Raw genomic sequence first — 57,671 nt, 5'->3', positions numbered from 1 at the left:
TTCGCGGGTGCGCGAGCCGAGGATCGGGATCAACGCGGTCGTCGAGCGCCGGGCTTTTTCGCGTAACCAGGCGATGGCGACGTGGGTTGGGCTGGCGTCGATTTCTGCGGCTACGGCCAGCAAAGTATCGAGCAGGGCGGTTTCACGGGCGCTTTTTTCCGCGTGCACCAGCATGCCAAGTTTGCTCGCACGGTTGTTGTCATCACCGCCGCGATACTTGCCAGTAAGGAAGCCACCGGCCAGTGGTGACCACAGCGTCACCGCGAGTCCGAGCGCTTCGGCCATCGGCAGCAATTCGCGCTCGGCGGTGCGTTCGGCGAGGCTGTATTCAACCTGAATCGCGGCGATCGGCGCAAAGCCGCGCAGTTCCGCCAACACGTCAGCGCGGGAAACGCGCCACGCCGGGAAGTTCGACAAACCGGCATAGTGAATCTTGCCGGCGCGCACCAGATCATCAAAACCGCGCAGGATTTCTTCCATCGGCGTCACGCCATCGGTCACGTGCGCCCAGAACAGATCAATGTGATCGGTGTTCAAGCGTTTAAGGCTTTCTTCTACCGCGCGAACCATGTTTTTCCGACTGTTGCCGGTGTGGGAAATGCCGTCGGCCGGGGTCGTGCCCATGCTGTATTTGGTGGCGATCACCAGGCGATCGCGCTCCGGGGCGATGAATTCGCTGAGCATCGATTCCGACTGTCCGCCTTGATAGCCATTGGCGGTATCAATGAAATTGCCGCCGGCATCGAGGAAGCCATCAAAGATCCGCTTGGCTTCGTCACGTTCGGCGCCGTGACCCCAACCGGTGCCAAAATTGCCGGCGCCCAACGCCAGTTCCGATACGCGCAGGCCGGTTTTGCGGCCGAAAACCTTGTAATGCATGGCGATACTCCAGATAGAAAACGTGGCAAGAATTAAATTACGAGCAACATATTTTCGCCAATATGATGCTGGTAATATTCAGCGTCAAGTGCCTTATTGCTCAACGGTCATTCGATCTGCGCGGCGTGATGATGAACGGGCATTTGCCAATGCTGATCTTCGGCGTAGTAACACTCGTGGCATACTGCCGCGCATGACTTTCGACTCTCCCCTCAGCGCTTGGCAACACGCCGTGCAACACAAGGGCTTCATCCAGGATGAAGCCCAGGAACACGCAGTCTGGGCGCTGCAAAAATGCCACGAAGCCCTGCACGCCGGTGCCCGTTCGGTCATCGGCGTTTATCTGTGGGGCCCGGTCGGGCGCGGCAAGACCTGGCTGATGGATCAGTTCTATCAGAGCCTGCGGGTGCCGGCGCGACGCCAACACTTTCATCACTTCATGGGCTGGGTGCATCAGCGTTCGTTCCAGTTGAGCGGGATTGCCGATCCGTTGCGCGCGCTGGCCAGGGAGCTGGCATCCGAGGTGCGGGTGCTGTGTTTCGATGAGCTGTTCGTCAACGACATCGGCGACGCGATCATTCTCGGTCGGCTGTTTAAGGTGATGTTCGACGAAGGCGTGGTGATCGTGTGCACGTCCAACCTGCCGCCGGACGATCTGTACGCCGATGGCTTCAACCGCGACCGCTTTGTTCCGGCAATTGCCGCGATCAAAACGCATATGCAGGTGGTGGCGGTGAATGGCGCCGAAGATCATCGTTTGCATCCGGGCGCGGGCCTGCAACGCTACTTTGTGGTCACGTCCGGTGTGAGCGCACTGGAAGAAGTCTTTCAGGCGTTGAACGCCGGGCAGCCAGCCAGCGCCGAAGTTGTGTCGGTCGGTCATCGTCAGTTAAACGTGGTGCGGGCCAGTGAATCGGTGTTGTGGTGTCGCTATGCGGATCTCTGCGAGCAACCGTTCGCCGCCATGGATTTCATCGCGCTGTGCGATCGCTACACAGCTATTCTGTTGAGCGAGGTGCCGAATCTCAGCGCCCGGAAACGCGAAGGGCGCATCGCGCGCGGCACCGAAGATGGCGCCGAACGGGTGGTGGCCGGTGATCGCGAGTTGCCGCAATTGTCGGTTCACGACGATGGCGTGCGGCGTTTCATCGCGCTGGTCGACGAGTGCTACGACCGCAAGGTGCCGCTGTACATCGAGGCGCAAGTGCCAATGGATGCGCTGTACACCGAGGGTTATCTGGAATTCCCGTTCCGCCGCACCCTCAGTCGCTTGCAGGAGATGCAGCTGCAGCGCTTTGCCGAAGCGTGAGTGAAGAGGGTGCCGACATGAGCCAACCGCTTTCCCATCATTTGCTGACCATGGCCTACCAGAACGCCTGGGCCAATCACCGTCTGGCCAAGGCCTGGAGCCAGCTCGGTGCGGCAGATCTGGCCGCCCCGCGGGTGAGTTTCTTCCCGAGCATTCGCCTGACCCTCAATCACATCCTCACCTGCGACTGGTTCTACGTCGATGCACTGGAACGCGAGTTGCGCGGGGCTGAGCCGCACCCCGACTGCTATGTGTTTTTCAATGTGGACGAGCCGTTTACCGAGGGCGCGCAGTTGCGTGAAGAGCAGGCTCACGTTGATCGGCGCTTGATTGCTTATTGCGAGCAATTGCGCGATGCCGATCTTCCCCGGATCGTCACCATTGCCCGCGACACGCCGCAGCACGACAGCCGTTTGCGCATGCTGTCGCACCTGTTCGAGCATCAGCTTCATCACCGTGGTCAAGTGCATGCGATGCTCAGCGGCACAGCGGTGAAACCGCCGCAACTGGACGAGTTCTTCTGCGTCGGCGAGAGCGGACTGCGCGTCGAGGACTTTGCCGAACTGGGCTGGACTGAAGAGTTGATTTGGGGCCACTGACAAAGCCAAAGATCGTCCGATCTTTTGATCTTTTGATCTTTTGCATTTGCCGGTTGCCCGCCCGATCACCCCCGCGCTAAGGTCAGGCAGCCTTTCAGTACGCACTTTGCGCGCCGGGGCTTTTGTGTGTTCGGGGATGGAAATGGATTCCGCAGAAATTCTTGTGCTTCAAGCCAGCTACAGCAATCCAACGCACGCCGAGGCCATCGGTATCGTGCTCAATCATTACGCAGAAGACCCCATGGGCGGCGGTCATTCGCTCGACCCTGACTTGTTGCGTCGGCTGCCCGAAGAACTGGCACGACGCCCGCATGCGTTCAGCGTGCTGGCCTTTGTCGGGGGTGAACCGGCAGGTCTGGTGAACTGCTTCGAAGGGTTCTCCACGTTTGCCTGCAAACCATTGGTCAACGTCCACGACGTGGCGGTGGTGGGCAAGTTTCGCGGCCTCGGCCTGAGTCAGAAAATGCTGCAGAAAGTCGAGGAAATCTCTCGCCAGCGCGGCTGCTGCAAGATCACCCTCGAAGTGCTGGAAGGCAACGCCGTGGCGCAGAATGCCTACAGTAAATTCGGCTTCGCGCCAGGCATGTTCGACCCGAATCACGGGCGCATGCTGTTCTGGATCAAGAATCTGCAGACCTAGAAGCCCCTCACCCTAGCCCTCCCGAAACGTCGGACCGCCCAAAGGGAGAGGGGACTGACCGAGGTGTTCGGGCAGGGTACGCCGACTTGAAACATCGAGCCGAACTCAGATTTGAAAACTCCAAAAATCAGCTCCCTCTCCCTCGGGAGAGGGCTGGGCGGGCGGCGTTCCGATGAGGGGCGAATTCGCCACGCTACAAAGCCGAACACCCCACTCAATGCCCAAAAAAAAGGCGCCCCATTCAGGGCGCCAAACTGTCTTCTCCCGGGCCAGAGCGGAGCCACGGAAGGTCCATCGGTTGCTCGGTCAATCTCAGTCGCGATAGGACTCGGTCACTTGCGCCGTCTGATCGGCGGGAACGCGAATTTCTTTCGCGTTGGCGTCGCTCTTCTGCTCGTTCTGGGCGTGGTGAACCGGGAAGTTGTCGTAGTAATAACGCATGCGCTCAGCGCCGCCTTCGGCAAACACGCTGGCAGAACCCAGGGCAAACAGCCCGGCAAGCATTACGGTAGTGATTTTCATGGTGCCTCCTACTGAACAAGTGGGAGCCGTTCGTCCATGAAGCAGATCTCGGAAGAGAGTCTGGGTGGCATGAATTAACACGGGGTTAACGCCCGTTCAGTTTAGGTTTTTCAGCATGTTGCAGGGCGATATCTGACAGACGCGGCGCCCATCGAGAGAAGGCACGCCGCGTCGAAGGGAAAGGCTTAGAGCTTCCAGTCGAGACTCACCGTTACCGTGCGCGGATCACCCCAATACACGCCGTTATAGAAACCGACGTTGTCGTAGTACTTCTTGTCGAACAGGTTGTTGACGTTCAGCGACGCCGACAGGTGTCGATCGAATGCGTAGCGCGACATCAGGTTGACCACGGTGTAGGCGCTCTGGTTGATTCGCGCTTCTTCGGTGTCGGCACCGACCGGTCGGCTTGACGTGCCATACACATCACTTTGCCAGTTCACCGCACCACCCACTGTCAGCGCCTGCCACTCGCCCGGCAGACGGTACGCGGTGGAGACGCGCAACAGATTCATCGGCTCACTGGTGTTGGTGCGCTCGCTGTCGCCGTCGACCGAGTGGGTGTAGGTGTACCCGGCGGTCATGTTCCAGCCCTGCAGGATTTCGCCGGACACTTCGGCCTCAAAGCCGTTGACCTTATTGCCCTTGCCGCCGGATTTGTAGAACTGCTCACGGGTAACCGGATCCGCCGGGACCGAGTTGTCGAGTTCGGCGACATTGTCCTGTTTGCTCCAGAACAGTGCCGTGGACAGGTTCAGGCGCTCCTCGAGCAAACTGCCTTTGACGCCCACTTCATAGTTTTTGCCGACCACGGGGTCGATGTATTTGCGGTTCTTGTCGCGGTTGCCCTGGGGTTTGAAGATGTCGGTGTAACTCACGTACGCCGTGTATTCCGGGGTCAGGTCGTACAGCAGGCCGGCGTAAGGCGTCCAGACGTCGTTCTGTTTCTGGCTCGTGTAATCGATCTTGGTCAGTTGCCGGTTGGCGTCGTAACGGTTGCTGGTGCTGGACGCCTGCCAACTGCCGTAGCGACTGCCCAGCACCGCGTGCAACTCATCGGTCAGGCTCAGGCGCGTGGCGATGTAGCCGGCTTTTTGCCGGGTATTGTCTTTGGAACCGGTGAGGTCGGTGACCGTGTCGTGAAACTTGGCGATATCGCCCATGTATTTCCAGTCGCGGATTTTTCCGTAATCGCTGGGTTGTGCGCCGGCAATGGTGTACGGCGAGTTCGAACGGCGTTCGGCCTCGCCGTAGCCGAACATCATTTCGTGCTCACGGCCCAGCAGCGAATAGGGGCCGGAGACGTTGAAGTCATACGCCTGCATTTTCTGCGTGCCGATCATGTGCGAGGTGTAGGCGAGCATGCCGCTGCGATCGGCCTCGGGGAAACCGCCACCGCCGTAATAGACCTTGCCGTCGCTCGCGCTGTCGCGGTGGGTGTACGCCGCTTTCAGCCGCCAGCCGCCGGCCAGTTGCTGATCAAGGGTGGCGAACGCGGTTTTGTCTTGCAGCGGCCAGGAACTCCACGACGTCGCCATGTTGGTCGAACGCCCTAGTCCGGCCTTGCTGCCATCGGCATTCCAGTAGGGCACGGTGCCCCAGGACGAGCCTTGCACATGTTTGTTCTGATAGTCGTAACCGACCGCCAGCACAGTAGAGTCGGTCAGATCGGCTTCCAGCACGCCATAACCGACCTCCCGTTGCAGCGCGTATTTGTCTTTGATCGACTGGTTGTCGCGATACGCCAACACCGTGCGTCCGCGAAGGCGACCGTCGAACGCCAGCGGCCCGCCGACGTCGACGTAGCTGTAGTAATTGTCGTAGCTGCCGCCACTGACCCCGGCCAGCGCCTGCCATTGCGCGGTCGGGCGCTTGCGCACCATGTTGATCGTCGCCGATGGATCACCGGCCCCCGTGGTCAGTCCCGTGGCACCGCGCACCACCTCGATGCGGTCGTAAATGATGGTGTCGGAGTCAGACTTCATGCGATCGAAGGTGTTGAGCATCCCGTCGATCTGGAAGTTGTTGATCGCATAACCGCGCGACGAATAGCTGACCCGATCCGAATCCAGATGCTGCACCACCACGCCCGTGGTCTGGCGCATCGCTTCAGACAATGTACCGAGCTTGAAATCATCCATCTGCTGACGGGTGATCACCGACACCGATTGCGGGGTTTCCTTGATCGACAGGTTTAGGCGCGTCGCCGTGTTCATGGCGCCGGTGGTGTAGGACTCGGTGTTTTCGGTGGTGGTGCCCAGGCCTTGTGCACTGACGTTGGTCGCCGCCAGCTCAAGCGCTGAGTCAGCGGGCTGCGGCGTTTTTCCGGCTTCGGTTTCAGCCAGTAGATCGGCATTGAATGCAGCGCTGCACAGGCCGAGGGTGAGGGTCATGGAACGGGTAATGGGCGCGAACATCGCAGCCGACTCCTTGTCTTCGAGGGAAAAAATCCGTTTGTTCAAAGACGAGGGGTAGGGCGGGGATTTAGTATCAAACGAGAAATATTGTTATTTGAAGGTGTTTCAGAGGTATGACTCGACCTCCCTTGAAAAGCAAAAGATCGCAGCCTTCGGCAGCTCCTGCACCGATCTCAGTAGGAGCTGCCGAAGGCTGCGATCTTTTGATCTTGCCGATATCAGACTTGCAAACGAATCTGCCGGCTCAACACATCCGCACAGCCACGCACAACACACCATCACGGCTGATACGGAATCACCTTGTCCTTGTCCATTTCCACCAGCAATTGATCGAGCATCTGCCGCTTGTTTTCAAACGCTGGAATCGGCACGTACCAGCTGATGACACTCCAGCCTTCGCGCGAGTAGTTATAGGTCTTGAGCAGTTCGCCGTCCTTGAAGACCGAGCCGCGCAGGTTGTCCTGGTAGTGGTAAGGCATTGGGAAGGTGAACAGGGTGAAGACGTTCATCAGCGCCAGCCAGTTGACTTTGCCGTCGTGCGGTTCAGTGATCAGCAGGCTGTAGCCGTTGCGGCTGAAGCCACCGTCGAGCATGGAAAAGGCGCCGGTGTTTTTCAGGGCACTGATGGTTTCGCGCTGATGCTGTTCATCGATTCGGCTGTAGGCCTGTCCGAGCCCGAGTGTGACAGGTACGTACGCGGTGCTGGCCTTATAGTCGAGCGGTTGCAGGGTATTGGCGCAACCGCCCAGCGTCAGCAGAGCGAAGAGCAGGGCGGCAGGCTTGATGACGTTGAGGTTCATTGCGCAGCCCCGGCGGCGGGGATCAGACGATCATGCTGGACGTCCTGAGCAAACGCGCGGGCGATGCGGCTCAGATTCTGGCCTTCCAGTTCGCCACCCTGATCCAGCAGCCAGGTGTATTTCTGCGTGGTGTTGCGATAGCTGTATTGCTTCAGACGCTTGTCGCCCTGATACACGGAGAACTCGGCTTCGGTGTTGTATTCCTTGGATAACGGCAGCATGAACAGCGTCGCGCAACTGAGCAGCACCACTGGAAACGGCGGGAACTCACGTTGCATGTTCAGTTTGACCTGGACGCTGTACTCGTCATCTTTGGCGGTGCCGGTCTGGATTTCGCGGAACACGCCGGTCTGGCGCAGATAGTTGCGCAGGATCGACGAGTTCATCGGGTCATCGACCATGACGTGGATCGGCGCCAGATAATCCTGACCGTCGGCGAGGGTGCGCTCTGGCAAGGTGTTGGTGGCTGTGCAGCCGGTCAACAGGGCGGCGGTGGTGAGGGCGATGATTTTTTTCATGGTTTGACGTCCACGACCACACCCGGAGTGGGGCCGGTAAAGATGTAGGGTTCGGCGCGTTTCAGATCGAGTTTCAGCGGTTGCAGCGTTGGCAGCCCTGGTGTCATGCGCTGAGCGACCCCAGCGTCGCGAGCGTTCTGGTCGCTCCAGCGGAACGCGCAGAAACCGGCGGTCAGGCAGAACGAGCGAAACTCGCCGATGTAATAGGCCTTGCCGGGTTCAAGGCGCATCGGCAGGTTGAATTTCTCTCGCGCTTCGGCCGAGGTGAAAACAGTGCCGAGCCCAGGCTGGTAGCGTGCGGAAAAGAACTGGAAGTCATAAAACTCATAGTCACCCGGCTTCAGTGGCAGCACGAATACACTCGCCGCGCCGACGCCGTCCTGAATGTCCTGAGGCGTTGAGTAGGCACCGGCCAGTTTCCAGATACCGGCGGCGCCATATTCAGAACCGCGCTTGCGGAAAAAAATGCGCTGGTTGTCAGCGGCGGGGAATTTGACTGACTGCGGCCCGATCGAGCCGACCAGGTAACTGACCGGCTCGTTGGCTTTGGGCTGCAACGGCTCGCTAACCCACGAGGCGCTTTCGGTAATGCAGCCGCTGAGCGTTGCGAAAAGCACAGATGCGGCACCGAGTTTGAATAACTGGAACATGTACATCCCTGAATCTGCGTGTGTTGATTGACGGCAATCGGGAAGATCAATCAATGCCTTCCTGGCTTGGCGTTTTTGGCGGGTGCGCAGAATAAGGGAGGTGATGGCATTTGGCTAGCGATCATGAGTGCACGGCGTGCCCCGTTTAAGAGTGATGGCGATCTATCCGTTTAAATCAAAGTGACTGACACTCCGCCATCGCGAGTAGGCTCACTCCTACAGTAACCGCGTTCTTTCAGAAACCCAGCGGGTACTGGATAACGACATAGATCCGGTCAATATCATCACCGGCCTGTGCCTCATTGGCTCGATGTGAAACATGCGAGACCTGCACCGACAGATCTTTTGCCGCGCCCGATTGCACGATGTATTTCAAATCCATATCGCGCTCCCAGTGCTTACCGCCATCGCCTTGCTGCGGCTGATAGTTTCCGCTGTCAGGATCGAACGGGTTGTAGGCGCCGCCCTTGGGGGCGTGGGTGCCGTCGATGTGGCTGCCGGAGACGTAGCGGGTCATGAAGCTCAGGCCGGGAATGCCGAAGGCGCCGAGGTCGAGGTCGTAGCGCGCCTGCCAGGAGCGTTCGTTGGCACCGTTGAAGTCGGCGTATTTGATCGAGTTGGCGAGGTAGATCGAGTCGCCACCGACAAAGTCGAATGGCGTGTCGCCATTGATCCGTTGCCAGCCGAGCAGCACCGCATGGGGGCCGAAGGTATATTTGCCGGACAGGCTGAACGCGGTGTTATCGATGGCGCCGGCCAGTGCGCGGCCGGTGTCGCGGGTGTGGTAGAGGTTGGCGTCGAGCATCACACCGGACTGCTTGAAATGCAGATTGCCGTAGTACTGGTGCCACGTGTCGCTGAGTTCAGATGCGTACAACGCGCCGCCAATCGGGGTATCAGCGAACAGGTCGGCGCCGAGAAAACTGATCCCGCCGGCCTCGGTATTGGCGCCATAGCCGTAGAAATCACCTTTGCCCGATGAGCTGTCCTGATTCTTGAACGCGGTGAAATGCCCCGCCACCAGATTGAGGTGATCGAACTCGGCGCTGTTGAGCAGAAAGCCGGTGGCGTACTCCGGTTGCAAACGTTTGTCGGAAGTGTCGAACACCGGGGTTTCGACGGTCATTTCACCGAAGGCGAGGGTGGTGCGCGAGGCTTTCAATTTGAACGCGCCGCCGGCGCTGGAGTAGTCGTTTTCGCTGCGACCGTCGCTGTCGACCGGCAGCAGACCGGTCCCGGAATGGCCCTTGCCGCCGTCCAGTTTCAGTCCGGCGAAAGCGTGGGCATCGATGCCGAAACCGACTGTGCCGGATGTGAATCCAGATGAGAAAGTGCCGATAAAGCCTTGAGCCCATTCCTGTTTATAGTTTTTGCCGGTGGGCGATGGCGAGCGATAGTCGTTGCTCAGAAAGAAGTTGCGGCTGAGGATTTCGCTTTTGGCATCGTCGAAAAAACCGCTGGCGTGGGCGGTTGTGTTCAGACCGCAGAGCAGCGCGAGCAGGGTGAGGCGCGAGGGGTTGCGGTCGATCATGGTCGGTGGCCAGCGGCAATTAAGATGCCCGGGATGATCGAGTAACTGCAGGACAGGGGATTGAGTGGATGTGCTGAATTTACGGGGTTACACAAACCCTGTGGGAGCGAGCCTGCTCGCGAAGGCGGTGCATCAGGCGATATTTCTGTCGGCAGACCCACCGCTTTCGCGAGCAGGCTCGCTCCCACAGGGATTCAGGGGGCTCAAGATTAATGGCTACACACAATCCCTTGTAGGAGTGAGCCTGCTCGCGATAGCGGTGTATCAGTCAAATTTATCGAGCCTGACACACTGCTATCGCGAGCAGGCTCACTCCTACAGGGATTTGGGTTGAATGAGGATTTTGTGACTGGAGCTGAAACCTGTGGGAGCTGGCTTGCCAGCGATGGCGGCGTGTCAGTCAAGTTATTCAGGCTGACACACCGCCATCGCGAGCAGGCTCACTCCTACAGTTTTAAAAGCGTTACGACAGCGGCGGCGTACGTGGCGGGATCTGGCGTTTGCTGCCAGTCGATTCAAACGCGGCGGCCAGGCGCAGCAGGTTCGAGTCGTCGTAGGCGCGGCCGACGAAGGTCAGGCCGACCGGCATGCCGATGTCGGCCATCACGCCCATCGGCACGGTGACGGTCGGCACGCCGAGGTGGCGGATCGCGAGGTTGCCGTTGGCCACCCATATGCCGTTGCTCCAGGCGATGTCGGCGGATGCCGGGTTGACGTCCGCGTCCGCCGGGCCGACATCGGCGACCGTCGGGAACAGCACGGCGTCGAGGCCCAGCTTATCCATCCAGTCTTCGAGGTCGAGGCGCCGAGTCTGTTCCAGACCACGCAAGCCATCGGGTACGGTGCTGATTTCATTCCACGGGGTGATGCCGCGTTCAGCCATGCGCACGTATTCGTCCATACCGGCAACCAGATCGCCCTCACGGTTGGGCAGCGTGCCCGGTTCATGCGGGAAGATCTTCGCGCCGTCGACGTCGACCAGACGATTGAGTTTCGGGTCGCCGTTGGCTTGCAGGAAATCGTCAAACGCCCATGCGGTCAGATCCCACAGTTCATGGTGAAGGAACTCTTTCGAGACCAGGCCACGGGTAAACACAGTCGGCGCGCCGGGACGATCGCCTTCGCAGTTGGAGACCAGCGGGAAATCGGTTTCGACGACTTCGGCACCGGCGGCTTCGAGGGCCTGGCGCGCCTGCTTCCACAGATCGATCACCGACTCACGGGTGTTGATGCGCTGGCCGGTCGGGCCACCGATGCCCGGTGCTTCGCTGGTGCCGGCTTCAGGGTCGGCATTGATGAACATGCGCGGCACGGCGAATCGCTTGCCGGCCAGTGCTTTGGCGTCGGCAGCCAGATCGGCGTAAGCGGCGGGGCGCACTTCGCTGACGCTCGGGATCGGCACCCACGGTTGCAGGCGCCAGAGGTCGCCACGGGTGTCCGGGTCTTCGGCGACGACGATGTCGAGGACTTCGAGCAGGTCAGCCATGGTCCGCGCGTAAGGCACGACGACGTCCATGGTCGGCGTCAACGGCCAGTTGCCGCGCACCGAGATCACCCCGCGCGACGGCGTGTAGGCGCACAGGCCGTTGTTCGACGCCGGGCCACGCCCGCTCGACCAGGTTTCTTCGGCCAGACCGAACGCGGCGAAACTCGCGGCCGTGGCGGTGCCGGCACCGTTCGACGAACCGGAGGCAAACGGCGCGGTCAAGTAGTCGGCGTTGTAAGGGCTTTCGGCGCGACCGTAGACGCCGCGCTGCATGCCGCCATTGGCCATCGGCGGCATGTTGGTTTTGCCCAGGCAAATCGCCCCGGCCGCGCGCAGGCGTTCGATGGTAAAGGCATCGCGATAGGCGACCAGGTCGGCGAAGGCCGGGCTACCCGACGCAGCGGTCAGGCCTTTGACCAGATAACTGTCTTTTGCGGTGTAAGGAATGCCGTCAAGCGGGCCGAGGGTTTCGCCTTTTGCGCGACGGGCATCGGACGCGCGTGCCTCGTTCAACGCTTCAGGGTTGCGTACGACCACGGCATTCAGCGCCGTCGCGGTGTCGGCGCCGTCGTAGGCATCGATACGCGCCAGATACGCCTGCACCAGTTCGACTGCGGTGGTCTGGCCAGATTCGAGCGCAGCGCGCAGTTGGGCAATGGAAACTTCGGTGACTTCGATCATGCGGCTACCGCCATTTGCGGTTGGGCAGGATTTTTTTTGGAATAGGTGTTCATAGCGGTTCTCGTTGCACGGCTTTACGCGACAAGGTTAAGACTGGCGCCTATTTAACACCAAGCGGCGCGCGGAGTAATCGGCGGGAACGATCTACCACCGATTTTCTACCCTACAGGCCCCATCGCGAGCAGGCTCACTCCTACAGGGGGCTGCGGGGTATGCAGAATTCGTGTCCGCTGTAGATCCATGTGGGAGCTGGCTTGCCAGCGATGGGGCCAGCCCATTCGATAATGAAGTGTCTGAACTATCGCCATCGCTGGCAAGCCAGCTCCCACAGGGATTTGTTGCGTCCCCAGAAGACAGGTACGTCCTCAGACGATCACAGCACCCCGTACTCCCGCGCCGTCCGATCCACCGCAATCCGCGTCTTGTCGATCAACTCATCCAGCTCCGCACGCGTGGCCACCAGCGCCGGCGCCATGATCATCCGCCCCAATGTCGAACGAATGATCAGCCCTTCCTCAAAGCCAATCGTGCGGCAACGCCAGGCGATATCGTTTTCATTGGCAAAGCGCTTGCGGCTAGCCTTGTCCTCAGCAAACTGCAACGCCGCCACCAAACCAACGCCCTGAATCTCACCCACCAACGGGTGATTGCCAAACACTTCACGCAGGCAGTTTTGCAGGTACGGGCCGGTGTCGGTTTTCACCTGAGTGACTACGCCCTCATCGCGCAAGGCCTTGAGGTTGGCAATCGCCACAGCGGCGGCCACCGGGTGGCCGGAATAGGTCAGGCCGTGGGCAAACACGCCGCCTTTTTCCACCAGCGCCTCGGCCATGCGCCGCGACAGAATCAAACCGCCCATCGGGATGTAACCGGAGGTCAGGCCCTTGGCGATCGACAGGGTGTCGGGTTCAAAACCGAACGCCTGATGGGCGAACCATTCGCCGGTACGGCCGAAACCGCCAATCACTTCGTCAGCACACAGCAACACATCGTACTTACGGCAGATGCGCTGGATCTCAGGCCAGTACGTCGCCGGAGGAATGATCATGCCACCCGCACCCTGAAACGGTTCGGCGACGAACGCGGCGACCTTGTCGGCGCCCAGTTCGAGAATCTTGTCTTCCAGTTGCCGCGCCGCTTGCAGGCCAAATTCTTCCGGGCTGAGATTACCTTCGTGGGCGAACCAGTACGGTTCATCGATATGCGCTACATCAGGAATGGTGCCGCCCATTTCGTGCATGAACTTCATCCCGCCCAGCGCCGTCGCGGCGAGGGTCGAGCCGTGGTAGCCGTTCCAGCGGCCGATCATGATTTTCTTCTCGGGTTTGCCCATCACTTGCCAGAACTTGCGCACGGTGCGGATCAGCACTTCGTTGGCTTCGGAACCGGAGTTGGTGTAGATCGCGTGGCTGTAGTGCTTCGGCAACAGGCTGAACAGCAGCTCGGACAGCTCAATCACCGCCGGGTGAGTGGTGTGGAAAAACATGTTGTAGTAGGGCAGTTGTTCCAGCTGCGCAGTCGCGGCAGCGGCGAGATCCTTGCGCCCGTAACCGAGGTTGGTGCACCACAGGCCGGACATACCGTCCAGATAACGATTGCCGTCGTTGTCCCACAACGCCAGCCGATCGCCGCTGACCATCACCCGTGGGCCTTCCTCGTTGAGGGCCTTCTGATCGACGAATGCGTGGATGTGGTGAGCAGCGTCAGAAGCTTGGTAATCGCGGGTACTGCGGGTCGAATCGAATTCGGCGGACATGGCGGATCTCCGGGACATTGAGCGGGTGGGTGCATTCATTCCAACGCTGCACGGATAAAGTTTTGCCACCTAAAAATATTTTTGTAAAGAAAATATTTGTCGGTGAAAAAAGATATCCGTAGGCTGAGGGCCATTGGCAAGGATCATCAGAGGCAACATGAGCGGACTCAGAGAGCGGCAAAAGGAACAGCGCCGGCAGGTGATTGCCGAGGCGGCGCTCGAGTTGTTCAAGCGCAACGGCTTTGCGGCTACCACGCTGGACCAGATCGCCGTGCAGGCGGGGGTTTCCGCACCGACCGTAGTCAATTATTTTGGCGGCAAGCATGAAATTCTGCTGGCCTTGCTCAAGCAACCCGACGAGCAAGCCATGCGCGAGGCGCGGGCGAATCTGGACGAGGACAGTGATCCGCTGGAAGCGTTGTGCGAGTTTGAAGGGCTGATGACCGATTACCAGCTAGCCGCGATGCCGGCTTCGTTGTGGCGGGAACTGGCGCCGTTTCTGCTGACGGGGGAATTGGCCGAAGCGATGAGTCCTTGGAACGCCGCGGTGATCGAAGAGACCAAAGCGCTGCTCCTGCATTTCCAGCAGACGGGCAAAGTGCGCGAATCAATCGATCTCGACGTGGTGGCGACGCTGTTCAACCAGTACGCGAACATGGCGTTCATTCGGTTGGCGACGCAGGAAATCCCGGACAGGGCTGCGCATGCCTTGCACATGCGCGGGGTTTTGAACCTGTTGTGCCACGGCATGCTGGAGCACTGATCGACCCGATCAAAACCGCCAGGTCACGCCTCCGCCAACAATATGCAACGCGCTGTTGGGATAACTTCCCGACAGCGTTTGCCCATTGCGTTTGGTCTGTTGCACATCCATGTCGCCCAGCCAGACCAGCGTGTAATTGAGGTTGAGGTCGGTGTCTTCGGCGAGTTTGTAGCTCAGCCCGGTCGCCAGCCGCCAGGTCTCGTTCATCGGGTTGTCGACGGTGCGATCCTTGTCCTTCACGGCGGAGCTGTCGTAACCCACGCCCATGTTCCAGCGCAGTTTCGGGCTGATCTGGTTTTGCGCGCCGATCGACAGGTGCCAGGTGTCTTGGTATTTGCGATCGACCGAGCGCGACACGTCGCCGGCGGCGCTGTCCACCGACACGCCGATGTCGGCAAAGTCGCTCCAGTCCTGCCAGTTCACCGAACTCAGCAGGGTCCACTGTTCGTTCAACTGATGGGCAATGCTCAGGGTCGCGGTCTGCGGAATGTTCATGTCGATTTCCAGATCGTCGACATCCAGCCTCGACAACGCCAGATTGAGCAGCGGATTGCGCACGCCGTGCACTGAAGGCGAGTCCTTGAACTCAAGCTTGACCTTGCTGGTGTAAGCCAGGCCGACAGTGGTGCGCTCGTTCAACTGATAGCGCAGGCCAAGATTGATCCCGGTGCCGATATCCGTGTCCTTGTACTGCAACTTGCCATCCTCCTGAAACGGCGTGCCCGGCAGGAAGGCGTTATTGTCGATGGCCATTTTTGTGTAGTAGTAGCCGTAGACCAGACGCGGGCCAATCCCCATCGACAGGTCGTCGGTGATCTTGTAAGCGAAAGTCGGCTGCATCGAAATGCCGATCAGCGACGATTCCTGGCTGAAGTAGCGGCCGGCCCAATCATCGTCGTATTTCACACTCAGGCCGAAGTTGCCATACATGCCGAAGCCGATACTGGCGCGATCATTGATCTCATGGCTGATAAAGAAACTGGTGCCCGGCAGGAGCGGCAGTGGGTTGCCACCCTCGTTACCGGAGAAGTCATTGTCGCTGTCACGATCAAAACCCAGGCCGCCGAATATGGCCTGACCGGTCAGGCTGATTTGCGTGCCCTTGAGCGCGGCAATGCCGGCCGGGTTACTCATCAACACGCTCGGGTCGGTGGCCAACGCGGCCGAGCCGGCATTGGCCAGCCCCGCACCTTCCTGACCCGCTTCATACAGATCAATACCACCCGCCAACGCCTGACCACCTGAGCCTGCCAGCGCGAGAATAATCAGGGAATGCGTAGATTTCATCCCGGCGTCCTTATCAATGAAGATCAGCCTTCAGGTTTAGTCGCGAATTGGCGTGCGCACCAGTCGAGACGATGTACCGGATGTGAACTAGGCTCACAGCGGTTCATCGATGGCCCAATCAGGAGCGCCGACATGGAAGAAAAACCGCTGATCACCTTTCACAGTTCCAGAGCACTGCTGGACGTACTGATACGCGCGGGTCTGATCACCATTCTGGTGCTGTTCTGTTACGACATTTTTCATCCGTTTCTCAATGTCATGCTGTGGGCGCTTATCCTCGCTGTCACGCTGTATCCGCTGAATCAGCTACTGGGATTGAAACTCGGTCATCGCTATGGCTGGGCGGCAATCATTCTGGTGCTGCTGGGCCTGGTGATTCTGATGCTGCCGTTGAGCCTGCTGGGTGCTTCGATCGCCGACTCGATCAAGGGCAGCATGCACACGTTCGAAGCCGGGCAGTTCGAGATACCGCCGCCACCGGCCAGTGTTGAAGGCTGGCCGCTGATTGGCGCGCCGCTGTACGGCATCTGGATGCATGCGTCACAGGACCTGAGCTGGGTGTTTCAGGAACTGGCGCCACACCTCAAGGACTGGAGCAAAGTGGTGTTGCATCAAGCCGCCGGTGTCGGGGCGGGCATCGTGGTGTTTGTGATTGCCTTGATCGTCGCCGGGTTGATCATGCACCACGGTGAGCGCGGCCACCGCACAGCGGTGGCTGTCACCACACGCATTTCCGGGCCGGTGCGTGGCCCGCAGATTGCCGACCTGTGCACGGCAACTATTCGTGCGGTAGCGCAAGGCGTGGTTGGCATCGCGTTTATTCAAATGCTGCTGGTCGGCGTGGCACTGGTGGTCATGGGCGTACCGGCGGCCGGCATTCTCGCCTTGATGGTGTTGCTGCTGGGCATCACCCAATTGCCGGTGTTGCTGATCACATTGCCCATCGTGATTTATGTCTTCGCCGTGGACGGGGTCAGCGCCAGCACGATTATATTTGCGGTGTGGATGGCGATTGCCGGGCTTGCCGACAACGTACTCAAACCGATGTTGCTGGGGCGCGGCGTCGCGGTGCCAATGCCGGTGGTGCTGATCGGTGCACTCGGGGGCATGGTCACCAGCGGCATTATCGGTTTGTTCACTGGGCCGGTGATTCTGGCGGTCGGTTATGAATTGTTCATCGGCTGGGTGTATCAACCGGCCGATGTCACCGAGCTTCTGGAGAGCCAGCGCAAAGAAAATCTGCCGTGACACTTATCGGTGCGCGGGAATCTGACAACCGTTCATCGCTCAACTACGCTGCCTTACGTATCCCTCTCTGACACTTGGGCGTAAGGAAACAGGCGCATGCGAAGCAGGCTGCTGGCGGTTTGGATAGTGGTGTTCGCGGCGCTCTGGAGCGGGCTCGGCTGGGCGGCTGATGAGGCAACAAAACCGGCCGACGAGGCGGTTGAGCTGAAGGTCGCCAACCGCAGCATCATGCTGTTTCGCGCCACCATCCTCGGCGAAGCGCCGGCCTCGCGGGTCAAACGGGCGAAAATGGTCATCAGTGAGGCGCTGGATGAAGGCGAGGACCTCAACGTCAGCATTGATCCGATCCAGAACAGCTATCTGGTGCTGATCGGTTCTAAACGCGCCTTCATTGTCGCGCCCAAGGACATCGACACGCTGGCCTATTCATCGGTGCAACAGGCCGCCGAGGGCGCGGCGGAAAAACTCCGCCAAGTGGTCAATGAAACCCGCGAAGCGCGCAGTCTCGACTTGATTCTGCGCTCGTTGGCACTGGCTGCCGTGGCCACGCTGATTTACCTCGCGCTGCTTTGGGGCCTGGCGTATTTGCGCCGCAAATTGCTGGCAAAACTCCCCGAACTGATGGATCGCCACACCCAGGCGCTGAAGGTTGGACGGGTGCAACTGATCGACTCGAATTTCCTCTATCCGCTGGTCAGCCGTCTGCTGTTGCTGCTGCGCTGGCTGCTGATTTTGTTGCTGACCTATGAATGGCTGGGCTTCGTCCTGTCACGCTTTCCCTACACGCGGCCATGGGGCGAAAGCCTCAACAACTATCTGTTCGAGCTGGCCGGGTATTTGTTGCAAGGCATCGTCGATGCGATTCCCGGACTGGGCGTGGCCCTGGCGATTTTCTTTATCGCCCGTGGCGTCACTGCGTTCACCCGACGCATCCTGCGGCGCATGGCCACCCCGGGCACCTTCAGTTGGCTCAATCACGAAACCCTGCAACCGACCCAACGCCTGACGGCGCTGGCGGTCTGGCTGTTTGCTCTGGCGATGGCTTATCCGTATCTGCCGGGTGCCGGTACCGATGCGTTCAAAGGCTTGTCGGTGCTGATCGGCCTGATGATTTCCCTCGGCGCGACCAGCGTAGTAGGGCAGGCTGCCGCCGGTTTGATCCTCACCTACACGCGCACCTTGCGCCCCGGCGAGTTCGTGAAAATCGGCGAGTACGAAGGCACCGTCACCGAGCTGGGCATGTTCACCACACGCATTCGCACCGGTCTGGGGGAAGTGCTGACACTGCCCAATTCGATGATCACTGGCACCGTCACCAAAAACTACTCGCGCACCGTGCAAGGCCCCGGCTATGTGGTGGATACGGTGGTGACCATCGGCTACGACACGCCGTGGCGTCAGGTCGAAGCGATGCTGCTGGAAGCGGCGAAGCGTACGCCTGGGATTCTCGAAGACCCGCCGGCTCAGGTGTTCCAGACTGCGCTGTCGGATTTCTATCCCGAATACCGGCTGGTCGCACAAGCGATCCCGAGCCAGCCCCGCCCGCGTGCGGTGCTGCTGAGCATGCTCCACGCCAATATCCAAGACGTGTTCAACGAATACGGCGTGCAGATCATGTCGCCGCACTATCTGGGCGATCCGCAGAGCGAGAAATGGGTGCCGCGAGAAAAGTGGTACACAGCACCCGCGCAAGCACCGAAGGATCAGTGACCGCCGCTCAAAGGAGTTCGCCCCATGCTCGAATTCATCCTGCACGCCTTGCGCACCGACCCGGAAATCGCGGTGTTCCTGGCGATTGCCCTGGGCGTGTTTATCGGCCGGATTCACATCGGCAGCTTCCACCTCGGCTCGGTGGCCGGTGCGCTGCTGATGGGTTTGCTGATCGGGCAGATCGGTCTGGAAGTGCCGGCGGGCCTGAAGTCAGTGTTTTTCGTGATGTTCATCTACGCCGTCGGGTTCAAGAGTGGCCCGGAGTTTTTCGGCAGCCTCAATCGCGGCACACTGAAACTGGTGCTGCTCTCAGTGGTGCTGTGCGCCACCGCGCTGGGGGCGATTCTACTGATGTACTCGGTGTTCGATTTCGACGCCGGGTTCACCGCAGGCCTGGGTGCCGGTGCGCTGACCGACACGGCGATCATGGGCACCGCGACCAGCGCGATCAATCAACTGACGATTGATGCCGCAGCCAAGGCGCAACTCAACAGCCACATGGCGATTGCTTACGCCATTACCTACCTGTTCGGCACCATCGGCTTGATCGTGTTTGTCGGCAGCATCGCACCGAAACTGCTCGGGGTGAATCTGCGCGAATCGGCGCGTGAACTGGAGCTGGAACTGGGCATCGCCAAGGAAGAAGAGGCGATCACCGTGCCTTACACGCGCATCGTCGTGCGGGCTCACCAAGTGGCGAGCAATGGCCAGGCGGATGGCCAGCGCATCATCGATTTTGAAAAGCTGCATGACTCATTGACGGTGGAGCGTGTGGTGCGGGCCGGGCAAATCATCGAGCGCGATGAACACTTCGTGCTGATGGCCGGCGATGTGGTGGGCGTGTATGCCTTGCGCGACGCGGTGGGCACGTTGAGTCACTGGGTCGGGCCGGAGATCGATCATCCCGAGTCCTTGTCATTCCCGACGCGCGAAGTGGATATTGTGCTGACCTCGGCGGAGTTTGCCGGCACAACCATTCATGAAGCGAAAACCCGATTGGCCAGCGATGGGCGCCTGGGGTGCTTCGTCAACACCATCTCCCGGCAGGGCTACGAACTGCCCTTGCTGCCGAACACGGTGTTACGCCGTGGCGACGTGCTGACATTGACCGGGCGCACGGCCAGTGTCGAAGCCATCGCCAAACGCCTGGGGCGGATCCGCAAGAACAACTACAAAAGTGACATCGCCATGCACACCCTGGGCATGGTACTGGGCTCACTGTTGGGACTGCTCTCGACCCATGTCGGCATGATCCCGGTGGAACTGGGCATCGGCGGCGGGGTGTTGGTCGCCGCGCTGGTGATTGGCTGGTACAACTCGCGCCACCCGGAAATCGGCGCGCTGCCGCCCGCGGCGCAATGGGCGTTTTCCGAGTTTGGCCTGACCGCGTTCGGCGCCGTGGTCGGCTTGCTCGCCGGGCCGGCGGCGTTTGCCGCAATGAAGGAGCAGGGGCTGGCATTGCTGCTGTCCGGCGCGGTGGTGACGATTTTGCCGCCACTGGTGGCCTTGTATTTCGGTCGCTATGTGCTGCGCTTGCACCCGATGATTCTGTTCGGTGCCTTGGCCGGCGCGCAGACGGAAGCGGCGTCGATGAACAAGATCATCGAGCAGTCGGGGAGTAACACGCCGGTGATCGGTTTCACCGTGTGCTATGCGATTTCCAATGTGCTGCTGGCGGTGTGCGGGCCGATTATCATCTTCGTGGTTGCTGGCTAGAGCGGATTGTCAGAAACCACTTTCGCGCATCAGTACCGCCAGCACATGAGTAGCGCCGTCGGCGAGCAAACTTCGCCGCTCACCCTCAATCTTCAGATGCCCGCGGGTTTCACGCAGGCTCGGCAGCGGCTCATCGAGCTGGATCAATACCTGAAACAGCGCATTGCTCGGAATCAGTGCATGTTCGGCATTGGTCGTCGGCACCGGACCGCCAAAGCGTGACGACAACATGCGGTGCGACAGCTGACTGGCGCGGGTGCTGCCGATCTGCACGACCCGGCCGGACAGCGGCGTGGTCTGGCCATCGGCATAGAAACGCACGTGATCCCCGGTGGCCATGCGGTGCACCTGATCCTGCGCGACATAAGCGTCGACCTGCCAACTGCGCGGATCAATCAGCATGCCCAGCGACTCCTGACGACCGACCCATTGCCCCGGTTTCCAATCGGGATTGACGTCCAGCCACACCCCGGCAAACGGCGTTTGCAGGTTCAGCCGGGCGATTTCCGAGCGCGCGGCGCGGGCTTCTTCGAACTGCACGTTCAGGCGCTGGCGAGTCACGGCGTCTTCGGCCAGGCCGCCGGGATCGGCGATCAGCCCGGACAGCCGCGCCTCATAACTGCGGGCATTGGCTTCGCTGGATTGCAGGCGTGAGGCGATGTCCGGCTCATCGAGGGTGATCAGGGTTTCCCCAGCCTTGACCGGACCGCCCGGGTGAATCGATTGCAAGCGCGCCGGGTAGGGCGCATACACGCGCAACTGGTGTTCGGCACGGGCCACGCCCACCGCATCGATCTGCGTACGCCACGGGATCGCCAAGCCCACCAGAACAACCAGCAGCCCGACATAGAATGCCACTTTGCGCCGGCTCGGAATCGCCGCGCGGTTTTTCCACCAGTGGCCCAACTCGCGCATGACGGGCAGGGCGATAAACCATGACAGTTCGACCATGAACAGGAAAATCCCCAGGACCTTGAAGAAAAACAGATAGACCGCCAGCGCGATCCCCAGAAACAGCACCAGCCGATAAATCCACGTGATGATCGCGAAGGTCACCAGCAAACGCCGTTGGCCGCTCGGAAAGGTTTCCGGCCAGTCCTCCTGCAAACCGAGCAGATTACGCCGCAACGTCACGCGTGCCAGTGCCGAGGCACGTTCGTGCAGGTTGGGAAAGTCCAGCAGGTCGGAAAGAATGAAGTAGCCATCGAAACGCATGAACGGACTGGCATTCAGCGCCAGTGACAGCAACCAACTGGTGGTCGCCAGATACAGCAACGCATTGCGCAACGCGCCCGGATCACACAAAGCCCAGCCCAGCGTCGACAGTCCGGCCAGCGACAACTCGGTCACGATCCCCGCTGAAGCGATGGCCAGTCGCTGCCGTGAACGGCTGAGTTTCCAGCTCTCGCCGGTGTCGGTGTAGAGCATCGGCCACATCACCACAAACGCGATGCCCATGTGCCCGACGCGCAAGCCCAATCGCGTCGCGACCAAGGCATGGCCGAGTTCATGCAGGGTTTTCGCGACGATCAGCGCCAGGGCAAAACTGAACAGGCCCTCGGTGGAAAACGATTCGACCACCGCGCTGGTGAACACATCCCATTGCTGCAACACCAGAATGATCCCGAGCAGGCTCAGGCTCAGCACCACAATCCCGGTGAGCGGATGAAACAGCCAGCCCAGCGCTCGTGTCAACACCTGCAACGGCTGTTGCGGGCGTAGCAGCGGAATGCGGAAAAACAGGTAGTGGTGCAGCCACCAGCGCCACGTCAGCCAACTGCCTTGCTCGCTTTTATCCTTCAATCGCTCCAGCGCGGCGGGACCGGCGCGCAGCAATTGATGTTGTTCGAGAAACTGGCGGAAATCGAGGACTTGCTCGACATCCGGTTTCAGCGCGGTGTCGTCGGCAATTTGCTCGCTGATAACGCGTGGCGACTGACCCCAGCGCAGCAGGCACTCGAATTCCAGCCAGCCGATACGGTAGAAACGGTTGATCACCGTGTCCTGAATCACCCACGCCGGTTCGCCGTTGCTGCCGTGGGCCGCTTCGCTCAGGCGCAAGTCTTCGCGCAGCGGCGGCACCGGCAGATCGGCTGGGTCGAGCATTACCAGCCACTCCACGCACGCAGCGTCGCCAAGGGTCGGCGCAGCAGGTAATAACCGAGCATGACCCTTCCGCCATAGATCTTCGCTGTGCCGTGCAGGCCGAGGCGCGCGTGCTCCGGGGCGCCCTCGATGCTGGCGAGCAAGCGATAAGCGACCACACCTTCATCGCTGGGGCGTGCCTGGTAGCTGGTTTCGAGGATCTGCCCTTTGAGTGGGGTCAGCGGGTAGGCGGTGAGGAACAATGTCACTTCTGCGCCCGGTTCCAAGGCAATCGCGTCGGCCACGGCCAATTGAATCAGCATGGCCGGTTGCGACGGGTCAGCCACTTGCATGATGCGTTCGCCAGTCACGACCGGTTTGCCCAGCCAGTCATTGGGATCGCTGAACACCGCGACGCCGCCGCGTGGCGACAGCACTTGCGTGCGTTTGAGTTGCGCCTGCACCGCCGCCAGCTCCGCTCGCCGTTGCTGCGCGCGCCCGGCAAGCAAGGTCAGTTCACTTTTGCTTTGCGGGTTGTCGAACGCGCGCTGACTGGCCGCCTGCAATTCGGCATCGGCCACCGCAACTTCCTTGCCGAGCACTTCGGCGCGGCTGCGCAGGGTGGTTTCATCGAGGGAAAACAGCGGCGTGCCGGCGTCCACCGGTTGATTGGGCCGAACCTGAATCTTTTCGATCACACCATCGATTGGCGAGCTGATGATCTGCGCCTGGCGCGAGACGATTTCCGTCGGCGCCAATGCGCTCTGGCGTACCGGCAATAACAGCAGGGCGCCAAGTACAATCGCCGCGAGCAGCAGTTGCTTGCGATTGGGTCGCCAGCGACTGAAACGCTTGCGCCGAGTCAGCGCCGACCAGCAATACGCCCAGGTCGCGACCAAACCTTTGAGGTGTTGCCACAACACGCCCGGCGGTTCTTGCTCCAGCAACAGGATCAACACGCCAAGCCGTTGATTGTCGCGATCCTGCAGCGGAATGCACCACAGCCCCGACGGCCACCATTCGTTCCAGCCCTCGGCGATGTCCGCTGGCGGCGCGGCGGTTTCCTGAGCGAGCCATACCGGCTCAGCATCGGGCACTTGCGCCGCGACCCAACGACTGGCACGGCGCAGCCACACCAGATAGGGCGAATCTTCGCTGGGCCGTGACAGACCAGAGACGTTGAGCAATTCCAATGAGGATTCACGCTGGGCAAACACCAGCGCCTGATGAAACGGTAGCAACGGGTACAGGTCGTTGGCCATGCTGAACGCCAGGCTGTTCAGCGAGTCAGCGGCCATGGCTTTATCACGCAGCGCATCGAGTTCGAGCAGCAGGTGAGGGTGCGGCAACGGCTCGTTCATGGTCATGGGCGCGCGTCTTGCTCGAACTGCGCGGTGCCGCTCATGCCGGCCATCAAGTCGGGGTACTTGTTGTCGAGCTTCGCTTCCAGTTCAACGGTTTGTGCTACTGCATCGACCCGTGAATTGATGCCGCTGACATGGGCCGGGTAGGTCTTGCCGGTTTCATGGATGCTGACCTGCAGCGGCAAGCCGGGTTTGAGGTCTTTGAGCAGATTCGAAGGCACGTTCAGGCGTACTTTCAATGCGCCGTCACTGACCAGATCGAACAGCGGCGTACCGGCCGAGACGGTTTGGTAAGGCTTGACGTAAACCTTGGCCACACGCCCGGAAAACGGCGCGAGCACTTGGCAGTAACTACTTTGCGCCGCGCCCATGGCCCGCGCGCCATCCGCTTTTTGCACTTCAGTATTGGCCATCGACACTTCGATATCGCCGACCGCGTTGAGCTGACGCAATTGCTGTTTCGCTTGCAGGTTCTGTTTGGCCATGGCCAGTTCCGCTGCGGCGACTTTTGAGCGCGCTTCGGCTTCATTGCAGTTGAAACGCGCGAGCAATTCGGCCTTGGCGACCTGTTCGCCGAACCCGGCTTTCAGTTCACCGAGGGTGCCGGCCATCTGGCTGGAGAGGGTGGTTTCCAGTTCGGCGGCGAGCAACACACGAATCGCACTGGCACTTTCCAGAGCTGTGGCCGACGGGCTGTCTTCGGCGTGGACGGGCAGGATCAGACTGGCCAACAGCAGGGCCCCGAAACGGCACTCAAGGGCGATTTTGCGCATTCGGCGTTCCTTGCGAAGTGGCAGCGAGCAGACGTTGTTGTTCTTGTTCGTTCAAGGTGCGCTGGATCTCCCGGGCCAGGGTCTTGATGTCGTGTTGCGAGATTTCCTTGGGCAGCACGTCCAGCCCGACCGAGTTGTACATCCGCCCCCATGCGGCCTGCGCACTGGAGAACGCCGCTTCACGCTGATAACGCGAGAGCAGATAACGTCCCTCGGAGCGAATCACTTCCAGTTCCGAGCCCAGCGCACCGGTTTTCGCCGCTTGGGCGTAGTCGAGCAGGCTGCGATCGACGCGCAGGCTGTCTTCGGCAAACTCGACCTCCTGCCGCGCCAGTTGATAGCGCAGGGTGCCGACCCGCACTTGGGTGAGAATCGCCATCGACAGCGCCACGCGCCGGGTGTCGTCGGTTTCACTCTGGGATTTTTCCGCCGCGTTCAGTGACGGCAGTTGCAGCAGACGAATCAGGTTCATCGACACTTGCAGACCGGTGCTCATCCAGTCGTTGTTGTAGAGGTATTTGTTGGAATCGTACTTGTAGCCAAAATCGACGCTGACATTCGGCCACAGCTGCGCCTTGGCGATCTCCAGATCCTTTTGATTGACGCGTTTGCGGTACCACTCTTCCATGATTTCCGGGCGATTTTCCAACGACAGCTGTTCGAGCCGCGCCATGCTCTGACGCACTTCCGGCAGCGGCGGGTCGGGCATGTCGGCGAGGATCATTTTCGAACCCGGCGGCAGCGACATCAGCGCCGACAGCTCGGCTTGAGCGAACTCCAGATCCTGACGGCGCACGGTCAGCAGGTAGATCGAGTCGAGCAGCGCCCGCTGATAAGCGAGGATTTCCTGACGCGGTAGCAGGCCACGGGTTTCCGCTTGGCGGGCCGAGGTCAGCGCGGTGTGGGTGCGCATCAACAGCTTGTCGACTTCCGGCATCAAACGCTGAGCGCCGAGCGCTCGCCAATAAGCGTTACGCACGTCCTGCAGCACGTTCTGCGCGACTTTGCGCCGACGCTCTTCGGCCATGAGGATCTGGTCGGATTTCTGCTGCGTGCGGTAATACGCGACGCCGAAATCCAGCAGACTCCAGCTCAAACCCAGACCGTAGACTTCGCGATAGCGCTCTTCCGAGGTCGATGGACGCAAGCTGACCTGACGGTCTTCGATGCCGATCGAGGTGCCGCCGGAATCGTTGTCACGCCCGGCATACCCGGCCGAGGCGACCAGACGCGGGAGCATTTCATGGCTGGAAACATCGCGCAGGTCCGAGGCCAGCGCGCTTTCCATCAGTTTGAGGCGGTAGTCGAGGTTGTATTTCAGGGCCCGCGCGGCGGCTTCGTAAAAGGTGATCGGTGCGGTGACCGGCTCCTGACCGGAATACATGCGTGACTGGTCGGCAATGATCCGTTGACGGTTTTCTTCGTCTGTGGAGGGTTTCGGCTCCGTTGATGAGCAAGCACTGAGCAACAGTGCAGAAGCGATGGCGGTACTGAGAAGCCGGTTCGCGTGTAGGCGCATGTTCATTCCTTTGCATTCTTCGAATTTTTCTTCAGGTCGACCGCTTTACCGTGGCGTGCGTCGTTGCGCTGCATCGCGCAATTGCGCGCTGAAGCCCTTGGCCCGTGGTTTTTCATGAGGCTTTTCTGCGTGTGCCGGGTTGTGTGTCAGGTCGGCCGGGTTCAAGGTGAACAGCGACGGGTCGCTCAACAAGCCATCGGCGCTCAAACCGGTGCGGCCCTGACGCCCCTGAATCCACAGCAGGTCCAGTTCGCTTTCGAGGCGGCTGGTACGCACCGCTTGCGCGACGAATTGCCCCGGCACCAGGCCCAGACCGTTGCCCACTGATTCGCTGGTGAACTCACCGACCGCCGCCAGCCGCAGGTTGCTGCCATCGACGCCCCAGGCCGAGAGTTCGGAGATTTCAGCGGCGCGCTCGACCACCGGTGTGACAAACACCGCCGGCTGCGGATCAGGGATCAGGAAATTGCGGTTCAGGGTGTTCGGGTCACGTTCGAAGTTGTTGCCGCCCGGTGCCGGTATGAACGGCGTGGCGATGTCGAGGGTAATCACCAGTTCGGCCTGATCGCTGGCGCCGGCACGGTCGTTGATCGTGTAGGTGAACACGTCGCGCAGAATCTGCCCGAGGCCGGCGGCGGCGAGTACGGAAGGGTTGTTCTGATCGATGGTGTAGGTGTAACTGCCGTCGGCGTTCAGTACCAGTGTTCCGTACAAGCCAATGATCGGCTGGCCAATCACGCCTGCCGCACCGGAACCCGACTCGGCGCCGGTGCGTACGCCGACCACCACCAGACTGTCATTGCCGTCGACGTCGCCATCGTTGGGCAGCACGTTGCCGGTGGTTTGCGGGGCAGGGGACTGATCGCTGGCAAAACCGCTGTCGTTTTGTGCGATCGGAGCATCGTTCGCACCCTGAATCACCACGGTCAAACGCGCACCCGAGGTCGCGCCGGCCGTGTCGACCATGCGGTAGGTGAAGGTTTCACTGAGGGTTTCGCCCGCCGTGCGCAAGGCCTGGACCACGGGATTGTCGTTGTCGATGACGTACGTGTAGCTGCCATCGGCGTTCAACGTCAGTTGCCCGTAGAGGCCGATCAACACTTGCCCGGCGCCGGTTGACTGGCCGGCCTGATTGCTGACGCTTTGCACCTGTTTGCCTTCGCCATTGGCCACGCTGTCGACGTCCGTATCGTTGTCCAGCACGTTGCCCGTGGCGTTGCTGCCCGCCGTGCCGTTGTTGACGCCTCCGGCTTCGATCGCCGTGGCGCTGTCATCGGCGGCGATCGGCGTATCGTTGCGGCCATCGACGGTGATGCGCAATTCGGCGGCGCTGGTGTCGCCCCAGCGATCGACGATGGTGTAGGTGAACACTTCATTCAGGGCCTGGCCGCTCTGACGCAAGGCCTGTACGGCAGCAAGGTTGTTGTCGACGGTGTAGGTGTAGCTGCCGTCGGCATTGATCAGCAAGTCGCCATACAACCCGCGCAACGAGGTGCCGACGCTGCCGACCGTGCCGATTGCGGTGACGGTGCCGGTGTGAATGCCGATCACCGACAGCGGATCGCTTTCGGCGTCGGTGTCGTTGTCCAGCACATTGCCGCCGGGGTTGAAACCGGGTTGATCGTTATTGCTGCCACCGGCCTCGATCGCCGTCGCTGTGTCGGTATTGGCCACCGGTGCAATGTTGCGCCCGCGAATGATGATGTGGATTTCCGCCAGATCGTTCTGCCCGCCACGGTCGCTGACCTGATAGGTAAAGCGCTCATTGAGAAATTGCAGCGGCCCCAAAGCCAGCACCGCCGCATTGTTCGAGTCGAGGTTATAGGTGAAGCTGCCATCGGCGCCGATGATCAACTGCCCGTAGAGGCCGTTGATCAGCGTGCCGTTGCTGTTGTCGGTGCCAGCCGTGACCCCGGCCAGACTGCCGCCGGCGTCTTCCGTGCCGAAACGAATGCCGGTGACGGTCTTGCTGTCACCCTGGTCGACGTCGGTGTCATTGGGCAGCACGTTGCCGCTCGGGTTGACGCCGTTGCCGTTGCCGTTGTCCGCCACGGCCAGCACGGTATCGTTGGCCGCGACCGGCGCATCCCAGGCGCCGTCGATGCGAATGCTCAGTTGCGCAGTGTCGGTGGCCCCGGCGATGTCGCGCAGGCGATAGGTGAAGGTTTCCACCAGCGAATCGCCGACTTTCAGCGCCTGCACGGCGGCGAGGTTGTTGTTGACCACGTAGCTGTAAGTGCCGTCGGTGTTGACGGTCAGCGTGCCGTACAAACCGTTGAAGGTCTGTGCGCCGACAACGCTGGTGAAGGTACCGCCGGCCGCTTCGCTGCCCGTGCGGATACCGGTGACCAGTTTGGCGTCGTTGGCATCGACATCGTTGTCGTTGCTCAGCACGTTACCGCTCGGATTGACCCCTGGCGTGCCGTTGAACGTGCCGCCGGCCTCGACTGCCACGGCACTGTCGTCGCTGGCGATCGGGTTGTCGTTGGCCCCGCGAATGGTGATAGTCAGGGTGGCGCTGCTGGTGGCGCCGGCGAGGTCGCGGATCTGATAGGTGAAGGTTTCCGTGAGGCTGTCGGCATTGCTGCGCAGTGCCTGGACCTGCGGATTGAGGTTGTCGACCTGATAGCTGTAGCTGCCGTCGGCGTTCAGGGTCAACCGGCCATAGGTGCCATTGAAAGCGCTGCCGATCAGGCCGACAGACGAGCCCTGATTGACGCCGATCACGCTGAGCACTTCGCCGTTGCCGTCGACATCCGTGTCGTTGCTCAACACATTGCCGCTCGGATCAGTGCCCGGCGTGGCGTTGTTCGCACCACCGGCTTCGACCGCAGTGTTGCTGTCGTTCTGCGCGATTGGCGTGTCGTTGCGCCCTTGAATGCTGATGTTCAACGTGGCGCGATCGGTGGCACCGGTCGCGTCGATGACTTCGTAACTGAACGCGTCGAGCAATGTGTTGCCGGCGCGCAAGGCTTGAACCGCCGCCATGCTGTTGTCGAGGCGATAGCTGTAGCTGCCGTCAGCATTCAGGGTCAGCCAGCCATAGGTGCCGCGCAACTCGGTGCCGAGGGCGCCGGCCGTACCGGTTGCGGCTTCGCTGCCAGTGCGCACCGAGGACACCGCGCGGGTCTCGCCATAGTCGTAATTGGGCAGGTCGCCGGGGACTTCGCCGCCGTCGACGTCGCTGTCGTTATCCAGCACGTTGCCGGTGGGGTCCTGGCCGGGCTGGCTGTTGTTCAAGCCACCGGCCTCAATGGCCACGCCTGAGTCGTCATTGGCCAGCGGGTTGTCGTTCTGCCCGCGGATCAGCACGATGATTTCGGCGGTGTCGATTTCCGGAGTCGCGCCGACGCCATCGCTGACGGTGTAGGTGAAACGTTCCGAGAGCAGATCGACGCTGCGCCGCAGCGCCTGAACGTCAGGGTTACTGTTATCGACTTCATAGACGTAGCTGCCGTCGGGGAAAATCGTCAGCGTGCCGTACAGCCCGGCAATCACCGTGCCGCCGAGATTCACCGCAATCGGTGTGCCCGGGTCGCCGCTCGCACCGGACTTGATCAGCGTGACCGTTAACGGATCGCCATCGGGGTCGGTATCGTTGGCCGTGACGTCGCCCGAAGGGTTGACGCCCGGCGTCAGGTTGTTGATCCCGCCGGCTTCGGTAGCGACGGCGATGACGTTTTGCGCCACGGGTGGATCGTTGACGCCGTGCACGGTAATCACCAGTTGCGCGGTGTCGGTGAGGCCGGTGGTGTCGGTCACGCGGTAGGTGAAGAACTCGGTCAATGTCTGCCCTGGCGCCAAGGCCTGGACCGCCGCGTTGGTACTGTCGACGTCATAGAAGAACGAGCCATCGGCGCCGATGCGCAAGGTGCCGTAAAGGCCTGCCACCAAGGTTCCGTTGGCTGAGGTGGTGCCGTTGGCCACACCGCTCAGCACGTCGACGGCCGGGTTGTAACTGGCTTCGCTTTTGTTGATCACGCCATTGACCAGCAACTGGCTGCTCGGCTGGTCATTGGCATCGACGTCCTGATCGATGCCGTTGCCGCCGGGCTGGGTGATTGGCCCGGGACGGCTAGGGAACTGAATCACGTTGCCGCTCGGATTGCTTTCCGAGGCTGTGCCGTTGCTCGACGCGGCTTGTGCCGACGCCGCATCATCGCTGGCTACCGGGTTGTCGTTGGCACCTTGGATGACGATGCGCAGTTGCGCGACATCGTCCAGTCCGCCGGTATCGGTCAGCCGATAGCTGAAGAATTCGACCAGTTGTTGACCGGCGCTGAGCCGCTGAACCGTGGCGTTGCTGTTGTTGACCACATAGCTGTAAGTGCCATCGGGATTGATGGTCAACGTACCGTAGAGCCCGGCAATCGCCGTAGCGCCGCTGACAGCCGTGAAATTGCCAGAACCGGCCTCGGCCACCGGGCGGATGCCGGTCACGGTGCGGGTTTCGCCATTGGCGGCGCTGTCGACGTCCTGATCATTGGTCAACACATTACCGGAGGCATCGCTGCCCGGTGTGCCGTTGTTGACACCGCCGGCCTCGATGGCCACGCCGTCATCGTCGATGCCCTGCGGCGTGTCGTTGGCACCCTGCAAGGTGACCGTCAGCGTGGCCGTCGAAGTCTCACCGGCAAGGTCCGCGAGGACGTAATTGAAGTTGTCCTGCAAGGTCTGGCCCGACACGCGCAAGGCCTGCACGGCCGCATTGTTGTTATCGACGACATATTGATACGAACCGTTGCTGCCAATCACCAACTGACCGTACAGGCCATTGATCACGGTGACACCAAGCACCGGCGTCTGAATGCCGGCGCCGGGGCCGACCGAAACCACGTGCAGTTGGTCGGCGTTGGTGGCGATGTCGACGTCGGTGTCGTTGCTCAGCACATTACCGCGCGGGTCGATACCGGCGGAGGCGTTGTTGCTGCCGCCAGCCTCCAAAGCCGTGGCGCTGTCGTTGACGCCGACCGGGTTGTCATTGACGGCGGCGAGGATGATTTGCAGGGTGTCGGTGTCGGTCAGTGCATCAGCTGCAGTGCCGGGAATGCCCTCGCCGTCGGCATCGCCGTAGTTGCCCCGGTCATTGCTGAGCACGGTGAGGGTGTCGGTGCCATTGAAGTTGGCATTGCCCAGATATTGCAGGCTGGCCAGCGCGGTGTTGATGTCGGCGAGGTTGCCGGTCAGGGTCATGCTCGCGGTATTGGCCCCGCTGACCGTGACGCCAGGCACTGTCGCGCCGAGGAACAGTGTCCCGTGAGTGACCGTGAGAATGACGCTGATGGCGCGGTCATTGACGTTCGGATCACGGTCGGCATCGACATCGGCGACGCTGATGCCGCCGATATTCAGCACCACGTCTTCCAGGCCGTTTTGCGTGCCGGGGAGGGTGTTGACCGGCGCGTCGTTCTGTTCGACGTAACCGGCGTTGGCGCTTTGCGTGTCGGCGTCGCCCAGGGTGATGGTGATCTGGCCGAGGGTGCCGGCGTCGCTGTCGACGCGCACGCGCAAATCACCCAGCGGTTGCGGATAACTGACCAGACCCGCCGGCACATCGATACGGAACACGCCCAGCGGCAACACGCCAAAGCGGTACTGGCCGTTGGCATCGGTTGTGGTGGTGAATTGCAGGTTGTCGGCCGTGGTGTCGAGGCGCCCGTCGGCGCCGGCCCAGGTCAGGGTCACGGTTTGCCCGGCCAGGCCGGCGCCGTCCGGTGTGGCGCTGGCGGTCGGGCTGGCGGTGTCGTTCCACAAGGTGCCGGTGATCACGCCGAGCCCGGCGGTATCGCGCAAAATGTACTGGTTCGGGCCGACGGCGCTGCCATCGCGTTCGCCGGTGGCGGTGCCATCAACCCCTACGCTGTTGCCGCCCCAACTGGTGAAGTCTTCAGGCAGGCTGCTCCAGGTCAGCGTTGCGTTGCTGCTGGCGACAATCGTCGAGTTCGGCAGGTCGACCGAGTAGCGCACCTGAATCTGCGCGCCGACATCCAGTTGATCGAAGTTGACGCTCAAACCGCCGCTGGTGCTGAAGCTGATGCCCGTCGGCAGGTTGCTCGGGCCGTAACTCACGCCATTGATGCTGACGCTGAGCAGGGTGTAATTGCTGCCGCCGGCAAAGCCGTCGCTGACGCGCGCATCGAACGCCGGCAACCCGCCGTTCTGGGTGAAGCTCAGTTGCACCGTGGCGTTGCCGGTGCTGCCGCTCGGGTTCGGGTTGAAGGTGACGATCTGCTTGTCGAGGCCGCTGAAGCTCGGTTCAACCACCCGTTCAAACACCGTGTCACTGACCGCACGCCCGGCACCGTTGACGATTTCCTGCGCGGTCACCGCCAGTTGCGCGCCAGCTATGTTGGCGGCGATGTTGGTCACACGCACGTTGAACTCGATAGAGATACCTTCCAGATCGGCGTCGTCGCCATTGCCGTTGACCACGTTGCCGAGATTGAACGTCACCACTTGGCTGCCATCGGGGTTGGTGATAACGGTCAGCCGGCTCGGGTCGAAGATGCCTTGCGGCGCCAGCCCGGACAGATCCGCAGTGATCGGCAGGGCCTCAGGGCTGTTTTCGTTGCCGTTGATGTTCAGCGTGCCGCCGACGATCAGGTTGGCATCACTGCTCAGCCCGCCGTTGGAAATGAACGCGATGCGCAGGGCATTGACCAGCGCATCCGGGGAAATGAACTGCAAGCCGTTGGCTAGAGTGATCTGCACTTGATAGTTGGGGTTGTTGCCCTCGGGCACCAGCACCACCACGCGGTAGCGAATCACTTCGCCGACGGTGACTTGTTCGACGGTGGTGGTGGTCGGGTTGGGCGCCGCCGTGTCCGGCAGGCCACCGACACGGGAGATTTCGATGGCCTGGGCCACAGGAATCAGCAACGTCGACAGATTGCGGTAATCGTTGAGGGTGCCGCCATTGAGCACGCCGTCGATGCCGGTTCTCTCGCCAGCATTGCCGCCGTCGAGGCTGGTCCATTGCACACTGGCAACGTTGGCGATGTTCGACAGGGCGGCGGCGCTGGCGTTGACGATGCCGCTCAGTTGCAAAACGATGCTGCCGCCCTTGGCGATGTCGATATTGGCGCCGCTGGCCGTGCGCAACTGGCCGCCGACGATTTCGAAAGCAACCCCGCCATTGTTGGTCGCGCCGTTCTGATACAGCACGCCGACCAGCGTGACGTTGCTGAGTTGAGTCGGCAGGGTGTCGAGGAAACTGATGTCGAACGCACTGAAATCGGTGCTGCCATTGCCGTTAGTGAGAGTGATATTGAAAGTCACCGTGTCGCCCTGGTCATAACCGCCCAGGCCGGAGGTCGAGGTGATCACCTGATTGATTTGCAGGGTCGGCTCGCGCACGGTCACCGTCGGCTGGCCACCGCTCAGGGCAACGTTGCGATCCAGCGCCACCGCGCCGTTCGGCGTGTCGCCATCCGGGTCGTTGTAAACCAACTGCGCATTGTTTTGCAGTGAGACGTTGGCCTGGTTGGCAATCACGTTGTTGGCCACCAGTTGCAGACGAATCACGAAGGTGTTGTTGCCGGTCTGGTTGTCCGCCGACACGCTGGAGACGCTGAAAGTCCAGCGTCCATCGACACCGTCGCCCCCCAGTGCGCCGCCAATTCCGGCGAAACCACCGACCAGCACGCTGCCGGCGAAATCGGCGCCGAGCGCGCCACTGCCGGCGCGAGTGGTGATGATCTGGTAGCCGAGGCCACCGTTGAAACTGGTGTCCAGGCGCATGCCCGGTGGAATCAGGTCTTCGATGCGCAGGTTTTGCGTGGTGCCTTCGGGCAGGGTGATGACGATGTCGTAGCGCATGCTTTCGCCGACCACCAGATCGCTGCCATTGGTGTGGCTGGCGCTGGAGTCGCCATTGTCCAGTGTGCCGTCGGCAAAGACTTTGCTGATGACCGGCGCGGCAATCTGCTGGCTGGCCAGGTCGATGAGGTCGGTCGGGGTGAAGTCGGTGCCGTCGTTGACGCTGGCGTAGTTGCTCAGGGTCGCGGTGGATTGCAGGCTGCGACTGGCCTCAATGGTGGCGCTGACCTCGACGTCATAGCTGATCACCACGACGTTGGCGCCGCTGGTATCGGCCGCCGTGCCGCTGCGCCCGGCCAACAGACTGGCCTGGCCACCCGCATCGAGGAAGGTGATCTGGTTGCCGCTGACGCTGTAGTCGGTGCCCAACACCAGCAGCGTGCCGTCGCCGCGATAAATCTGCAGATTGGCCGCCGCCAGGCTGCCGCCGACGAAGCTCAAGCCAGAGGGCAGGGTGATGCTGGTGCTGACGTCAAACGCGCCGCCGCCACCGCTGTTTTCGATCGCCGTGACCAGGCGCAAACGGTCGGCGCCGTCGATGTTGCTGATGTTGCCGTCGACCGCTGAAAGGTCGGTGACGCTGCCATTGAAGGGCACACCGGTACTGCCCGGTGGATTCCAGCTGCCGCTGGTGCCAGTCACCGTGCCGTTGGAGCCGGACACCACGCCGTGCTTGATATTGAGCACCGGCTCGGCGACCGACACGATCGCGACTACGTCGGAGGAAATCAGCGTGCGGTCGGTGAGGGTGGTCTGCTGGCTCGATTGTGCGAGGACGTCGAGCGAGCGCTGGTCGGCAAATGGCTGATCGCCGACCCGGACCGTGAAGCGAATGACGATGCGGCTGCCGGTGGTGGTGTTGGTGGCAAAGCTGCCGAAATCGAACACCACCGAGTTGCCGTCGGAGCTGGTGACGCTGACCACGCCACCGGCATTGGTATTGCCCGCCCCCAGCGCCCACTGGCCGACATCATTGCCCGAGCCCCAGGTAATCCCGCTGACATTGAACAGCGGCAGCGGCAGATACGCGGTGAGTTTGAACTGCTCGTAATCGCCGGTGATCAAGTCGTAGCTCAGCTCGAAGGTCACTTCATCGCCGGGGCGCAGTTCACCGTTGCCCGGCGGTGCGCCGTTATTGACCTCGACCAGATTGATATCGACGTTGCTGGTGGGGATCACGCTGGTGGTGGTGGAACCGTCGGTTTCGCTCTCGCCCGTCAGGTTGAAGCGATCGACCAACAGCGTGCCGTCCACCGTGGCTGTGTTGCCCAGTTCGTCACCTTCGTTGATGTCCGGATGCGGGTTGCCTGAAGGTGGTTTGTAGGTCTGGCCGACGATGGCCGAATAGCTCAACACCGCGACCACGGCGCCCTGCAACGTGTCGTCGAAGGCCAGGTCGCCGTTGAGCCAGCCGCGAATGTTGTTGAATGCATTGCGCAGCGACTGGGCGATATCGAACACCATCGAGGTGCTGCCATCGGCGTTGTTCACCACGCTGGTGACCAGGGTGATGGTCTGCGCGACGCCGTTGATCGTCACCGTCAGGGTCGGCGTGCCGCTGAGAGTCTGGCCATCGCTGAGTTGGTCGCGGATGACCAGTTGGCCTTCGTTGAAGAAGTCCTTGCCGAAGGCAAAGTAGTCGGAAATCGCCAGGTTGAGGGTGTATTGCAGGGTGTCGCCGGGGCTGATGCCGCTGTGGCCGATGTCGTTCTGCATCGTCGCGGTTTTCAGCAGTGTGATCGATTTGGCGATGAACTGCGTGCTCTGGCCGGTGCCGCTGAAATCGATAGTGGTGTTTGGTGCGGTGACGTCGCGAGGATCGAGCGGCACCCATTGCCCGGAAGCGGTCGGCGGGCCCAGGGTCACGGTCACCGCGTCGCCGGTGACCGGGTTGATCACCGGCTGGCCGTTGGCGTCGACTTCCGGCACGTAGAACGCGACCACGGTATCGGTCTTGCCGGTAAGGCTGTCGTAGGCGACGGTGAATGAATTGATATAGACGTCATTGGCCGCGATCAGCACAGCGATTTCTGCAGCATTGGTCACCACCGTGCCGTCGTGCAGGGTGATCGAGGTCAGCCGGCCGCCAGCGCCGGGGGTGATCGAGTTGACCTGTATGTTGTCGGGCAGGGGCTGGGTGACGACGACGTTGGTCAGCGTCTGGCCCGGCGCGGGTGTCGCCGACAGGGTCAGCGTGCGCACATAGTTGGGGCCGGTGGCGGTTTCGCCTTCCGGGGTATTGATCGTTTCGCTGACGGTGATCACCGTCGGGTGCACGACGAAGGTCGCAGTGCCGGCCTGGATCAGGCTCGGGTCGTTGGTCGGGTTGTCCAGTGCATCGTTGCCGAATTCGAAGCCGCCACTGGCGCGAATGGTCAGGTCGGGTGTGCCGTTGGAAAACGCCGTGTCGGCCAGATTGCTCAGGCTGGCGGTGATCTGCACGCCGATCACCGGCTGCTGGTTGGTGACGCTGGCGAAGGGCAACTCGATCACCACCAGTTTGTCGCCGGCGCGCATGCCGTAGGTGGCGGCGTTGATGATCAGGAAGTTGCCGTTGGCGTCTTTGGCCAGTGGATGCGTGGCGTTGCCATTGGCATCGAAGGTCACCACGTGGCTGATCAGGTTTTGCCCAAGGTAGGTGGCCGAAATGAAATTGACGCCGTCGTCGCCATCCTTGCCGGTGACCGGCATCGCCAGGTTGATGAATGGCGCGTAACCCACCTGGGTCGAGGTGTTGCTGAAGTTCACGGTAAACGTGAAACGGTCGCCAAGCAGTACATCGCTGCCGCCGGTGGACACCGTCGCGGTCGGCGCGGCATCGGCCAGCAATCCGTCGAAATGCGCCATGGCGAGGCTGCTGATGGCGATGCTCTTGTCGAGATCGCCGACCCGGGTTTCCAGGGTCCAGTCGCCGCCGGCCTGGCTGCTGCCGGTGTCATTGCTGGAGGCGCCGACATCGGCGCCGGTCCAGCGTGCCAGTTCGCTGACCAGGGTTTGCCCGACCGCACCGGCGCCGACATCGCAACCGTAGAGCTGAATGTCCGCGCCTTGGCTCAGATTGTTGCGCCATTGTTCGAGGGTCTTGCCCAGCGAGTCGATGTTGTCCGAACTGACCGTGCGGTTGCCCAGGGTGAATTGCCCGGCGGCGCCGTGGGACATGATCTGGATTGAATCGACCTTGCCCAGTTGCGCCAACGCCGCAGAGATTGCCGCCAGACCGTCTTCGCCGACATTCACCACAATCGCGGTGACATTGCCCGGCAACTGCGCGACCAGTTGATCGCGGTTTTCGATGCGGCTGTCGATGACCAGCAGGCTGCGCGCAGCAGACGGTGCAGGCTCGGTGGCGCGGCCCTCGGTGGGCGTGCTGTGAGGAACCTGGGCATCCACGGCGGCCGGCGGCGCGGCGGGATCGCTGTGATGTTGATCGGCAGCCGCCGAAGCGGCGGCGCCGTCGAACAGAATTCTCGGTTCCAACGCCAGTGACTGACGTTGCGGGCGCCAATGGGCGCCGGACAATCCATTGCGTGAACCTTGCATGATCGGCCTCGTACTGCCTGCTGAATCCATCCAATGAGTGCCGACGCCGGGCGACGGACAAATTCAGCGTAGGACGTTTCTTACGCTTTTCCAGCGAAGTTCAGGGACTTGCAACGAGGCGCGATAACAGCCTATGGCCATCAATGCGCGGTGTGTCTGTGCGCATTGGCGCACAGCAAGGGTGAGGTCTAGGCTGGTCAGTCAGTCGCCCATGCGGCGCAACGCCCACGCAGGGACAGGAGCGGAACCGATGAAAGCCCCAGCCAGTATTGTCTGCCTGATGTTCACGCTGGTGCTCGCGCCGGGAGTCCGCGCTGAAGACCCGCCGCCTGCGCCCGCTGCCGAGGCCACGGACGATGCGCCGTTGATCAACCCGCAAGTGGTCGACAAGCTCATCGACATGGGCAACTACCTGCGCAGCCTGCCGAAATTCCAGGTCGATGCCCAAGTCTCGCGCGACACGGTTCTGGAGTCCGGGCAGAAGATCAAGACAGAGTCCGCCAATACCCTGAAAGTGGTCGGCCATGATCGCCTGTATGCGAAAAGCGAAGGCGATGTGCGCACCCGCGAGTTCTTCTATAACGGCAAGAAGCTCACCCAGTATTCGCCGTACCTGAAGTACTACACCACCGTCGATGCCCCGGCCACCGTCGCGGAAACCCTGCACAAGGTCGAGAGCTTCTACGGTGTGCAGGTACCGATGGAGGACCTGTTTCTGTTCGGCAGTGACCAAGCGCAGATCGATGCCTTGAAAGCTGCGCTGTACGTGGGGCCGTCGGTCATCAAGGGCCAGCTCTGCGACCATTTGGCGTTTCGCCAGGAGGGCATCGACTGGCAATTGTGGCTGACCCGCTCCGACAAGCCCTTGCCGTGCAAACTGGTGATCACCACCACCGACGATAAGAGCTTCCCCGAGTACAGCGCGGTGTATCAGTGGAACCTCAAACCGACCATCCCGGACACGCAGTTCACCTTCAAACCGGGCAAAGGCGATGTGGCGATTGCGTTTAAAAAAGCCAGCGATCAGGGAGGGCAGTGACATGAACAAGTCGATGACGTGGAGTCTGTTGTTGTCGCTGGCCGCCGCCACGCTGCTGACCGCCGGTTATGTCGCCGAAGCCGATGCCCGGGGGCAACGCGCTCAGGGACATGCCCGCGCCAACGTCAACCGCGCGCCGGCGCCGAACGCGCAACGGGCGCAGCGGATCAATGCGCCGCAGCGCACCAACAATGTCAGCGCCGGCAATCGGGTCAATTCGGGCAATCGGGTCAATGCCGGCAACAACGTCGGCAACCGCACGAACGTCAACAACAGCAATCGCAACGTAAACCGTAACGTCAACATCGATAACAGTCGCGATGTCGATATTGATGTCGACGGCCATGGCCGTTATGGCTACGACGATCACTACCATCCGCTGGCGGCCGCAGCGGCGGTCACGGCAACCGTCGCGGTCACGGCAGCGGTGGTGGGGGCGATCTTCACCCCGGCGCAAATGCCCAGCAGTTGCGTGCAGGTGATTCGCTACAACGTCGCCTACATGCAGTGCGGCTCGACCTGGTACCAGCCGCAGTATCAGGGCAGTGATGTGACGTATGTGGTGGTCAACGCGCCTTGATCAGGCTTTCGGCACCCAGGCTTGCATTTGCGCCAACATGCCACGGCCGCCACGGCGCAACCCGGTGGCCAGGGTCAGCCACGACAGGTCGGTGATAATGACGTGTGCGGCCGGGACCAGCCGCACTTCACCGGCGGTGCCGCCGGCAGGGCCACCGTCGGGCATGAAAATCGTCAGCCAGTCGTCCACGCTTTCGACGATCAGACACAGCCGAAAGCCTTCGCCCTCGGCAATTATTCCGACCTTGGAACCGTCCTCGTTTTCCAGCCCGGCAAAGCGTGCCGTGGTGTCCTTGAACAACTGGTAACCCGGCAAGTTGCTGAGCAGCTTGTTTTCAGTGGCTTCCATCGCCCGCGCTGCCGCTGAGGTGCGTGCGAACAGCCCGGCGAGAAAATACAGCACGATCAGACCCAACAACGTCGCCACACTCACCAGTGTAACGCCCGCGACGTCATAGCCCTTGAACATCGGCAACAACTTCTCGACCGGCCCGCGCAGCAGGTGGATGGCTTTTTCGATCAGCACGACAATCAGCACCAGCGGCAGGATGAACAGCAGCCCGCCGATCACGGTGGTCTTGATGAACTTGAACATGACGGCTCCTTGAATGACGTGCGATCGGATTCAAGGCTAGCTGATCTGCGTCCACCTGCCGGAAGTCCAGCGCCGGAGAGAGCGGGCGTAATCAGCGCCGCCAACTGCCCAAGGGTAACTCGACCTCGCGCTCGGCGGCAGCCAAGGCTATCTCCAGCCCGGACTTGTCCAGAGGTGCGCAGTAAGCCGGTTTCGCCCGCTCGAATCGCCAGCTCTCATCGAGGCCACCGGCGTCGACCGCATCGAAGCCGAGGTCGTCCAGCAACCCCACAACCAAGGCCTTGGCCTGCGCATCATCCGCTGCGATGGGCAGGGCGCGCCGCTCGCTGGAACCGCGCGGCCGGCCATCGCTGAGCAAGTCTGCGGCGAGGATGGCGTTGAACACCTTGACCACCGTGGCGCCCTGCAAATGCTCGGCGAGCAAGCGGCTGGTGGTGGTCTGAAAGGTGTCGAGCGCAGCGATGTGGCCGTCGCGAGCCGGGTAATAGTTGTTGGCATCGAGTACGGTTTTGCCCTCGAACCAGGCTGGCGGCAGGCTCGGGATGTGTTCGTAGGGGATGGCCAGCAACACCACGTCGGCAAATTGCGTGGCCTGTTCGGCGGTGCCGATCTGGCAGCCGGTGATGCCGGCGAGCACACTGCTCATGGTCTTCGGGCCGCGTGAGTTACTGAGCATCACTTCATGCCCGGCAGCGAGGGCGATTTGCGCGACGGCGCGCCCGATGAAGCCGGCTCCAACGATTCCAATGCGCATGGTGTGTTCCTCTATCAGGTGGGGAGCCACTATGATGATTGCTGACCAGATGCAGATAAATCGCACTCTGTTACTTACTTTCGCTAACAGGAGTTTCGAATGGATCGGCTGAGCAGCATGGCGGCTTTTGTGATGGCGGCTGAAGCGGGCTCGTACGCCAGCGCCGCGCAACGCCTGGACATGTCGGCGCAAATGGTCGCCAAACACGTGGCTGCCCTTGAGCAGCGGCTCGGCGCGCGACTGCTCAATCGCACCACGCGCCGGCAAAGCCTGACCGAGCTGGGCCAGGCCTACTATGAGCGCTGCAAGCACATTGTCAGTGAGGCGCAGGCCGCTGACTCGCTGGCGCAGATCATGAATGACACGCCGCGCGGCAAGCTCAGGGTCAGTGCACCAGTGACGTTTGGCTCCTACAGCCTGATGCCGTTTGTGACCGCGTTCTTGCGCGAGTTTCCCGAGGTGGAAATCGACCTGCACTTGACCGACCGTGCGGTGGATCTGGTGGAGGAGGGGTTTGAGGTGGCTTTTCGGATTGGCCCGTTGGCCACGGCCAGTCTGACCGCCAGACCGTTGGCTGCGTACCGCTTGATCGTTTGTGCGGCGCCACGCTATCTGGCCGAACATGGCACGCCGCAAGTGCCCGCCGATCTGCAACAGCATGAGTGCCTGGGGTATGCCTATTGGTCGCGGCCCGTCGACCACGAGTGGTCATTCTTCAACGGCGCCCAGGTCGAGCGTGTGCCGGTGAGCAGTCGCTTGCACGTCAACGAGAGCAAGGCGTTGTTGTCAGCGGCGGTCGATGGTTTCGGGATTGTGCTGGGGCCTGCCGACTTTCTTGAACCGGCATTGCGCAGAGGCGAGTTGGTGAGGTTGTTGGAGGGGTTTGAGGCGCCGAGCAGGTCGATGCATCTGCTGTACACGGCGCATCGGCAGAAGACGGCGAAGGTTCGTCAGTTCATCGATGCCGCGGTCAGGCGCTTTGCCTGACCGGGCATCCGGCTCAGTTAATGCGCGGATGCTGCTGCACCAGCTCCTTGCGCTTGGCTTCCAGCGCGGCGATTTCGGCGTCGATGTCTTCGATCTTCTGTTCGATGTTGTCGTGGTGTTCCTGCAGCAGCTCTTTGGCCTCTTCTAGGTCGGAGGCGGCCGGCGCGGCACCACGCAACGGCTTGTTGGCGGTTTCCTTCATCGTCACGCCGGTAATCAGACCGACCACGGCGATGACCATCAGGTAATACGCCGGCATGTACAGATCATTGGTGCTCTCTACCAGCCAGGCGACCACGGTCGGCGTCAGACCGGCAATCAATACCGAGACGTTAAACGCAGCCGCCAGCGCACTGTAGCGAATGTGCGTGGGAAACATCGCTGGCAGTGTCGAAGCCATCACGCCGATAAAGAAGTTCAGCAACACGGCCAGCATCAGCAGACCGGCGAAGATCAAACCGATCTTGCCGCTGTTGATCAGCATGAACGCCGGAATCGCCAGAATGAACAAGCCGATGCTGCCGACGACGATAAAAGGTTTGCGGCCAATCTTGTCGCTGATAAAGCCGATCGCCGGCTGCACAAACAACATGCCGACCATGATCGCGATGATGATCAGTACGCCACGGTTTTCGCTGTAGTGCAGGTTGTGCGACAGGTAACTCGGCATGTAGGTGAGCAGCATGTAGTAGGTAACGTTGGTCACCGCCACCACGCCAATGCAGGTCATCAGGCTGCGCCAGTGTTTGGTCGCGACCTCCTTGAACGAGACTTTCGGGCCGCCGGCAAGGCCTTCGCGATCGCCTTGCTCAAGCTTTTCGACGTGCTGCTGGAACGCCGGGGTTTCTTCCAGCGCGTGGCGCAAATAGAGGCCGATCATGCCCAGCGGCAGGGCGAGGAAGAACGGCAGGCGCCAGCCCCATTCCTCGAACTTCGCTTCGCCCAGCGTGGTGGAAATCAACACCACCACACCGGCACCGAGGACGAAACCGGCAATCGAGCCGAAATCCAGCCAACTGCCGAGGAACCCGCGTTTGCGGTCTGGCGCATATTCAGCGACGAAGATCGACGCGCCGGTGTATTCACCGCCCACCGAGAAGCCTTGCGCCATTTTTGCCAGCAACAGCAGGATCGGCGCCCAGATACCGATCGAGGCATAGGACGGGATCAGGCCGATGGCGAAGGTGCTGAGCGACATGATCACGATCGTCGCGGCGAGGACTTTCTGTCGTCCGTACTTGTCGCCCAATGCGCCGAAGAACAAGCCGCCCAGCGGCCGGATCAGGAAGGGCACCGAGAACGTCGCCAGCGCGGCGATCATCTGCGTGCCGGGGTCAGCGCCGGGAAAGAACACTTTGCCGAGCACATAGGCGACGAAGCCGTAGACACCAAAGTCGAACCATTCCATGGCATTGCCCAGTGCGGCGGCGGTGATCGCCTTGCGCATCTTGGCGTCGTCGACAATGGTGATGTCTTTCAAGCCGATCGGCTTGACGGTTTTCTTGCGTGATTTCATCCGGGTCTTCTCTTTGCTGATCCATCGTGCCGCGTAGATGCCATCTATTTGCTGGCGCGTACTCTTTGGCTCAGATACATGAGGACACGAAATAATTCACTGCTCGCTGCTTTTTTCCTGGCGCACCGGTGTAGGAGCTGCCGAAGGCTGCGATTGATGGTTCCCTCGCTGATCGTTCCCACGCTCTGCGTGGGAATGCAGCCGGGGACGCTCCGCGTCCCAAGATCAAAAGATCGCAGCCTTCGGCAGCTCCTACAGGAATATGTGTTTACCGGCGAATGGCTGTATACGATTGCCGCAGGTCGCTGGCCCAGCCATCCAGCACCACCTTGACGTCGTCGGCAGTCAGCACCTGTTTGTCGTTCTCCAGCGGCACACCGGTGCCTTTGCGCACCACTTCGGCAATCACTTCGCCGGTCGAACCGTCCTCGAACGACACTTCGGTGGCGACTTCACTGTCCTGATCACGGATGCCGGTCGCCGTACTGACACCGGCCGCGACGAGGGTGACCGGTAGCCACTCATAAAAGCGCAAACCCTGAGTGCTGGTCGCCACTTGAGTGATGGCCGGGCGCACTATCAGGGTGTTCGGCCCGGGTTGATTGACCAGATGCGTCACTTTGCTCAATTCCAGCCGCAGCGCCGCGTCGTAGTAGTCAGTAACGCCAGACAGCGTGCTCAGCGGAATGCGTTGCGTCGGCTCGGCACTCGGGTAGAACTGACTCGGCGCCAGATAAACCTGCGTGTATCGACCCCGGGCGAGGGCCGGGCTGACCCACCCCAACACGGGCTGACCGGACGGCGACTGGCGCTCGGTCAACACGCTGTAGTCATGCAGAAAGCCGCTGTGTTCCGGCGTTTTGTTGCTGCACGCCGCCAGGCTCAGCGTGGTGACAATCGACAGCGACAGCAAATGAATACGCGACATCAAACGGCTTCCTTGTTTTGCGCCAGGTTGTCCGAGCATTCGATGTGCAATCGACCATGGGCCATGATCCAGTTCATGAGGTCAGCGGTGTTGACGCTATGCACGTATTCCACCCAGTGCGCGTTGGTCGGGCTGAAATGCTCGAAGTAACGGCGCAGAACCACCGTGCCCTGATCAGTGGAAACCCCCAGGCACGATTCCTGAAAGACCACCGGTGTGTCCGGGCCGAGTGCGGCGGTGCGCTGGCTGAGAATCAACGGCCGATTGCTGTTGTGCTGCGTAACGCCCGGTTTGTTGTTCAATAACTTCATGCCAATCCCCCCGCTGGAAATAGCTGCAGAGTGCCCGCGCGGTTTTGCCAGAGAATGTCCGCTTGATGTCTGGCGCGTAGAAATGTTGCTCGATTGAAATAAATGACCCGGACGGCGAAATGGCTTTAGATTGGCGTTTTTTCGCCGCATGGATCTGTAACTGTGAGCAGACTGCTGTTCGTCGACGACGACGTGGAAATCCTCGCGCTGCTGAAGAAGTTCTTCGTGCAGCACGCTTATGAAGTCGACTTGGCGTCCCACGGCGAAGCCATGTGGGCGGCAATCGCGCAGAACCGTCCGGACACGATCATTCTTGATCTGATGATGCCCGGCGAAAGCGGCTTGAGCCTGTGCCAGAAGGTGCGCGCGCAATTGGGAATTCCGATCATCATGCTCACCGCCATGGCCGAGCTGAGCGATCGCATTGTCGGCCTGGAACTGGGTGCCGACGATTATCTGACCAAACCATTTGCCCCGCAGGAACTGCTCGCTCGGGTGCGTGCCTTGCAGCGCCGCGCTGGTGAACAGCGCAATCCGGTCGAACCTTCGCGGCCAGTGATTGCCTTCGCCGGTTGGCATCTGGACATCACCTGCCGCGAATTGCGCTCGCCGGAAAACGTGATGATTCCACTGTCCGGTGGCGAGTTCGATTTGCTCGTGGTGTTCCTCGATCACCCGCAGCGCATCCTCACCCGCGAGCAATTGATCGATCTGACCCACGGCCACGGCCATGACGCCTTCGATCGCAGCATCGATGTGCAAGTCAGTCGCCTGCGCCGCAAGATCGAACCGGACAGCAAGCGCCCGGACCTGATTCGTACGGTGCGCAACGGCGGCTATCTGTTCACCGCCAAGGTCACTCGCTCGTGATTCGCCGACTGTGGCGCGGCGACACCCTGCGCCGGCACATCGCCCTGACCATCGTGGCGGCTATGCTCGCCTCACTGGCGTTGAATGCGCTGTTCGTGCAAGTCGCCGGCATCTGGGCGCGACCACCGATTGAGCGCACCGGCCTGCTGGAGCAGATTGCCGCGACTTCGCGGGTGATCGAAGCGGCCCCGGCCAACCTGCGCCCGCAACTGGCGGCTGCGGCGAGCAGCGCCATGCTGCAGGTGTCGTGGAAAGCGCAGCGTGCGGATTTCGATCTGCCCAATGACGGGCTTCGCCTGCCTGCGAGCAGGGTGCCGGTGCTGCAGCAACTGCTGGGCAATGATCGAAAAATCGAGGTGTTCAGCCCAGGCGACTGGCCGAACGGTAGTCCCCAGGCGCATTACGCCGCCGTCGTGCAATTGGTCGATGGCAGTTGGTTGTCATTTATCCCGCCGGAGCGCAGCTGGGGCCTGGAATTTGGCGTGCGTATCGCGATCGTCATCGCCTTGGGACTGATTGCCACGTTGCTCGTTGCCTGGATCGCTACCCGGCAACTGGCCAACCCCTTACAGCGTTTCACGCGGGCCGCCAGACGTTTCGGCACCGATCTGCGCGCACCGCCGATCAAGCTTGAAGGCCCCGACGAAATCCGTCAGGCGATCATCGCCTTCAACACCATGCAGGCGCAGATCCAGCACTTCATCGCCGAGCGCACGCACATGCTCGCGTCGATCTCCCACGATTTACGCGCACCGCTGACACGCATGCGTTTGCGCAGTGAGTTCATGGAAGACCTCGATCATCAGGGCAAACTGATTCGTGACGTCGAGGAGATGCAGTCGATGATCAACGCTGCGTTGGCGTTCTTCCGCGAAGACACGCACCGCGAGCAAACCACTGCGTTCGATCTGTCGGAGCTGCTGCAAACCATCGTCGACGATTACCGCGATCAGCACATCAATGTCGACTTCGGCGGCCCGGCGCATCTGGTGTATGAAGGCCGGCCACTGGGGATCAAGCGGGTGGTCGTCAATCTGCTGGAGAATGCGCTGAAGTATGCACAGCGTCCGGTCATTGCGTTGAAGCGTGACGAGTATTCGATTCGCATCGAGGTCAGCGACGAAGGCCCCGGTATTCCCGAGGCAGCGTTGGAACAGGTGTTCGATCCGTTCTTTCGTCTGGAGGCTTCGCGCAATCGTGACACCGGCGGTGTGGGCCTCGGGCTGTCGGCCGCGCGGGCGATTGCGCGCGAGCAGGGTGGCGAGTTGACGTTGAGCAACCGCCACGGCGGGGGGCTACTGGCGTGCGTAGAACTGCCACTCTAGGGCGGACAGCTTGTACGCATTTCTCTGAAACACTTTGAAACATTCGGGCGGCGCGGGTGGTCAACAGCTCACATCCCGCATAAGAAGTGTCCATGAAAACCCCGCGTCCTTCCGCCCGACTTGAACCGCTGTCACAACTGCGCAATCTGAAAATGGCCAGATCCGCGCACGCCTATGTGCGCGGCAGCACCGTGCAGTTTTACGAGTGGCTGCACAGCCAACCGGGCCGTAGCCTGCCAAAAGGCCCGGCGGTGTGGATCTGCGGCGATTGCCATGCCGGCAATCTGGGCCCGACCGGGGATCTCAAAGGGCAGATCGATATCCATATTCGTGACCTTGATCAGACCGTGATCGGCAACCCGGCGCATGATCTGGTGCGTCTGGCGCTGTCGCTCGCCACAGCAGCGCGCGGTTCCGATCTGCCCGGCGTGGCCACCGCACGCATGCTGGAAGAAATGATGCGCGGCTACGAGCAGGCTTTTGTCGGTGATCTTGAGGAAGACCCGCCGCGGCCGGCGCAAGTCAAAGCCGGCATGCGCAGTGCCGTGCAGCGCACCTGGAAGCATTTGGCCGAAGAGCGCATCGAGAACACCAAGCCAACCATTCCGTTGGGCAAACAGTTCTGGACGCTTTCACGTGATGAACGCGCGGCGCTGAAGACCCTCTGTGCCACCCCCGAAATCCATACGCTGGTGACGTCCTTGAAGGGCCGCTCCAAGGATGATCGGGTGAAAATGCTCGACTCGGCGTATTGGGTAAAGGGCTGTAGTTCTTTGGGGCTAAAGCGTTATGCCGTGCTGCTGGGCGTGGGCAAGGGCGATGACGAAGAATATTGCCTGCTCGATATCAAAGAAGCCGTCGGTGCTGCTGCACCGCGCGCCGCCCGAGCAGCCATGCCGCGTGACAATGGCAAGCGCGTGGTCGAAGGCGCGCGGTTTCTTTCACCCGGGCTGGGCAATCGGATGCTGGCGACACGCATGCTCGACCACGGTTTTTTCGTCCGCGAGTTGCTGCCGCAGGACATGAAGCTGGAACTGGATCAGTTGAGTCAGCGCGATGCGATGCTCGCGGCCGGCTACCTGGCACGGGTCGTCGGTGTGGCGCATGCCCGGCAAATGGACCTGGCCACCCGGTCCGAGTGGATGGCGGATTTGCAAACTTGCCGCTCGAAACGCCTGGATGCGCCGTCGTGGCTGTGGACCAGTGTTGTGCAGCTGGTTGGCAATCATGAAAAAGGCTATCTGGAACATTGTCGGCGCTATGCGCTACAGCATTGATGCAAGGGCCGAGCTACTGGGCTAGCCCCGCCAGCGCAATCCCCAACGGCTGCGCCTCACCCGCCGTAGCCGCTTTCATTTCGCTGCGGTAGCCGTGAGGGCTGGTGCCCAAATGCTTCTGGAAGGCCCGGCGCATACGCTCCTCACGGCCAAAACCGGCTGTTTCGGCGATGCGCTTGATCGGCTCTCGGGTAGTCTTGAGTAATCGAGTCGCCGTCTCCAGACGCAGATTCTCCACCGCTTGCGCCGGGGTATTCCCGGTGGCGGCGACATAGGCGCGGGCAAAATGCCGTGGACTCATGCCGAACTGTTCAGCCAGCCGCTCGACGCGCAAATCGCCATTCAGATTAGCGGCAATCCACGCGTGCAAACGGGCCAGACGCCCGTCCGGATCGGTACGCAAAGCGTTGGACTGAGCGTTGAGCGAAGCGCTCAGTTGTGGCTGCTCCGCGCCGCGCCAGAGGAACACCGTGAAATAACGCGCCAGTGACAGCGCCGCTTGCGCGCCGAGGTCTTGTTCAACCAGACCGAGTGCCAGATCAATGCCGGCGGTGGCACCGCCGCAGGTCCACAGATTGCCATCGTGCAGATACAGCGCATCGCTCTGACAGCGTACCGCCGGGTAACGCGCCTGCAGTTCAGCGGCGAATTTCCAGTGTGTGACCACCTCACGCCCATCGAGCAACCCGGCAGCGGCCAGCGCAAAGCTGCCGGTGCCAATCGAGCAGAGGCGACGGATCTGTGGCGCGCGACCGCGCAACCAGTCACAGGCATGTTCATCCGCTTCCAGCGCGGCCATTCCCGGGCCACCGGCGACGATGAGGGTATCGATCACCGCGGCCATCTGGTCGATCTGCACCAGTGAGCAGGTCGCCACACTGATGCCCGAGATCGACATGACTTGGCCGCCCTGTGGCGACGCCACCAACAGCCGATAGGGCGGCTGGCCACTGAAGTTGCCGCCCAATACGCGCGGTATCGCTGCGAATACCTCCAACGGGCCGGCCGCATTGAGCAGCAACAGATCATCGAAGGCCAGCACCACGACCGTGCGCGACGGCAGCGGCGGGGTGTCCGACATGGCAGTAAAGGAGGGGTGTTTGGCATGGAGCGGCACGGCGGGCCTCGACATACTGGGTTTCAACGCAAAACGAGGGCACGACAATGCCGGTAAAACCTTCTGCTGCCAAGCACCCGCGCATCCGACACGTCGCGCTGCACCTGCGGGCGCTGCTGTGCGCTGCCACGTTGTTGCTGACGCATTCGGCAGCAGCGGCGGACAGCATATTGAAAGTAGGTGATCAGAGCGGTTTGACTCAGGCCTTGTTACAGGCAGCGGGGCAAGACCAAGGCATCGCTTATGCGCTGTCGTGGCATCCGTTTCTGGCCGGGACGACGATGCTCGAAGCTTTGAGCGCCGGAGCGATCGATGCCGGTGTCGTGGGCAATGCACCGCCGGTATTCGCTCAGGCCGGGGGGTTCGATGTGCGCATTGTCGGCGTGGCGAGCGGTGCGCAGAACAACAATGCGTTGTTGGTTCCTGAAGGTTCCAGGGTTCAGCAAGTCGCCGACCTGAAAGGCCAACGCATCGCTGTGGCCAAGGGCAGCAGCGGCCATTACTTGTTACTGGCTGCGCTGCAGCGAGCCGGCCTCACGCCTCGAGATGTGAACATCGCTTACGTCAGTCCGGTGGATGCACAAAATGCGTTTGCCAGCGGCAAACTCGATGCCTGGGCGGTTTGGTATCCCTTCGTCGGCCAGGCCACCTCACGCGGTGCACGGGTTCTGGTGGATGGCAGCGCCTGGCCGGAAACCGGGCTGAATTTCACCGTCGCCAGTGTGCAGGCACTGAATGATCCGCAGCGGGCAGGGCCGTTGGGCGATCTGCTCGCCAGGCTGGCCCGTGCTCAAGCCTGGGCCACTACGCACCCGCAAGAATGGGCTGAGGTGTTCGCGCAAACCACCCGGCTTCCCGTTGCGCTGGTGCAGGAAATGCTCGCGCATCAGGATCTTCACTACGTGCCGATCGAGTCGTCAGTCATCACTTCGCAGCAGCGTCTGGCCGACCTGTTTGCCGCTGAGCGTCTGATTCCGCGACCGCTGCAGGTCGGGCAGATCTTCGACGATCGCTTCAACGCTTCACTGCCAAACAACCCATAACCCATCCAGTTCGCCTTGCCGCGTTGCTGGCGGCAGGTTTTCACACGCCCGGAGAAAAGCCATGCCTCACCTCGAAAGCACCACGCTCAAGCGCCGCAAAACCGGCCTGATCGCTGTCGATCACGCCCGCAGCGCTGGCGGCTACACGCTGTTCGCGCCACAAACAGCAGAAGGCAATGTGTTCCTGGTCGATCTCGATGGCGAGGTCGTCCACCGCTGGAAACTACCCCAGCGCCCCGGCCGCGACGCGGTGATCCTGCGTAACGGTAACCTCGGCTACAACGGCAACCATCCGGAGTCACCGGACTTGTTTCCGGGCTGGTCGGTGTGGCACGGCGGTGCGTTCAGCGAAGTGACGCCGCAAGGCGAAGTGGTCTGGGAACACACCGATCTGCTGCACCACCATGACGCGCAATGGCTGGACAACGGCAACCTGCTTTATACCACCGCCGAGCCGTTGAGTGCCGATTTGGCCCAGCGTGTGGTGGGCGGTATTCCCGGCAGCGAGGCGCCAGGCGGGGTGATTTATGCCGACGTGGTCAAGGAGGTTGATCGCCAGGGCAATGTGGTCTGGGAGTGGCGCAGTTGGGAACATCTGCGACCTGAAGACTATCCGCTACACGAATGCTTTGAACGCCATCACTGGCCGATGACCAACGCCGTCACGCCGGGCCGTGACGGCAAGGTGATCCTTAGCCTGCGCAGTGTTTCTTCGGTGATTGCCGTGCAGCGTGGCAGTGGTGAAGTGCTGTGGCGACTGGGCCACGATCTGGTCGCGCAACAGCATTGCCCGAGTGAACTGGAAAACGGCAACGTGCTGGTGTTCGACAATGGCATCTTCCGCCCGCACGTGAGCATGCCGCACTCGCGCATTGTCGAAATCAACCCGTCGACGCAACGTATCGAATGGCAATACGCCGACACCCCGGGGTATGCGTTTTTCACCCCGTTCATGGGCGGCGCGCAGCGTTTGCACAACGGCAATACGCTGATCACCGAGGCCAACTTCGGCCGCTTGTTCGAAGTCACCCCGGCCGGTGAAGTGGTCTGGGAGTACGTCAATCCGCACTTCGCCACGTATCCCGATGCGGCCTCGCGAGGTTATTTGCCGGGGGAAAACAACGCGATATTCCGTGCCCACCGTTATCAGCGCGCAGACCTGCCATGGCTGCGTGACTGAACACGCTCTGACATCCACCGCAACGATCACGCTCACGCACGCCACGCGCAGCGAAGTATCGACTCCTCTCGAAGAGCGGCGTGAAGCCGCTCCAGGAATCACCGATGAAACTTCTTTATTCGCGCAACGTTTCTGCTGGCGCCTTGGGTTTGTGCTCGTTAATGCCGCTGCTGCCGGCCACCGCCAGTGATGTACCCAACAACAATGATGTTCTGCAAACAGTCACGGTCGAATCCCGGCGCCGTAGCGAAGACGCACAGCAAGTGCCCACCGCGATGAGCGTACTGGGTGCGCAAACCCTCGAGGAACAACGCCTGTACCGCTTGCAGGATTTGCAGCAAGCGATGCCGAGCGTCAACGTCGCGTTCATGCATGCCCGGCAATCGAGTCTGTCGATTCGCGGGTTGGGCAACAACCCGGCCAGCGACGGCCTGGAAGGCAGCGCCGGGATATATCTGGATAACGTCTATCTCGGTCGCCCCGGCATGGCGGTGATGGATCTGCTCGACATCGAGCAGATCGAACTGCTGCGCGGCCCGCAAGGCACCTTGTTCGGCAAGAACACCACGGCGGGCGTATTGAACATCACCACGCGCAGGCCTTCATCGACACCCCAAGGCAGTTTCGCCACTTCGGTGGGCGAGGACGGTTATTCGCAAACCCAGGCGAGTTTTTCTGGCCCGCTCAATGACACGCTGACCGGGCGCATCGCCGCGTACAAGACCCACGAAAATGGCTACGTGAAGAATGAATATGACGGCCATACCTTGGGCGGCGGCATGCGTCAGGGCGTGCGCGGTCAACTGCTGTTCCAGCCTAACGACGATTTCAATCTACGCTGGCTGGCCGACTATCACGAAGAAGATTCCAGTGCCGGCACACGTTCGCTGTTCAGCACCGGACCGACCATCAATGGCGTCAACCGCTATGAACAACGTGCCGCCGCCGTCGGCGCGACGTTGGTGGACGGGCGTCGGGTCAACCTCGACGCCGATCAGAACGTCACGGTGTTTCAGGGCGGCACGTCGCTGGAGGCGAACTGGACGTTGAGCGGCGATTACACGCTGACATCGATCAGCGCTTATCGCTGGTGGGATTTCACCCCGCGTAACGATGATGAGCTGAACGTCGATGTGATGGACAACGTCGGTCAATCGGCGCGCGACAAACAGTATTCGCAAGAGATCAGGCTGGCTTCGCCGGTCGGTGAACACTTTGATTACGTGCTGGGCGCGTATTACTTTCGCCAGGAAATGAGCAACAAGGTGTTCACCGACTACGGGCCGTTGGCCGACCCCTGGAACGGCACCCCGCAAGGCGCGCTGAACAACGTCACCAGTGTCGGTCATGGTGATGTCGACACCGACAGTTTTGCCACGTTTGCCCAAGGCACCTGGCACCTGACGCCCCAACTGGATTTCAGCCTCGGCGTACGCGGCACCTATGAGCGCAAACTGGCGCAAGTCATGCGCAATGCACCGCTGGGAGGTGTCGGCGTCAGCGGCGCAGCGGCCGCCGCCAGAGCAGGGCGCTTGGGCGCTTATGACTCCGGCGATTTGAGCCTCTACAGCTTCAGCCCTTCGGCACTGGCGAGTCTGGCCTGGCACGTCAGCGATCAGGTACTGGCGTATGCCTCGCTGTCTCACGGCGAAAAATCGGGCGGGGTCAATCTCAGTGTAGCGAGTGCGCCGGTCGCGGGGGCTGACTCACTGTTGATCGGCAGCGAGCGGGCCAACGACGCCGAACTGGGCATCAAAACCACGCTGCTCGATCAGCGTCTGTTGCTCAATGCCAACCTTTTCTGGACCGTGGTGCACGGCTACCAGACCAATGCCTACGACGACGTCAATCTCACCAGTTACCTGACCAACGCCGGCACCGTGCGCAGCCGGGGACTGGAAGTCGACAGCAGTTGGAGGCCCATTTCGGGGCTGACGATCAACCTCAACGGCGCCTTCAACGACGTGCGCTATCTGTCTTATGAGGATGCGCCGTGCCCGGCTGAAGTGGCCTTGCGTCCTGGCGCTCCGGCAGCCTGCGACCTGAGTGGCCATGCGGTGGTTGGCGCGTCGAAATGGATCTTCAACAGCAATGCCAGCTATCAATGGAATCTGCAAAATGGCCTGCAACCCTACGTCAACGCCAGCTACGCGTGGCGCTCCCATGCGGTCGGCACCGTGGACGATTCCCGCGACGCGCAGTTGCCGGGTTACGGGCTGGTGAACCTGTCCAGCGGCGTGCGCGGCGATTGGGGCAAAGGCCAGTGGGACGTGTCGTTGTGGTTGAAGAATGCCTTCGACAAGACCTACTACACCACGCTGTGGAATTCACCCAACGGCGCTTACACCGGAGTGCTGGGCACACCTCGGACACTCGGCATGACGGCACGCTATGATTTTTGATCGGGACATCTGCGGGTTGCCGCCGTGAAATTTATTCTGTAGATTTTCATGAAATTATAAAAAGATAATTTCATGAGGTCGCGAATGTTCCTGCAATCCAGCCAGCACGTCGACAGCTATTACGCTCACAGTTGCGCCGATATTCTGCGTGATCGACCGGCGCTGGAAGGTGAAATTGACGCCGACGTGGTGATCATCGGCGCCGGTTTCAGTGGTCTGCACACGGCGTTGCGTCTGGCCTTGGCGGGTAAACGCGTGATCGTGCTGGAGGCCAGTCGCGTGGCGTGGGCGGCCTCGGGGCGTAATGGCGGGCAGGCGATTCTCGGCTGGTCGTGCGACATGCCGCCGCTGGAAGCTGCGCTGGGCCACGAACGGGCCAAACGCTTGTGGGATGGCATGCGTTGGGCCGCTCGGGAATTGCGTGAATTGCCGGGTCGTCACGGCTTCGACATCGACTATCGCCCCGGGCACCTGTGGACCTCGGTGATGCCACGGCGGGTCAGCCTGCTCAGCGAATGGCAACACGAGGCCAGCCACAAGTGGGGCCACGATGTGTTGCAGTTCATTCCCCGTGAACAACTGCCGGAATGGGTGGCCACCGATCGCTATCAGGCCGGGCTTTACGACCCTGAGGGCGCGCACCTCAATCCACTGAAACTGGCGCTGGGCCTGGCGGATGCCATCGAGCGAGCCGGCGGGCGTATTCATGAACAAAGCAAAGCGCTGAGTTATCAGGAGCAGGGCGCAGGTTTTCGCGTCAACACCGAGCGCGGTTCGGTGCGCGCCGATGTGCTGGTGCTGGCGTGCAACGCTTATCTCGATGAACTCGACCCGCAACTGTCCAGTTGCATTCTGCCGGTGGGCACTTATCAAGTCGCCACTGCACCGCTCACACCTGAGCAGGCCAGCGCGCTGTTGCCGCGCAATGTCTGCGTGACCGACAACCAGTTCGTCCTCGATTACTTCCGGCGCACGCCAGATAACCGCTTGTTGTTCGGCGGCGGCTGCACTTATCTCGGTGGCATGCCCAAGGACATCGCGGCAGCGACGCGGCCGTTTCTTGAGCGGGTGTTCCCGCAGCTCAAAGGTGTCGACATCGAGTTTGCCTGGGGCGGACACATCGATCTGACGATGAACCGCACGCCAGACGTTGGCGGCGAGGGCAATCGTTACTGGCTGCAAGGCTATTCGGGCCACGGCGTCTTGCCGACACTGGCCGCCGCGCGCGCGGTGTCCGCTGCGATTCTCGGCGAGGCGGATGAATTGGCTTTGTATCAGGGCCTGAGCAATGGCCGCTTCCCCGGCGGCAAGCATTTCGCGGCACCGCTGGAAGCCATCGGCAAGGCCTGGTACCGACTGCGCGACAGCATTTGATGAGACTTTTTTCGGAATCGCGTCCATGAACAAGCAAGAAGAAATCGCTGCGCTGGCGATCCTTATCCACGACCTGCGCAAGCACAAGAAATGGACCCTGAAAGAACTGGCCGACAAGATCGGCCGTTCGGTGGGTTTTCTCTCGCAGGTCGAGCGCGGCTTGTCACGGCCCACCGTGGCAGACCTGACCGCGATCAGCGAAACCTTCGGCGTGCCGACCACCTATTTCTACAGTTTGCCCAAGCCTAAAGAGCTGCCGTGGGTGACGCGCCCGGACGAGCGCCGCACGTTGTATTACGCCAACGGCATCACCGACATTCTGGTGTCGCCGCAGATCCGCGCTTCGTTTTCCATGCTCGAAAGTCATCTGGAAGCCGGCGCGAGCAGCGGTGATCGCCATCTGACCGACAGCTCGGAGCAGGGCGGTTACGTGCTCGAAGGCGAATTGACGCTGTGGCTGGGCGACGACGAAGAACCGACCACGCTGAAGGCCGGCGACAGCTTTCAATTCGACAGTCATACCCGCTGCCGCTACGGCAACCTCACTGAGCAGCTGACTCGCGTGCTCTGGGTCTACACCTGATTACAACAAGGATAAATACGATGGACGCTGTCTGCGCTGACCTGCTCGCCGAAGTGCGTGCCTTTCGCCAACGCTACCCCGAGGTGCGTTATGTCGACCTGATTTGCCTGGACATTCCCGGGCACTTTTACGGCAAGCGTTATCCAATCGACATGCTCGAAAAAGTCGCCGCTGGCAGCGTACTGAAGCTGCCGCAGAATTGCGTACTGCTGGGCGTGCAGGGTGGCTTGTTCCCGATCGGCGATTACTGCTTCAACGATGGCGACCCGGATGCCGTGCGCCGTCTGGTGCCGGGCACCTTGAAACCGGTGACCTGGGAAGCGCAGCCGCTGGGGCAGATGCTGATCACTTCGGACGGCACGGAAAAACCGATAGAGTTCGAACCCCGTGAAGTCCTCGCGCAGGTGCTTGATCGTCTGGCACGCAAAGGCATTCATCCGGTGGTGGCTTTTGAATTGGAGTTCTACCTGTTCGATAAAAAGCTGCGCGACGGTCTGCCGCAATTCCCCCGCGACGACCTGACTGACGACGCCGATGATCAACCGAACCTGCACATCGAGCGGCTCTCACGCTTCGCGCCGGTGCTGGATGAAATGGTCGAAGCCACCCGGGCGCAAGGTATCGACGCCACGGTGATCACCGCAGAACTCGGCCCCGGCCAGTTTGAAATCAACTTCGGCCATCTCGACGACGGTTTGCGTGCGGCGGATTGGGCCGCGTTGTTCTGCCGCAGCACGCGCGGCGTGGCACTTAAACACGGTTATCGCGCCAGTTTCATGGCCAAGCCGTACTTGCAGTATCCGGGCAGTGGCATGCATGTGCATGTGAGCCTCTACGATTCGGCGGGCAATAATCTGCTGGCCGCGAATCAGCAACAGGCGTTGCGCCACGCGGTGGCCGGGTGCCTGGAGTTACTGCCGCACAGCATGCCGATCTTCGCGCCAAACCAGAACTCGATGCGCCGTTTGGGTGGCACGGTGAACACCGCGACCAAAGCGAGTTGGGGCTTTGAGGATCGCGATGCATGCCTGCGGATTCCAGAGTCGGACGTGAAGAACCTGCGGGTTGAATATCGCTTGGCGGGCGCGGATGCCAATCCATATCTGGTGCTGGCGGCGATTCTGGTGGGGCTTGAACACGGGCTGGAGTCGGGCAAAGAACCCATTGCGCCGCTGAATGAAGATCGCAGCAGCGGGATCGATTTCCCCAAGGAAATGTTCGAGGCCGTGCGCGCGATGCAGCATCAGCCGCAGTTGCGTGAGGGGCTGGGTGCGGAGTTTGTCGATGTGTTTTGCGAGAACAAACGCCAGGATCATTTGGCGTTTATGCAGGAGATCAGTGCGCGAGAATATCGCTGGTATTTTTGAAGACGCCGCCGAAACGTAATTGTCGACGCATGCGTCGAGAGGGGCTGCTATCGACCAATCTCCACCTAGCGATTGCAGCTTTTCTAGCTACGCTTGCCAGCAAGAGATTGGTGCAAGTACGCCGACTCCTTAATTGTCTGGCAAGGGAGCCAACAACCATGGATAGCACTCACGGCGTTTATCCATCAGCGACCGTTCTGGTGGTCGACGATACCCCCGATAACCTGATGCTCATCGCCGAGTTGCTCAAGGACAAATATCGGGTCAAAGCCGCCAACAGCGGCGAAAAGGCCCTGCGCCTTCTGCAGGCCGATCCGCTTCCCGATCTGATCCTGCTGGACATCATGATGCCGGGCCTGTCCGGTTATGAGGTTGCCGAGCAGCTCAAGCGTGACGCTCGCATTCGCCATATTCCGATCATTTTCCTGACCTCGATGACCGCTACGGAGGACGAGATTCGCGGCTTGAGCCTGGGCGCTGCGGATTACATCACCAAGCCGATCATCCCGCCGGTGCTCATGGCCAGGGTCGAGACTCAGATCAAGCTCAAGGCCGTTGCCGATTTCCTGCGCAATCAGAACGACTTTCTGGAGCAGGAAGTGCAACGGCGTACCCGCGAGGTGATCGCCATCCAGGATGTCACGATCCACGCCATGGCTTCGCTGGCCGAAACCCGTGACAACGAAACCGGCAACCACATTCGCCGCACCCAGCACTACATCAAACGCCTGGCTCAACTGTTGCGCAATCACCCGCGCTTCCGGGACTTCCTCGACGAGGACACCATTAAACTGCTCTTCAAATCGGCGCCGCTGC

At 61.1% G+C, this 57,671-nt stretch carries 41 protein-coding genes (2 of these 41 only partly in view); 20 read left to right on the top strand and 21 right to left on the bottom strand.

Annotation, left to right across the window (positions count from 1 at the left end):
• Window positions 1–879, bottom strand: the 5' portion of a protein-coding gene (locus FGA82_RS01200) for an aldo/keto reductase (RefSeq protein WP_141125735.1). The gene continues 174 nt to the left of window position 1, outside the view; the window shows 879 of its 1,053 coding nt (coding positions 1–879); its start codon is at window positions 877–879; its stop codon lies off the left edge, out of view.
• Between the two features lie 193 nt (window positions 880–1,072).
• Between FGA82_RS01200 and zapE the strand changes: the two genes are divergently transcribed.
• The 3 genes from zapE to FGA82_RS01185 all read left to right on the top strand — a co-directional run bounded on the left by zapE (window position 1,073) and on the right by FGA82_RS01185 (window position 3,427).
• Complete coding sequence (zapE, locus tag FGA82_RS01195) at window positions 1,073–2,188, top strand: cell division protein ZapE (RefSeq protein WP_141125734.1); 1,116 nt, start codon at window positions 1,073–1,075, stop codon at window positions 2,186–2,188.
• 17 nt (window positions 2,189–2,205) lie between these two features.
• The gene (locus FGA82_RS01190; protein WP_141125733.1) at window positions 2,206–2,787 is read left to right on the top strand and encodes a DinB family protein; all 582 of its coding nucleotides are present in this window, start codon (window positions 2,206–2,208) and stop codon (window positions 2,785–2,787) included.
• A 142-nt stretch (window positions 2,788–2,929) separates the two neighbouring features.
• The gene (locus tag FGA82_RS01185) at window positions 2,930–3,427 is read left to right on the top strand and encodes a GNAT family N-acetyltransferase (RefSeq protein ID WP_141125732.1); all 498 of its coding nucleotides are present in this window, start codon (window positions 2,930–2,932) and stop codon (window positions 3,425–3,427) included.
• 312 nt (window positions 3,428–3,739) lie between these two features.
• On the opposite strand, the gene FGA82_RS01180 is transcribed toward FGA82_RS01185, so the two are convergent.
• From FGA82_RS01180 to FGA82_RS01135, 8 genes are all read right to left on the bottom strand, one after another.
• Entirely contained in the window at window positions 3,740–3,949 is a 210-nt protein-coding gene (locus FGA82_RS01180; RefSeq protein ID WP_141125731.1) for a hypothetical protein, read from the bottom strand.
• Window positions 3,950–4,134: 185 nt separating this feature from the next.
• Window positions 4,135–6,363 (bottom strand): TonB-dependent siderophore receptor, encoded by a 2,229-nt coding sequence (locus FGA82_RS01175; protein ID WP_141125730.1) that lies wholly within the window; start codon window positions 6,361–6,363, stop codon window positions 4,135–4,137.
• Window positions 6,364–6,641: 278 nt separating this feature from the next.
• A complete protein-coding gene (locus FGA82_RS01170) occupies window positions 6,642–7,163 on the bottom strand; it encodes a hypothetical protein (RefSeq protein WP_141125729.1) in 522 nt (173 codons plus the stop codon).
• Window positions 7,160–7,681, bottom strand: coding sequence for a hypothetical protein (locus tag FGA82_RS01165; RefSeq protein WP_141125728.1), 522 nt, complete (start codon window positions 7,679–7,681; stop codon window positions 7,160–7,162). The genes FGA82_RS01170 and FGA82_RS01165 overlap by 4 nt, the downstream gene beginning before the upstream one ends.
• Entirely contained in the window at window positions 7,678–8,331 is a 654-nt protein-coding gene (locus FGA82_RS01160; RefSeq protein WP_141125727.1) for a hypothetical protein, read from the bottom strand. Before FGA82_RS01160 ends, FGA82_RS01165 begins: the two co-directional genes overlap by 4 nt.
• A 235-nt stretch (window positions 8,332–8,566) precedes the next feature.
• On the bottom strand, window positions 8,567–9,862 hold the full coding sequence (locus FGA82_RS01155) for an OprD family porin (protein ID WP_141125726.1): 1,296 nt from the start codon (window positions 9,860–9,862) through the stop codon (window positions 8,567–8,569).
• 463 nt (window positions 9,863–10,325) lie between these two features.
• Window positions 10,326–12,029, bottom strand: a complete 1,704-nt coding sequence (locus tag FGA82_RS01140) for an amidase (protein WP_141125725.1) — start codon at window positions 12,027–12,029, stop codon at window positions 10,326–10,328.
• A 373-nt stretch (window positions 12,030–12,402) separates the two neighbouring features.
• Window positions 12,403–13,785, bottom strand: a complete 1,383-nt coding sequence (locus FGA82_RS01135; protein ID WP_141125724.1) for an aspartate aminotransferase family protein — start codon at window positions 13,783–13,785, stop codon at window positions 12,403–12,405.
• A gap of 157 nt (window positions 13,786–13,942) precedes the next feature.
• On the opposite strand from FGA82_RS01135, the gene FGA82_RS01130 reads away from it, so the two are divergent.
• Window positions 13,943–14,548 (top strand): TetR/AcrR family transcriptional regulator, encoded by a 606-nt coding sequence (locus FGA82_RS01130; RefSeq protein WP_141125723.1) that lies wholly within the window; start codon window positions 13,943–13,945, stop codon window positions 14,546–14,548.
• A 9-nt stretch (window positions 14,549–14,557) separates the two neighbouring features.
• Here FGA82_RS01130 and FGA82_RS01125 read toward each other — a convergent pair whose 3' ends face one another.
• Entirely contained in the window at window positions 14,558–15,835 is a 1,278-nt protein-coding gene (locus FGA82_RS01125) for an OmpP1/FadL family transporter (protein WP_141125722.1), read from the bottom strand.
• A gap of 132 nt (window positions 15,836–15,967) precedes the next feature.
• On the opposite strand from FGA82_RS01125, the gene FGA82_RS01120 reads away from it, so the two are divergent.
• From FGA82_RS01120 to aspT, 3 genes are all read left to right on the top strand, one after another.
• Window positions 15,968–17,083 carry an AI-2E family transporter gene (locus tag FGA82_RS01120; protein ID WP_141125721.1) on the top strand — a complete coding sequence of 372 codons (1,116 nt, stop codon included), beginning with the start codon at window positions 15,968–15,970 and terminating at the stop codon, window positions 17,081–17,083.
• A 96-nt stretch (window positions 17,084–17,179) separates the two neighbouring features.
• Window positions 17,180–18,793, top strand: coding sequence for a mechanosensitive ion channel family protein (locus FGA82_RS01115; RefSeq protein ID WP_141125720.1), 1,614 nt, complete (start codon window positions 17,180–17,182; stop codon window positions 18,791–18,793).
• Between the two features lie 24 nt (window positions 18,794–18,817).
• Window positions 18,818–20,509 (top strand): aspartate-alanine antiporter, encoded by a 1,692-nt coding sequence (aspT, locus tag FGA82_RS01110; RefSeq protein ID WP_141125719.1) that lies wholly within the window; start codon window positions 18,818–18,820, stop codon window positions 20,507–20,509.
• A gap of 9 nt (window positions 20,510–20,518) precedes the next feature.
• Here the strand turns inward: aspT and FGA82_RS01105 are convergent, their stop codons facing one another.
• From FGA82_RS01105 to FGA82_RS01085, 5 genes are read right to left on the bottom strand one after another with little or no spacing between them, the layout of a single operon-like run.
• Complete coding sequence (locus FGA82_RS01105) at window positions 20,519–22,615, bottom strand: HlyD family efflux transporter periplasmic adaptor subunit (protein ID WP_141125718.1); 2,097 nt, start codon at window positions 22,613–22,615, stop codon at window positions 20,519–20,521.
• Window positions 22,615–23,961, bottom strand: coding sequence for an efflux RND transporter periplasmic adaptor subunit (locus FGA82_RS01100; RefSeq protein ID WP_171057223.1), 1,347 nt, complete (start codon window positions 23,959–23,961; stop codon window positions 22,615–22,617). Before FGA82_RS01100 ends, FGA82_RS01105 begins: the two co-directional genes overlap by 1 nt.
• Entirely contained in the window at window positions 23,958–24,731 is a 774-nt protein-coding gene (locus FGA82_RS01095) for an efflux RND transporter periplasmic adaptor subunit (RefSeq protein WP_141125717.1), read from the bottom strand. The genes FGA82_RS01100 and FGA82_RS01095 overlap by 4 nt, the downstream gene beginning before the upstream one ends.
• Window positions 24,712–26,250: a TolC family protein gene (locus FGA82_RS01090; RefSeq protein ID WP_038361564.1), complete on the bottom strand. Its 1,539-nt coding sequence runs from the start codon at window positions 26,248–26,250 to the stop codon at window positions 24,712–24,714. The genes FGA82_RS01095 and FGA82_RS01090 overlap by 20 nt, the downstream gene beginning before the upstream one ends.
• Window positions 26,251–26,295: 45 nt before the next feature.
• Window positions 26,296–37,608, bottom strand: a complete 11,313-nt coding sequence (locus FGA82_RS01085) for a VCBS domain-containing protein (RefSeq protein ID WP_141125716.1) — start codon at window positions 37,606–37,608, stop codon at window positions 26,296–26,298.
• Window positions 37,609–37,858: 250 nt separating this feature from the next.
• Here FGA82_RS01085 and FGA82_RS01080 point away from each other — a divergent pair, with 250 nt between their 5' ends.
• Both FGA82_RS01080 and FGA82_RS01075 read left to right on the top strand, forming a co-directional pair.
• A complete protein-coding gene (locus tag FGA82_RS01080) occupies window positions 37,859–38,647 on the top strand; it encodes a DUF2092 domain-containing protein (protein ID WP_141125715.1) in 789 nt (262 codons plus the stop codon).
• Window position 38,648: 1 nt separating this feature from the next.
• On the top strand, window positions 38,649–39,227 hold the full coding sequence (locus tag FGA82_RS01075) for a hypothetical protein (protein ID WP_141125714.1): 579 nt from the start codon (window positions 38,649–38,651) through the stop codon (window positions 39,225–39,227).
• Here the strand turns inward: FGA82_RS01075 and FGA82_RS01070 are convergent, their stop codons facing one another.
• Entirely contained in the window at window positions 39,228–39,821 is a 594-nt protein-coding gene (locus FGA82_RS01070) for a hypothetical protein (protein WP_141125713.1), read from the bottom strand.
• 91 nt (window positions 39,822–39,912) lie between these two features.
• Entirely contained in the window at window positions 39,913–40,575 is a 663-nt protein-coding gene (locus FGA82_RS01065) for an NADPH-dependent F420 reductase (protein ID WP_141125712.1), read from the bottom strand.
• A 99-nt stretch (window positions 40,576–40,674) separates the two neighbouring features.
• On the opposite strand from FGA82_RS01065, the gene FGA82_RS01060 reads away from it, so the two are divergent.
• The gene (locus FGA82_RS01060; protein ID WP_141125711.1) at window positions 40,675–41,562 is read left to right on the top strand and encodes a LysR family transcriptional regulator; all 888 of its coding nucleotides are present in this window, start codon (window positions 40,675–40,677) and stop codon (window positions 41,560–41,562) included.
• Between the two features lie 13 nt (window positions 41,563–41,575).
• On the opposite strand, the gene proP is transcribed toward FGA82_RS01060, so the two are convergent.
• The 3 genes from proP to FGA82_RS01045 form a co-directional block, all read right to left on the bottom strand.
• A complete protein-coding gene (gene proP, locus FGA82_RS01055) occupies window positions 41,576–43,078 on the bottom strand; it encodes a glycine betaine/L-proline transporter ProP (protein WP_141125710.1) in 1,503 nt (500 codons plus the stop codon).
• Window positions 43,079–43,346: 268 nt separating this feature from the next.
• Window positions 43,347–44,006 (bottom strand): DUF3313 domain-containing protein, encoded by a 660-nt coding sequence (locus tag FGA82_RS01050; protein WP_141125709.1) that lies wholly within the window; start codon window positions 44,004–44,006, stop codon window positions 43,347–43,349.
• Window positions 44,006–44,317 carry a hypothetical protein gene (locus FGA82_RS01045; RefSeq protein ID WP_141125708.1) on the bottom strand — a complete coding sequence of 104 codons (312 nt, stop codon included), beginning with the start codon at window positions 44,315–44,317 and terminating at the stop codon, window positions 44,006–44,008. Before FGA82_RS01045 ends, FGA82_RS01050 begins: the two co-directional genes overlap by 1 nt.
• 162 nt (window positions 44,318–44,479) lie before the next feature.
• On the opposite strand from FGA82_RS01045, the gene FGA82_RS01040 reads away from it, so the two are divergent.
• The 3 genes from FGA82_RS01040 to FGA82_RS01030 all read left to right on the top strand — a co-directional run bounded on the left by FGA82_RS01040 (window position 44,480) and on the right by FGA82_RS01030 (window position 47,789).
• Window positions 44,480–45,187 carry a response regulator gene (locus FGA82_RS01040; protein WP_141125707.1) on the top strand — a complete coding sequence of 236 codons (708 nt, stop codon included), beginning with the start codon at window positions 44,480–44,482 and terminating at the stop codon, window positions 45,185–45,187.
• Window positions 45,184–46,512, top strand: a complete 1,329-nt coding sequence (locus FGA82_RS01035; RefSeq protein ID WP_141125706.1) for an ATP-binding protein — start codon at window positions 45,184–45,186, stop codon at window positions 46,510–46,512. The genes FGA82_RS01040 and FGA82_RS01035 overlap by 4 nt, the downstream gene beginning before the upstream one ends.
• Window positions 46,513–46,604: 92 nt before the next feature.
• Window positions 46,605–47,789, top strand: a complete 1,185-nt coding sequence (locus FGA82_RS01030) for a DUF2252 family protein (RefSeq protein WP_141125705.1) — start codon at window positions 46,605–46,607, stop codon at window positions 47,787–47,789.
• 13 nt (window positions 47,790–47,802) lie between these two features.
• Here FGA82_RS01030 and FGA82_RS01025 read toward each other — a convergent pair whose 3' ends face one another.
• Window positions 47,803–48,906: a GlxA family transcriptional regulator gene (locus FGA82_RS01025; protein ID WP_249384201.1), complete on the bottom strand. Its 1,104-nt coding sequence runs from the start codon at window positions 48,904–48,906 to the stop codon at window positions 47,803–47,805.
• A gap of 47 nt (window positions 48,907–48,953) precedes the next feature.
• Between FGA82_RS01025 and FGA82_RS01020 the strand changes: the two genes are divergently transcribed.
• The 7 genes from FGA82_RS01020 to FGA82_RS00990 all read left to right on the top strand — a co-directional run.
• The gene (locus FGA82_RS01020) at window positions 48,954–49,949 is read left to right on the top strand and encodes an ABC transporter substrate-binding protein (protein ID WP_141125703.1); all 996 of its coding nucleotides are present in this window, start codon (window positions 48,954–48,956) and stop codon (window positions 49,947–49,949) included.
• Between the two features lie 61 nt (window positions 49,950–50,010).
• Complete coding sequence (locus FGA82_RS01015; protein WP_141125702.1) at window positions 50,011–51,129, top strand: aryl-sulfate sulfotransferase; 1,119 nt, start codon at window positions 50,011–50,013, stop codon at window positions 51,127–51,129.
• A 161-nt stretch (window positions 51,130–51,290) separates the two neighbouring features.
• The gene (locus FGA82_RS01010) at window positions 51,291–53,531 is read left to right on the top strand and encodes a TonB-dependent receptor (RefSeq protein WP_249384204.1); all 2,241 of its coding nucleotides are present in this window, start codon (window positions 51,291–51,293) and stop codon (window positions 53,529–53,531) included.
• A gap of 84 nt (window positions 53,532–53,615) precedes the next feature.
• Complete coding sequence (locus FGA82_RS01005) at window positions 53,616–54,905, top strand: NAD(P)/FAD-dependent oxidoreductase (RefSeq protein ID WP_141125700.1); 1,290 nt, start codon at window positions 53,616–53,618, stop codon at window positions 54,903–54,905.
• 25 nt (window positions 54,906–54,930) lie between these two features.
• Window positions 54,931–55,488 (top strand): helix-turn-helix domain-containing protein, encoded by a 558-nt coding sequence (locus FGA82_RS01000; protein ID WP_007913292.1) that lies wholly within the window; start codon window positions 54,931–54,933, stop codon window positions 55,486–55,488.
• A 20-nt stretch (window positions 55,489–55,508) separates the two neighbouring features.
• On the top strand, window positions 55,509–56,855 hold the full coding sequence (locus FGA82_RS00995) for a glutamine synthetase family protein (RefSeq protein ID WP_141125699.1): 1,347 nt from the start codon (window positions 55,509–55,511) through the stop codon (window positions 56,853–56,855).
• 158 nt (window positions 56,856–57,013) lie between these two features.
• Window positions 57,014–57,671, top strand: the 5' portion of a protein-coding gene (locus FGA82_RS00990) for a response regulator (protein ID WP_141125698.1). 500 nt of this gene lie beyond the right edge of the window; only the first 658 of its 1,158 coding nucleotides appear in the window; it begins with the start codon at window positions 57,014–57,016; its stop codon lies off the right edge, out of view.

This window comes from Pseudomonas fluorescens (assembly GCF_005938625.1).
Classification (GTDB): domain Bacteria; phylum Pseudomonadota; class Gammaproteobacteria; order Pseudomonadales; family Pseudomonadaceae; genus Aquipseudomonas; species Aquipseudomonas fluorescens_BD.
This window is presented reverse-complemented; position numbering and strand designations above follow the sequence as displayed.

Bases quoted from the DNA above. Each gene is read 5' to 3' on its own strand.
- zapE (WP_141125734.1), top strand. From the start codon at position 1,073: ATGACTTTCGACTCTCCCCTCAGCGCTTGGCAACACGCCGTGCAACAC.
- FGA82_RS01190 (WP_141125733.1), top strand. From the start codon at position 2,206: ATGAGCCAACCGCTTTCCCATCATTTGCTGACCATGGCCTACCAGAAC.
- FGA82_RS01185 (WP_141125732.1), top strand. From the start codon at position 2,930: ATGGATTCCGCAGAAATTCTTGTGCTTCAAGCCAGCTACAGCAATCCA.
- FGA82_RS01180 (WP_141125731.1), bottom strand. From the start codon at position 3,949: ATGAAAATCACTACCGTAATGCTTGCCGGGCTGTTTGCCCTGGGTTCT.
- FGA82_RS01175 (WP_141125730.1), bottom strand. From the start codon at position 6,363: ATGTTCGCGCCCATTACCCGTTCCATGACCCTCACCCTCGGCCTGTGC.
- FGA82_RS01170 (WP_141125729.1), bottom strand. From the start codon at position 7,163: ATGAACCTCAACGTCATCAAGCCTGCCGCCCTGCTCTTCGCTCTGCTG.
- FGA82_RS01165 (WP_141125728.1), bottom strand. From the start codon at position 7,681: ATGAAAAAAATCATCGCCCTCACCACCGCCGCCCTGTTGACCGGCTGC.
- FGA82_RS01160 (WP_141125727.1), bottom strand. From the start codon at position 8,331: ATGTTCCAGTTATTCAAACTCGGTGCCGCATCTGTGCTTTTCGCAACG.
- FGA82_RS01155 (WP_141125726.1), bottom strand. From the start codon at position 9,862: ATGATCGACCGCAACCCCTCGCGCCTCACCCTGCTCGCGCTGCTCTGC.
- FGA82_RS01140 (WP_141125725.1), bottom strand. From the start codon at position 12,029: ATGATCGAAGTCACCGAAGTTTCCATTGCCCAACTGCGCGCTGCGCTC.
- FGA82_RS01135 (WP_141125724.1), bottom strand. From the start codon at position 13,785: ATGTCCGCCGAATTCGATTCGACCCGCAGTACCCGCGATTACCAAGCT.
- FGA82_RS01130 (WP_141125723.1), top strand. From the start codon at position 13,943: ATGAGCGGACTCAGAGAGCGGCAAAAGGAACAGCGCCGGCAGGTGATT.
- FGA82_RS01125 (WP_141125722.1), bottom strand. From the start codon at position 15,835: ATGAAATCTACGCATTCCCTGATTATTCTCGCGCTGGCAGGCTCAGGT.
- FGA82_RS01120 (WP_141125721.1), top strand. From the start codon at position 15,968: ATGGAAGAAAAACCGCTGATCACCTTTCACAGTTCCAGAGCACTGCTG.
- FGA82_RS01115 (WP_141125720.1), top strand. From the start codon at position 17,180: ATGCGAAGCAGGCTGCTGGCGGTTTGGATAGTGGTGTTCGCGGCGCTC.
- aspT (WP_141125719.1), top strand. From the start codon at position 18,818: ATGCTCGAATTCATCCTGCACGCCTTGCGCACCGACCCGGAAATCGCG.
- FGA82_RS01105 (WP_141125718.1), bottom strand. From the start codon at position 22,615: ATGCTCGACCCAGCCGATCTGCCGGTGCCGCCGCTGCGCGAAGACTTG.
- FGA82_RS01100 (WP_171057223.1), bottom strand. From the start codon at position 23,961: ATGACCATGAACGAGCCGTTGCCGCACCCTCACCTGCTGCTCGAACTC.
- FGA82_RS01095 (WP_141125717.1), bottom strand. From the start codon at position 24,731: ATGCGCAAAATCGCCCTTGAGTGCCGTTTCGGGGCCCTGCTGTTGGCC.
- FGA82_RS01090 (WP_038361564.1), bottom strand. From the start codon at position 26,250: ATGCGCCTACACGCGAACCGGCTTCTCAGTACCGCCATCGCTTCTGCA.
- FGA82_RS01085 (WP_141125716.1), bottom strand. From the start codon at position 37,608: ATGCAAGGTTCACGCAATGGATTGTCCGGCGCCCATTGGCGCCCGCAA.
- FGA82_RS01080 (WP_141125715.1), top strand. From the start codon at position 37,859: ATGAAAGCCCCAGCCAGTATTGTCTGCCTGATGTTCACGCTGGTGCTC.
- FGA82_RS01075 (WP_141125714.1), top strand. From the start codon at position 38,649: ATGAACAAGTCGATGACGTGGAGTCTGTTGTTGTCGCTGGCCGCCGCC.
- FGA82_RS01070 (WP_141125713.1), bottom strand. From the start codon at position 39,821: ATGTTCAAGTTCATCAAGACCACCGTGATCGGCGGGCTGCTGTTCATC.
- FGA82_RS01065 (WP_141125712.1), bottom strand. From the start codon at position 40,575: ATGCGCATTGGAATCGTTGGAGCCGGCTTCATCGGGCGCGCCGTCGCG.
- FGA82_RS01060 (WP_141125711.1), top strand. From the start codon at position 40,675: ATGGATCGGCTGAGCAGCATGGCGGCTTTTGTGATGGCGGCTGAAGCG.
- proP (WP_141125710.1), bottom strand. From the start codon at position 43,078: ATGAAATCACGCAAGAAAACCGTCAAGCCGATCGGCTTGAAAGACATC.
- FGA82_RS01050 (WP_141125709.1), bottom strand. From the start codon at position 44,006: ATGTCGCGTATTCATTTGCTGTCGCTGTCGATTGTCACCACGCTGAGC.
- FGA82_RS01045 (WP_141125708.1), bottom strand. From the start codon at position 44,317: ATGAAGTTATTGAACAACAAACCGGGCGTTACGCAGCACAACAGCAAT.
- FGA82_RS01030 (WP_141125705.1), top strand. From the start codon at position 46,605: ATGAAAACCCCGCGTCCTTCCGCCCGACTTGAACCGCTGTCACAACTG.
- FGA82_RS01020 (WP_141125703.1), top strand. From the start codon at position 48,954: ATGCCGGTAAAACCTTCTGCTGCCAAGCACCCGCGCATCCGACACGTC.
- FGA82_RS01015 (WP_141125702.1), top strand. From the start codon at position 50,011: ATGCCTCACCTCGAAAGCACCACGCTCAAGCGCCGCAAAACCGGCCTG.
- FGA82_RS01010 (WP_249384204.1), top strand. From the start codon at position 51,291: ATGCCGCTGCTGCCGGCCACCGCCAGTGATGTACCCAACAACAATGAT.
- FGA82_RS01005 (WP_141125700.1), top strand. From the start codon at position 53,616: ATGTTCCTGCAATCCAGCCAGCACGTCGACAGCTATTACGCTCACAGT.
- FGA82_RS01000 (WP_007913292.1), top strand. From the start codon at position 54,931: ATGAACAAGCAAGAAGAAATCGCTGCGCTGGCGATCCTTATCCACGAC.
- FGA82_RS00995 (WP_141125699.1), top strand. From the start codon at position 55,509: ATGGACGCTGTCTGCGCTGACCTGCTCGCCGAAGTGCGTGCCTTTCGC.